50 protein-coding genes and 2 pseudogenes are annotated in these 48014 nt (G+C 67.0%); 15 read left to right on the top strand and 37 right to left on the bottom strand.

What is annotated here, in order from left to right; translation table 11 throughout:
* Positions 1-16 precede the first annotated feature (16 nt).
* Positions 17-361, bottom strand: a complete 345-nt coding sequence (locus tag NP4_RS15535; RefSeq protein ID WP_067998257.1) for a YidH family protein — start codon at positions 359-361, stop codon at positions 17-19.
* A 164-nt stretch (positions 362-525) separates the two neighbouring features.
* On the opposite strand from NP4_RS15535, the gene NP4_RS15530 reads away from it, so the two are divergent.
* On the top strand, positions 526-1053 hold the full coding sequence (locus tag NP4_RS15530; protein WP_067998253.1) for a M23 family metallopeptidase: 528 nt from the start codon (positions 526-528) through the stop codon (positions 1051-1053).
* Positions 1054-1634: 581 nt separating this feature from the next.
* Here NP4_RS15530 and NP4_RS15525 read toward each other — a convergent pair.
* Complete coding sequence (locus tag NP4_RS15525; RefSeq protein ID WP_067998276.1) at positions 1635-2396, bottom strand: siderophore-interacting protein; 762 nt, start codon at positions 2394-2396, stop codon at positions 1635-1637.
* Between the two features lie 110 nt (positions 2397-2506).
* Between NP4_RS15525 and NP4_RS15520 the strand changes: the two genes are divergently transcribed.
* Entirely contained in the window at positions 2507-3043 is a 537-nt protein-coding gene (locus tag NP4_RS15520; RefSeq protein ID WP_067998251.1) for a DUF1990 domain-containing protein, read from the top strand.
* On the opposite strand, the gene NP4_RS15515 is transcribed toward NP4_RS15520, so the two are convergent.
* Entirely contained in the window at positions 3040-3456 is a 417-nt protein-coding gene (locus NP4_RS15515; RefSeq protein WP_067998249.1) for a MarR family winged helix-turn-helix transcriptional regulator, read from the bottom strand. The two genes, NP4_RS15520 and NP4_RS15515, sit on opposite strands and share 4 nt — an antisense overlap.
* A 47-nt stretch (positions 3457-3503) precedes the next feature.
* On the opposite strand from NP4_RS15515, the gene NP4_RS15510 reads away from it, so the two are divergent.
* Both NP4_RS15510 and NP4_RS40950 read left to right on the top strand, forming a co-directional pair.
* Positions 3504-4193 (top strand): class I SAM-dependent methyltransferase, encoded by a 690-nt coding sequence (locus NP4_RS15510; protein WP_067998247.1) that lies wholly within the window; start codon positions 3504-3506, stop codon positions 4191-4193.
* A gap of 801 nt (positions 4194-4994) precedes the next feature.
* Positions 4995-5516, top strand: a complete 522-nt coding sequence (locus NP4_RS40950) for a hypothetical protein (RefSeq protein ID WP_156524916.1) — start codon at positions 4995-4997, stop codon at positions 5514-5516.
* Between the two features lie 186 nt (positions 5517-5702).
* Here NP4_RS40950 and NP4_RS15500 read toward each other — a convergent pair.
* Positions 5703-6578, bottom strand: a pseudogene (locus NP4_RS15500) (alpha/beta fold hydrolase).
* A gap of 83 nt (positions 6579-6661) precedes the next feature.
* Between NP4_RS15500 and NP4_RS15495 the strand changes: the two are divergent.
* The 6 genes and pseudogenes from NP4_RS15495 (at position 6662) to NP4_RS15470 (ending at position 12501) form a co-directional block, all read left to right on the top strand.
* Positions 6662-7177, top strand: a complete 516-nt coding sequence (locus NP4_RS15495; protein WP_067998243.1) for a CGNR zinc finger domain-containing protein — start codon at positions 6662-6664, stop codon at positions 7175-7177.
* A 12-nt stretch (positions 7178-7189) separates the two neighbouring features.
* A pseudogene (locus tag NP4_RS39920) lies at positions 7190-7876 on the top strand (MOSC domain-containing protein); the annotation flags it as partial.
* Positions 7877-8314: 438 nt separating this feature from the next.
* A complete protein-coding gene (locus NP4_RS15485) occupies positions 8315-9427 on the top strand; it encodes a 2Fe-2S iron-sulfur cluster-binding protein (RefSeq protein ID WP_082875895.1) in 1113 nt (370 codons plus the stop codon).
* A 25-nt stretch (positions 9428-9452) separates the two neighbouring features.
* Positions 9453-9887, top strand: coding sequence for a TIGR03667 family PPOX class F420-dependent oxidoreductase (locus NP4_RS15480; protein WP_067998237.1), 435 nt, complete (start codon positions 9453-9455; stop codon positions 9885-9887).
* A gap of 276 nt (positions 9888-10163) precedes the next feature.
* Positions 10164-11504, top strand: a complete 1341-nt coding sequence (locus tag NP4_RS15475; protein WP_067998235.1) for a cation:proton antiporter — start codon at positions 10164-10166, stop codon at positions 11502-11504.
* Positions 11505-11763: 259 nt separating this feature from the next.
* On the top strand, positions 11764-12501 hold the full coding sequence (locus tag NP4_RS15470) for a helix-turn-helix domain-containing protein (RefSeq protein WP_067998233.1): 738 nt from the start codon (positions 11764-11766) through the stop codon (positions 12499-12501).
* Here NP4_RS15470 and NP4_RS15465 read toward each other — a convergent pair.
* From NP4_RS15465 to NP4_RS15450, 4 genes are all read right to left on the bottom strand, one after another.
* Positions 12498-13280 (bottom strand): alpha/beta fold hydrolase, encoded by a 783-nt coding sequence (locus NP4_RS15465; RefSeq protein WP_169813741.1) that lies wholly within the window; start codon positions 13278-13280, stop codon positions 12498-12500. The two genes, NP4_RS15470 and NP4_RS15465, sit on opposite strands and share 4 nt — an antisense overlap.
* 164 nt (positions 13281-13444) lie before the next feature.
* The gene (locus NP4_RS15460; protein WP_067998275.1) at positions 13445-13816 is read right to left on the bottom strand and encodes a GatB/YqeY domain-containing protein; all 372 of its coding nucleotides are present in this window, start codon (positions 13814-13816) and stop codon (positions 13445-13447) included.
* Between the two features lie 411 nt (positions 13817-14227).
* The gene (locus tag NP4_RS15455) at positions 14228-15151 is read right to left on the bottom strand and encodes a tyrosine recombinase XerC (protein ID WP_067998229.1); all 924 of its coding nucleotides are present in this window, start codon (positions 15149-15151) and stop codon (positions 14228-14230) included.
* A gap of 178 nt (positions 15152-15329) precedes the next feature.
* Positions 15330-15908, bottom strand: a complete 579-nt coding sequence (locus tag NP4_RS15450; protein WP_067998274.1) for a TetR/AcrR family transcriptional regulator — start codon at positions 15906-15908, stop codon at positions 15330-15332.
* Positions 15909-16008: 100 nt separating this feature from the next.
* Between NP4_RS15450 and NP4_RS15445 the strand changes: the two genes are divergently transcribed.
* A complete protein-coding gene (locus NP4_RS15445) occupies positions 16009-17733 on the top strand; it encodes a phytoene desaturase family protein (RefSeq protein WP_067998227.1) in 1725 nt (574 codons plus the stop codon).
* 44 nt (positions 17734-17777) lie between these two features.
* Here the strand turns inward: NP4_RS15445 and NP4_RS15440 are convergent, their stop codons facing one another.
* From NP4_RS15440 to NP4_RS15320, 25 genes are all read right to left on the bottom strand, one after another.
* Positions 17778-18221 carry a nitroreductase family deazaflavin-dependent oxidoreductase gene (locus NP4_RS15440; protein ID WP_067998224.1) on the bottom strand — a complete coding sequence of 148 codons (444 nt, stop codon included), beginning with the start codon at positions 18219-18221 and terminating at the stop codon, positions 17778-17780.
* Between the two features lie 90 nt (positions 18222-18311).
* Positions 18312-19505, bottom strand: a complete 1194-nt coding sequence (dprA, locus tag NP4_RS15435) for a DNA-processing protein DprA (protein WP_082875891.1) — start codon at positions 19503-19505, stop codon at positions 18312-18314.
* Between the two features lie 144 nt (positions 19506-19649).
* Positions 19650-21158 (bottom strand): YifB family Mg chelatase-like AAA ATPase, encoded by a 1509-nt coding sequence (locus NP4_RS15430; protein WP_067998223.1) that lies wholly within the window; start codon positions 21156-21158, stop codon positions 19650-19652.
* Complete coding sequence (locus NP4_RS15425) at positions 21158-21514, bottom strand: YraN family protein (protein ID WP_067998222.1); 357 nt, start codon at positions 21512-21514, stop codon at positions 21158-21160. Before NP4_RS15425 ends, NP4_RS15430 begins: the two co-directional genes overlap by 1 nt.
* Before the next feature lie 96 nt (positions 21515-21610).
* Positions 21611-21916 (bottom strand): DUF2469 domain-containing protein, encoded by a 306-nt coding sequence (locus NP4_RS15420; protein ID WP_011210678.1) that lies wholly within the window; start codon positions 21914-21916, stop codon positions 21611-21613.
* 45 nt (positions 21917-21961) lie between these two features.
* Complete coding sequence (locus tag NP4_RS15415) at positions 21962-22690, bottom strand: ribonuclease HII (protein ID WP_373863838.1); 729 nt, start codon at positions 22688-22690, stop codon at positions 21962-21964.
* Positions 22691-22811: 121 nt separating this feature from the next.
* The gene (lepB, locus tag NP4_RS15410; RefSeq protein WP_067998220.1) at positions 22812-23615 is read right to left on the bottom strand and encodes a signal peptidase I; all 804 of its coding nucleotides are present in this window, start codon (positions 23613-23615) and stop codon (positions 22812-22814) included.
* 117 nt (positions 23616-23732) lie between these two features.
* Positions 23733-24074: a 50S ribosomal protein L19 gene (rplS, locus tag NP4_RS15405; protein WP_062511629.1), complete on the bottom strand. Its 342-nt coding sequence runs from the start codon at positions 24072-24074 to the stop codon at positions 23733-23735.
* A gap of 163 nt (positions 24075-24237) precedes the next feature.
* On the bottom strand, positions 24238-25899 hold the full coding sequence (locus tag NP4_RS15400; RefSeq protein WP_067998219.1) for an alpha-keto acid decarboxylase family protein: 1662 nt from the start codon (positions 25897-25899) through the stop codon (positions 24238-24240).
* 18 nt (positions 25900-25917) lie between these two features.
* A complete protein-coding gene (locus NP4_RS15395; protein ID WP_067998218.1) occupies positions 25918-26787 on the bottom strand; it encodes a hypothetical protein in 870 nt (289 codons plus the stop codon).
* Between the two features lie 194 nt (positions 26788-26981).
* On the bottom strand, positions 26982-29297 hold the full coding sequence (locus NP4_RS15390) for a Tex family protein (protein ID WP_067998270.1): 2316 nt from the start codon (positions 29295-29297) through the stop codon (positions 26982-26984).
* A 260-nt stretch (positions 29298-29557) separates the two neighbouring features.
* The gene (trmD, locus tag NP4_RS15385; RefSeq protein ID WP_067998269.1) at positions 29558-30241 is read right to left on the bottom strand and encodes a tRNA (guanosine(37)-N1)-methyltransferase TrmD; all 684 of its coding nucleotides are present in this window, start codon (positions 30239-30241) and stop codon (positions 29558-29560) included.
* Between the two features lie 21 nt (positions 30242-30262).
* Positions 30263-30787, bottom strand: a complete 525-nt coding sequence (rimM, locus tag NP4_RS15380) for a ribosome maturation factor RimM (RefSeq protein ID WP_067998217.1) — start codon at positions 30785-30787, stop codon at positions 30263-30265.
* Positions 30788-31030 carry an RNA-binding protein gene (locus NP4_RS15375; protein WP_067998215.1) on the bottom strand — a complete coding sequence of 81 codons (243 nt, stop codon included), beginning with the start codon at positions 31028-31030 and terminating at the stop codon, positions 30788-30790.
* Entirely contained in the window at positions 31030-31461 is a 432-nt protein-coding gene (gene rpsP / locus NP4_RS15370) for a 30S ribosomal protein S16 (protein WP_067998213.1), read from the bottom strand. Before rpsP ends, NP4_RS15375 begins: the two co-directional genes overlap by 1 nt.
* A gap of 192 nt (positions 31462-31653) precedes the next feature.
* Entirely contained in the window at positions 31654-32238 is a 585-nt protein-coding gene (locus tag NP4_RS39915) for a Uma2 family endonuclease (protein ID WP_169813740.1), read from the bottom strand.
* Positions 32239-32330: 92 nt separating this feature from the next.
* On the bottom strand, positions 32331-33074 hold the full coding sequence (locus NP4_RS15360) for a class I SAM-dependent methyltransferase (RefSeq protein ID WP_067998211.1): 744 nt from the start codon (positions 33072-33074) through the stop codon (positions 32331-32333).
* Positions 33075-33158: 84 nt separating this feature from the next.
* A complete protein-coding gene (locus NP4_RS15355) occupies positions 33159-34262 on the bottom strand; it encodes an amidohydrolase family protein (protein WP_211335763.1) in 1104 nt (367 codons plus the stop codon).
* Positions 34263-34285: 23 nt separating this feature from the next.
* Complete coding sequence (ffh, locus tag NP4_RS15350) at positions 34286-35860, bottom strand: signal recognition particle protein (protein ID WP_067998210.1); 1575 nt, start codon at positions 35858-35860, stop codon at positions 34286-34288.
* Positions 35861-35916: 56 nt separating this feature from the next.
* Positions 35917-36231 carry a hypothetical protein gene (locus NP4_RS15345; RefSeq protein WP_245996984.1) on the bottom strand — a complete coding sequence of 105 codons (315 nt, stop codon included), beginning with the start codon at positions 36229-36231 and terminating at the stop codon, positions 35917-35919.
* Between the two features lie 164 nt (positions 36232-36395).
* The gene (locus NP4_RS15340; RefSeq protein WP_067998208.1) at positions 36396-38840 is read right to left on the bottom strand and encodes a [protein-PII] uridylyltransferase; all 2445 of its coding nucleotides are present in this window, start codon (positions 38838-38840) and stop codon (positions 36396-36398) included.
* Positions 38841-38918: 78 nt separating this feature from the next.
* Complete coding sequence (locus tag NP4_RS15335; RefSeq protein ID WP_067998258.1) at positions 38919-39257, bottom strand: P-II family nitrogen regulator; 339 nt, start codon at positions 39255-39257, stop codon at positions 38919-38921.
* 5 nt (positions 39258-39262) lie between these two features.
* Positions 39263-40678 carry an ammonium transporter gene (locus NP4_RS15330; RefSeq protein WP_114755467.1) on the bottom strand — a complete coding sequence of 472 codons (1416 nt, stop codon included), beginning with the start codon at positions 40676-40678 and terminating at the stop codon, positions 39263-39265.
* A 200-nt stretch (positions 40679-40878) separates the two neighbouring features.
* Positions 40879-42246, bottom strand: coding sequence for a signal recognition particle-docking protein FtsY (gene ftsY, locus NP4_RS15325; RefSeq protein WP_067998204.1), 1368 nt, complete (start codon positions 42244-42246; stop codon positions 40879-40881).
* Between the two features lie 58 nt (positions 42247-42304).
* Positions 42305-42712, bottom strand: coding sequence for an RpiB/LacA/LacB family sugar-phosphate isomerase (locus NP4_RS15320; protein WP_067998203.1), 408 nt, complete (start codon positions 42710-42712; stop codon positions 42305-42307).
* 87 nt (positions 42713-42799) lie between these two features.
* On the opposite strand from NP4_RS15320, the gene NP4_RS15315 reads away from it, so the two are divergent.
* A complete protein-coding gene (locus tag NP4_RS15315) occupies positions 42800-43189 on the top strand; it encodes a DUF2237 family protein (RefSeq protein ID WP_067998201.1) in 390 nt (129 codons plus the stop codon).
* Positions 43190-43204: 15 nt separating this feature from the next.
* Here the strand turns inward: NP4_RS15315 and NP4_RS15310 are convergent, their stop codons facing one another.
* The 3 genes from NP4_RS15310 to NP4_RS15305 are packed head-to-tail and all read right to left on the bottom strand — an operon-like array spanning position 43205 to position 44441.
* A complete protein-coding gene (locus NP4_RS15310; protein ID WP_067998200.1) occupies positions 43205-43417 on the bottom strand; it encodes a putative glycolipid-binding domain-containing protein in 213 nt (70 codons plus the stop codon).
* Positions 43418-43465: 48 nt separating this feature from the next.
* A complete protein-coding gene (locus tag NP4_RS40945) occupies positions 43466-43675 on the bottom strand; it encodes a hypothetical protein (protein WP_147287842.1) in 210 nt (69 codons plus the stop codon).
* A gap of 10 nt (positions 43676-43685) precedes the next feature.
* Positions 43686-44441, bottom strand: coding sequence for a TetR/AcrR family transcriptional regulator (locus tag NP4_RS15305; protein ID WP_067998199.1), 756 nt, complete (start codon positions 44439-44441; stop codon positions 43686-43688).
* Between NP4_RS15305 and NP4_RS43545 the strand changes: the two genes are divergently transcribed.
* The 3 genes from NP4_RS43545 to NP4_RS15290 all read left to right on the top strand — a co-directional run bounded on the left by NP4_RS43545 (position 44363) and on the right by NP4_RS15290 (position 46910).
* A complete protein-coding gene (locus NP4_RS43545) occupies positions 44363-44866 on the top strand; it encodes an NmrA family NAD(P)-binding protein (RefSeq protein ID WP_114755484.1) in 504 nt (167 codons plus the stop codon). The two genes, NP4_RS15305 and NP4_RS43545, sit on opposite strands and share 79 nt — an antisense overlap.
* 188 nt (positions 44867-45054) lie before the next feature.
* Positions 45055-45885: an SAM-dependent methyltransferase gene (locus NP4_RS15295; RefSeq protein ID WP_067998196.1), complete on the top strand. Its 831-nt coding sequence runs from the start codon at positions 45055-45057 to the stop codon at positions 45883-45885.
* Positions 45886-46010: 125 nt separating this feature from the next.
* Complete coding sequence (locus tag NP4_RS15290; RefSeq protein WP_114755465.1) at positions 46011-46910, top strand: glycoside hydrolase family protein; 900 nt, start codon at positions 46011-46013, stop codon at positions 46908-46910.
* On the opposite strand, the gene NP4_RS15285 is transcribed toward NP4_RS15290, so the two are convergent.
* Positions 46907-48014, bottom strand: a 1108-nt coding sequence (locus tag NP4_RS15285) for an AAA family ATPase (protein WP_156524915.1), incomplete at its 5' end; no start/stop codon positions are given. The two genes, NP4_RS15290 and NP4_RS15285, sit on opposite strands and share 4 nt — an antisense overlap.

The raw sequence follows: 48014 nt of genomic DNA, 5'->3' as shown, positions 1-48014 counted from the left end.
GGTCGGTTGGGGGCGGTCACGAGATCAGCAGGCCGAAGGCGGCGATCAGGGCGATGGCGGCGATGCCGACGGCCAGGACGGGGACCATCACCGTCCGCGGAAGTCGCCCGCCTCGACGCATGGCCGAATCGACCTGGCGCCAACGGCCGTAAGCGCCGAGGGCGACCGTGGCGGCGAGCACGATGCAGCTCAGCGCCAGTGCCGCGCGCAGTCCGTGCTGCCGGAACGGGCGGACCAGTTCGTGCACCGCGACACCGGCCGCGAGCAGGCCGAGCGCGGTGCGTATCCAGGCCAGGAATGTGCGCTCATTGGCGAGGGTGAAGCGATAGTCCGGCTCGTCGTCGCGGTCGGGCGCGGTCATCGCGCCGCGAAACCGTTGCAGGAGAGCATTTTCGCATTCAGCAGGGCCATCGACCGTCCCATCCCTCTCCGGTACCGGAACACGCTCTGTTCACAACCTCCGAGTTGTCCACACTCGCCGAACACGATCTTTCCACGTCCCCTCCGCCCGAGGAGGCTTGCCGTATGCGCTGGTCGATTCCCCTCCTGCTGATCTGGCTATTCCTGCCGATCCTGCTCCCCGCCCCCGATTCCCATGCCACACCACCGAGCACATTCGATTGGCCGCTACGCCCGCGTCCCCCGATCCTGCGACCGTTCGACGAACCCGAACACGATTGGCTCCCCGGCCACCGAGGCGTCGATCTCGGCGGCGCCCCAGGCCAACCCGTCCTGGCCGCGGGCGACGGCACCACCGCCTTCGCCGCCGAGGTAGCGGGCAAACCGGTCGTCTCGATCGACCACCCCGGCGGCCTGCGCACCACCTACGAGCCGGTACGCGCCACCATCCCCGCCGGTCGGCGACTCCACCGCGGCGACCCGATCGGCACCCTCGAGCCCGGCCACCCCTCCTGCCCCACCACCTGCCTGCACTGGGGCCTACGCCGAGGCCACAACTACTTGGACCCCCTCGGCCTCATCCGCCCCGCACCGCTGCGCCTCAAACCAATCCCCCTCTCCCCCAACCTCGAACGATCGGAGCCGAACCAATGACCCCCGAATACCGCAACCCGGCAGCCCGCGGCCACCACTCCCCCGTCGAGCCCGAAGCTCACCCCGCGCGGCCGAACCTGCCCGCCCCCGGCTTCCACCCCCTTGCCCACGTCAAATCGCCCGAACACGCCGACGCGACGAATTCGGGCCGCGGTTTCGATGCCGGAAATGACAGTCACGCAATGCCATCCGGCAGTGAACCCGCACCACTCGAATACCTCGATCCGACGGCCCGCGGCTCGCTCCCCGACGGAGACAGTCCATCCGAACGCATCAATCCGACGGACTGTCGCGCCTTCGCCCGCGTGCACACCGACACCGCGTCCCCCGACAAACCCGATACGGCTGCCACCCAATGCTGCGTCCCCTCCCACCTCGGCGGCCGAGCCATACCGACCGAATCTTCCGAAATCGACGGTCACGCAATGTCGTTCGACTCCACCGATCCGGTGGGCGACGGATGTTGCGGCCCCTCCGGAATCGGGGGTGACGCCATTATGTGTGGGTGCACCCTCATGGCAAATGGCGGGCGAGGCGTCGAGAACCACGCCGAGAGCGCGGACCGGGGCCGCGGAGGGGACTCAGCGCGCGGCGGTACTCACCGATTCGCTCTCGGCGAGGTCGCGCTTCCATTCGCGGAAGCCTTCTTCCGTGCGGCCACGACGCCAGTAGCCGGAGATCGAGGCGAACTCCGCGGTGACCCCCCGCTCCTTGCGGATATAGGGCCGCAGCTCGTGCATCACCGCCTGTGCCTCACCGTGAATGAAGACGTGCACCCGACCGTCGCGCCAGGGCTCGGCCCGCACCGCGGCTGCCAGCGCCTCTCCCGGTGCGCCGCTACCCCGATGCAGCCAGGTGAGCTCGACACCCACCGGCCGCTCGACGGCCAATTCCTCTGCGGGCCCGGCGATTTCGACGAAGACGCGGCCGACGGCATCGGAGGGCAGGGCGGCGCAGGCCGCGGAGATGGCGGGCAGGGCCGATTCGTCACCGGCGAGCAGATGCCAATCGGCATCGGCGCGCGGAGCGTAGGCCCCGCCCGGACCGAACAGATCGATGGTGTCACCCGGCTGCGCGCCGGCGGCCCAGGGCCCAGCGATGCCCTCGTCACCGTGGTAGACGAAGTCGATCGCGATCTCCTCGGCCTCGGGGTCGATCGACCGGACCGTGTAGGTGCGCATGACCTCACCGTCGGGCAGGGGAAACAGCAGCTTGACATAGGCGTCGGTGAAGCCGTTGGGCTGGAAGGCCGCGAAGCCGGGACCGCCCAACCGAACTCGGATCAGATGGTCGGTCAGGCGTTCGGTGCCGCGGACCACGAAGCTGTGACGCGTGCGAGCCAAGGAAGTCACCTCCATAATTAGGGTTACCTAAGCTATCGTAGCAACAACTATCGCCGATAGCTCGGGATATATCCATACCCTCACCCAACTCGATCGCACAGGATGGAGATATGTCCGATCAGACGGAGCCGCCGTACTCCTATGCAGAAGTCGGAGCCACCGCTCACGAATTCCCGCCCGGCTACCACCATTTCCGCCTGCGCCGACACATCGGCTCGGGCCGCACCCTGTTCGAATCCGCCGCGACCCAGATTTTGACGTACCGAATGCAGCAGGGCACCGGCATCTTTCGGCACGCCAGCACGCCCGTCGCCGCCCCGGGCACCAACCTCACAGTACGACTGGGCTTGGGGCCCTTGGGCATTACGGCCCCCTGCCGCATCGTGTATGTCGTCGACGAACCCGACCGGCGCGGTTTCGCCTACGGCACACTGCCGGGCCACCCCGAAATCGGCGAGGAACTGTTCGCGGTGGAATACGACCCCGCCGACGACTCGGTCCATGGCGTAGTGGCGGCGTTCTCCCGCCCCGGCACCTGGTACGCGCGCCTCGGCGGACCCGTGGTCGAGCTGATCCAACATCACTTCGCGAAGAAGTACATCGACACGATCCGCCCGACCGAATCGTCGATCACGGCCTCGGACTAGCCGATCGCGGCGAGCAGTCGACGAAGTTCGCGACGGCCCGGTTCGCCGAGTCGGGCAAGGACCCGGCGCTCGGCCTCGAGCACGTTCGAGTCGAGCCGCTCGAGCAGGGCCACGGCCTCGCGCGTCAAGGTGGCGGGCAGCGACCGTCCGGAGGGCACGGTGTCGGGCCGGGCGACCAGACCGCGCTGCTGGAGTCCGTGAATCACCTTGTTCATCGCCTGGGGCGAGACACTGGCATCGCGAGCCAGCTGCGCATTCGACGCACCGGGCGACTCCGAGAGCAGACGCAGGCATAGATATTCGGGAAATGCCAGGTCGAGCGGCTCCAGCACGGTGGCGACTACTTCTGCACGCAGCGCTGTCGCGACCCGGTGGAGAAGGTAGCCGAGGGGCTTGTCCTCGAGTCCTTCCATGTCAACGATACTTACATATATCAACCTAGTTGAGATAGCATGGTGCCATGACGAGTTCATTCGGAAACACGTTGTTCGAGGCCGCATATCGCGGCGAGGCGCCCGAAATCGGCGAGGGCAATCGGCCGCCGTGGAGCATCGGTGAACCGCAGCCCGAGATCACCGCGCTCATCGAGGCGGGCAAGTTCCGCGGCGAGGTGCTCGACGCGGGCTGCGGCGAGGCGGCGGTCTCGCTGTATCTGGCCGAACGAGGCTTCACGGTCGTGGGCCTGGACCAGTCGCCGACCGCGATCGAGCTCGCACGCGCCGAGGCCGCCAAGCGCGGACTCGACACCGCCAGCTTCGAGGTCGCCGACATCAGCGCCTTCACCGGTTACGACGGCCGCTTCGACACCATCGTCGACAGCACCCTGTTCCACTCGATGCCGGTCGAATTGCGTCAGGGCTACCAGGAATCGATCGTGCGCGCCGCGGCACCCGGCGCTTCCTACTTCGTGCTCGTCTTCGCCCGCGGGACCATGCCCCAGGGCCCGGTCAATCCGGTCACCGAGGACGAACTGCGCGAGGTGGTGGGCGCTTACTGGACGATCGACGAAATCCGCCCCGCCCGCATCCACGCCAACGTCGCCCCCAACTTCGGCGACGGCTTCCGCGACTTCGCGGGCACCGACATCCGCAAGGAGGACAACGGCCGCATGTCCATCCCCGCCTGGCTCCTGTCAGCCCACCTCGCCTGACCCACCGCCCAACCTGTCTCCACAAACCTCCCGCTAATGCCGCGTGGCACCAACCTGAAACGCCACGCGGCACAGCCGAAACCACGAACTAAACCATCCCCTTTTCCAGACGGGAGCCGTCAAACATCAAGCAGCAGAAAACTCGTCGCCGCCACACGTGGTGACCCACGAAACCTCTGGATCAGAGAAACGCCGAATCGCCTCCCCAACAACAGGCTTGATGCATACCGGATCCCACTGCGGGTTACCTCGACGACTGCGTCCAGGATTCCGGTACAACAACGAATGTTACTGCGGCACAGCGGGAGTCCTGACGCTCGAATGGTCGAACGCCCCCGACATCCACGAACGTCATTGCGCCCACGATCTCGCACGAATCCTGGTCAAGGATCCGAACGCGCGATCCTCGACCACACCGGTATTCGCTGGTCGAATTACAAATACCGCGCCACTCCCTCGAACTCGAAACCACGCACCGGCTGAGGTATGGGCAGGCCGGCATCATCCGCGAATTGCTCCGCTACGCCCGAATCCTCGAGGATCAACGACCCTGCTACACCATGCAATGGCCAGACCACCCTCCGACCACATTGTCGTAGTCGTGAAATGTCCAGCGAGCCATAACCCACCGTGGGCGCGCCCAATCCGTCGATGGCCAGGGCGGATCATCATGGCCGAGCGGCTCCGGCAGCCGTCGAGCGCGTGTCAGTCCATTCCCGGCGTCAGGGCTGTCCGATCAAGATCGAAATCGATTGCGGGACCGGTCCATTCGAATAAAATACCTAATAGTATGTTTCCAGTGTGGAACGGTCGAGAATTTTCGTATGCGCACGTGCGACCGGCCATGTGTTCTGGTGGTTCTTCGTAATTGCCACGCTGCTGGCAGGAGGCGTGACGTGGCTCGGCGACTTTGCCGAAGGCGGTATCGGACACGGATTCCTCTCCCTGTGTGACGAGGTCGCGCCAACGGGTGGCTGGTTCCTGGACCTGCCACAGGGATACGCCGAGTACCTACCCGGTGATGCGCTGCCCGCAGTGTGGGCTTCGACCAGCCTGTATTCGCTTGTGGGATTCGTCATCGTCGTAGTGGCCGCACTCGTCGAGGCGCTCTGCGCACGGCAGCCGGTTGCCGGACTGATCACTGTGGCGGTGCCGTTCCTGTCGACCGCTTTGATAGCTGTCGCCCGGCCGGGTGGCTACGGCGGGCTGGTGCTGGCACCCCTGCCGGCTTTCGGCCTGATCCTGATCGCGGTCGCGATTCGAGAGATGTGGGCACGTGCGCTCGCCCCGACGGCCCAGCCGGCCGGCCAGCCCATGCCATGAAAGCGCCTTTTCGGCATCAGATCCGAGCCGAGCCGGCCACTGCCCGCCGAAACGCACCCGCACGCGCCGACGCAGCGGCTCCGCGAACAGCAATCGCTCGGGTAGCGGCTACGCCACCACGACCCGCCTGGCCCGCTTGGCGGCCAAAGGCCCTTGCTGCCATGCCAATCCCCTTGCCCGCTCCCTTCAGCGATAAGCCACGAGCCTGCGGCAGAGGAAGTCGCGGAACAGCTCGACGACCTGGGCGCCCGCGCTTTCGAGCAGGAAGTGGCCACCGTCGAGCAGATGGATTTCGGCGTCGGGCACGTCCTCGGCGAAGGCGCGGGCCCCGGCGGGTCCGAGGATGGGATCGTTCGCACGCCACACGGCCAGGATCGGCCGCCGATCCCGCAGGTAAACCTGCAGCGCCGGATACAACTTCGGGTTGGTCGCGTAGTCGAGGAACAGCGCCAGCTGGATGGCATCGTTGGCCGGGCGCGACAGCAGCGCGAAATCGTACTGCCAGGTGTCGGGGCTGACCAGGCTCTCATCCGGAACTCCGGTCAGGTACTGCCATTTGACGGCGTCCAGGGGTGAGCGCGGTCCGGATCGCGGCCTCCCCCTCAGGCGTGCGGGCGCGCTGGTAGTCCCAGACCGTCTACCAGAAGCCGGGGATGAAGCCCGCGTCGTAGCCGTTGCCGTTCTGCGGGGCGATCGCGGTGACGGCCTCCGGATCCGCGAGCGCCAATCGCCAGCCGATCGGGGCGCCGTAGTCCTGGACGTAGATCCCGTAGCGCGACGCACCGAGCCGATCGAGTAGCCCGGCGGTCAGATCCGCCAAAGCGTCGAAGGTGTAGTCGAATTCGTCGACCGAGGGTGTGTCGGAGTGCCCGAACCCGAGGTAGTCCGGGGCGATCACACGGTAGCGGTCGGCAAGTGCGGGAATCAGGTTTCGGAACATGAACGAGCTGGTCGGAAAGCTGTGCAGTAGCACAATTGCGGGGGGGCATCGGCCGGTCCAGCCGCCCGGTAGCAGATCCGCCGACCCCGCACGGTGGCGTAGCGGTGATGAACGGCAACCATCTCCATAACCCCCTAAATCGTTTTAGATGGTTACAATGAAGCAGTGGTGATATAGCCGGTTAAGAGAAGATTGGAGGTTAGACGTGAAGGTAATCGAGTCGGACGAGACGCTGCTGCTCGACCTGCTGAACACGACCCCGGTCGTCGACGGAACCTCCCTCGACCGGCTCGCCGATGCCGACGCCGGTCGGCGTTGGCTCACCGGTCACGGCCAACCGTCCTCGGACGACGAATGGCGTGCGGTGCGCGCGGTGCGCGCTGCGCTGCAGGAGGTGGTCCGCGGGGAGAGCGACGCGACCGCGCTCGCGCGATTCGTCGACGGCATTCGCTACCGCGCCACATTCGAGGGCGAGGGCATCACCTGGAATCTCGAACTACCCGAGGGCAGGAACGCGGCGGCGCGGGCCGTACTCGCCTGGGACGCACTGCGACTGGCGCATCCCGGCCGACTGCGCCCGTGCGCGAACTCCGAGTGCCGCCTGTTCCTGATCGACCACACCAAATCCAACAGCGCCCGCTGGTGCTCGATGGCAGTATGTGGCAACCGCATGAAGGCCCGCAGGCATTATCAACGCAGCCGCGAAACACCCACGGACTGAAGGGGATCAGCCATGGCACGCCTGTTGTCGCTCAACGTCGGCATGCCAGCCGATGTCACCTGGCACGGCCGGACCGTTCACACCGGAATATTCAAATACCCTGTCGACGGCCCCCGCATGGTCCGCAGGCTCAATATCGACGGCGACGGGCAGGGCGATCTCGGCGGCCACGGCGGGGAGATCCGGGCCGTGCTCGTCTACCAGCGCCAGTCCTACGAATACTGGCGAGAACACCTCGAACGCGCCGACCTCGAATACGGGCAATTCGGCGAGAATTTCACCGTTGACGGCCTGTCCGACGACGAGGTGCACATCGGCGACCGATACCGCATCGGCGACGCCGAGTTCGAGGTGACCCAGCCCCGGGTCACCTGCTTCCGAGTCGGCATGCGGCTGAACGAGCCTCGAATGCCCGCCCTGCTGGTGGCACACCATCGCCCCGGCTTCTACTTCCGCGTGCTCACCGAGGGCACGGTCCGCGCGGGCGACGAGATCCTCCGCACCCGAATCGGTCGACACCAAATGACCGTCGCCGCAATAGACGCCCTGCTGTACCTACCGAACCGCAAAACCACCCACCTACGCCAAGCCCTCGACATCCCCGCCCTCAGCCCCGGCTGGCAAGCCTCCTTCCGCGACCTGCTCACCGCCGCCGAACACCAAACACCCACCGCCACTCCACCTATCGGCCTCGAGCCCGAACCACCCACGCCCCGAACGGACAGTCTCCACACCGAAACATCAACGTCCCCACCGGATGACGACGGCCAACCTGAAACAACACCGCCACCAACGAATACCGACCTCCGACCAAGAACAACCACGCCCCCAACGGACAGCGACGACCAACCCGAAACAACACCGCCACCACCGAGCCGCGGCCTCCCGCCCCGAACAAACTCGTCCCCACCGGACAGCGACACCCGCGCCGAAACAACTACTTCCCCACCGGACAGCTGTATCGCACCAGGACCAACCACGCCGCCATCGAACGGCGACGTCGAACTCAAAACAATCACGCCCCCACCGGATAGCACTACCGGGCTCGAAACAACCACGCGCCCATCGGATACCGGCACCGACAACCGCGCGTCCAGTGCTGCTGCCCACTCGGGGATCGCGGGCAGGGAGAGCCTGATGCCCGCTGTCCCAATGCCTTCCGGCATCGGAGGGCAGGTTTTCGACACCTTGGCGACTCCCGGTGCGGGGTTCGGGTGGGCGGGGTTTCGGCCGCTGCGGGTCGCGCGGATTGTGATGGAGAGTGCGAGTGTGGTTTCGATTCACCTTGCCGATCCGGACGGTGGTCGGCTGCTGCGGCCCGAGGCTGGTCAATATCTCACCGTGCGGGTCGGCGGTGCGGCTGAGCCCGCGCAGGTGCGCAACTATTCGCTGTCCGGGTGCCCGTCGGATGCCGAATATCGGATCAGCGTCAAGCGCCAGGAGCACGGCGTGGTAAGTAACTATTTGCACACTCGTCTGCGAATCGGCGATCTGCTCGATATCGCTGCTCCACGAGGCGATTTCGTGCTGGCTGAGCCGGCGTCCGACAGGGCGCCGGTACTGCTGATCTCGGCGGGTGTGGGAGCGACTCCGGTGCTGGCGATGCTGCATGCGCTCGCCGAGCGGGGCAGTGCGCGCGAGATCTGGTGGCTGCACTCCGCGCACTCGGCCGCCGAGCACGCGTTCGCGGCCGAATCTCATCAGCTGCTGGCCGGTCTCGGACGCCAGCACGAACACATCTTCTACACCGTGCCCGCTCCACCGAATCGACTCACCGCCGAAACGCTCGCGGCTCTGCACCTGCCCACCGATGCGTCTGTCTATCTCTGCGGCCCAACGTCATTCATGTCCGCCATCCGCGCTGCCCTCGTCGCGGCGGGCTTGGACCCGAGCCGCATCCACACCGAACTGTTCGGCAGCCTCCCGGCCATCAATCCCGGCATCATCGACACTCCCGACACCGCGCCCCACCAACCGCCGGGTCCCACCGGCACCGGCCCGCGAATCACCTTCACCCGCAGCGCCATCACCGTGCCGTGGAGCGATACCTACCCCACGATCCTAGACCTGGCAGAAGCCTGCGATATCCCGACCCGCTGGTCCTGCCGCACCGGCGTCTGCCACACCTGCCGGACCCAAATCCTCTCCGGCACAATCCGATACCAGCCCGACCCGCTGGAATTGCCCGCATCGGATACGACCCTGATCTGCTGCGCGCAACCGGAAACCGATCTGATCCTCGATCTTTGAACAATGAGGGACTAACTTCGATCACATGGCGGATAGCGGGCTTCCCGATCCCAGCACCCCGTTCGGGCAACGGGTCAGGCGTCGCCTACGTGAGGAACAGATCATTTGGATCACCACGGTCGGCAATGACGGCACACCACAACCGAATCCGGTCGGATTCGTCTTTCAGCGCGACGATTCGATCCTGATATACAGCGCCCTGGAGGCGAACCGGAACACCCATATCCTCGACCGCCCCAGGGTCGCCCTGAATTTCGACGGCGACGGCAGCGGCGGCGACATCATGGTGTTCACCGGCACGGCCCGGCGCGCGGACGACATTCCTCCCGCGCACGAGAACCCGGGATATCTCACCAAATACGCGGAATCGGCGGCCCGGGCTTTCGGCAGCGTCGAAAACTTCAGTAAGCAATTCCCGGTCCCCCTGCGAGTCGAGATCACGCGTACGCGAGGCCGCTGAGCCTCCGGCAGGACCGCGGTCTTCACCCAAGGCAGTCCGGCCGCGGAGTAGACCCACCGGCTCGGCAGGTCGAGCGCGAACAGCGATTCGTGGTGCCCGACCGGAGTCTCCGCCCGGGTCCGAGAGACAGGCACTGCCACAGCCTGTTTCACCCGCCACCACCCCCGACCAGGGGGTTGTCCGCGCGATCGGATGATCGCTACCGTGCAGAAATCGTCCCATGTGCACGCCTGGGGCTTGGGAGAGGGAGCCCGCCGAAGGAAGCCAGGGGTTTCGATGACGAATCCGCAGTTGGGGCATATCCTGCTGGCTGTTCTGTTGCTGGTGTCGGGAGCCAATCTGCTCGGACAGTTGTTCGGGTGGTTGCGGCAGCCGAAGGTGGTCGGGGAGATTCTCGCGGGGGTTCTGTTGGGGCCCACGCTGCTGGGGAAGCTCGCGCCGGGGTTCGCCGCGAATTTGTTCGGTTCCGATAACAGTGATGTGGAGTCGGTGGCGCTGGCGTTGCTGTACAACCTCGGGTTGTTGTTGCTGATGTTCGTTTCCGGCTGTGCGGCGAAACATCTACTGGGCAAACAGAATCGGACGGCTACCGCGTGGATTCTCGGCATCGGCACTCCGCTGCCGTTCGTGATCGCGCTGGCGGTCGCGCCGCTGCTGCCGCTCGAGGACTTCACCGGGAGCGCGGGCAGTGAGCGGGCCGTCGTGCTCGTCTTCGCCGCCGCCACCGCGGTGACGTCGATTCCGGTGATCACCAAGATCTTCTATGATCTCGGGATTCTGCATACCCGTTTCGCCAGTCTTCAACTCGGGTCGGCGGTGCTCGAGGACATCGCGCTGTGGGGAGTGTTGTCGGTCGCCACCGCCATCGCGGCCGCCACGCTCGGTACGACCGGTGGTGAGCTGACCGCGGTCATCGGCGGGCATATCGCGGTCAATGCCGCCTATGTGATCGCCGCCCTCACCGTAATGCCCGCCGTGCTGCGAAAGTTGTCGCGGGCCAAGTGGAATGTGCTGGCCGAGCACACACCCGTGACGTGGATGCTCACCGTATTCCTGGCTTATGTGTCGTTGGCCGCCGCTCTCGATGTGACCCTCGCCTTCGCGGCGCTGCTGGCCGGATTCGGCGTCATGGGTGGGATGCGGGGCACCGAACAGGATCGGTTCCGGTCTCCGCTGCGGTCGATCAGCGATGTGTCCGGATACTTCTTCGTGCCACTCTATTTCGCGGTCGTCGGTTATCGACTCGATCTGTCCGAGACGCTCGATCCGATCATGCTCGCGGGCTTTCTGTTCGGGACATCGCTGGTGGTGTTCTTCTCCGTGGGGCTGGGCGCCAAGCTGGCCGGGATGAATCGCCTCGATATCGTCAATCTCGCTATCACCCAGAATGCGCGCGGCGGCCCCGGAATCGTCATGGCCTCGGTGGCTTTCGACGCGGGCATCATCAACGCCCCGTTCTTCACCACCCTGGTGCTGACGGCCGTGCTCACCTCGCAGGCGTGTGGGTTCTGGCTCGATCACGTTCTGCGCAGAGGGTTGCCCCTGCTGTCGGGCGCCGATCTACGGCGGCGCGGTATCGAGCCGGAACTCGACGAAGTTCCCGAGCGGATGTCGTAGTACTCGGCTGGGCCACGCCGACCCCTCCGCGGTGCGGCCCAGCCGAGTACTACGACCGGATAGCTTCGGAATCCAAGGCGCCGCGCTACCTTCCCCCGTACGGCGAAAGCGGATGCCACGCATCTCACGCTGCGCCGATAGATCCATCCAAGCGCGAGCCCTCCACCACCGCAAGCACTCTCGGTCACCGGGTTGTGCGGTAGCGATCGCGCCGGTACTACCGTCGTAGGTGACTACGGCACAACAGAATCGGAGACAGGTGAACGACGACGAACCGCTACCGTTGCCGAGCCTCGGCGACTATGTGCAGGCGCTGCGGAAGCGACGGGGGTATTCGCAAGCCGACCTGAAGCAGGCGGGACTGGGACTGGGCACGATTCGCAATATCGAGCAGAACCAGGTCGCCAAGCTCACCGATACGGTGTTGAACGCCCTCGTATCGATACTCCGGCCGAACGCCGATGAACTCGCTCATCTCCGGGCGCTGGCCGGGCATCCGCCCGAGCACGAGCGGATACCGATTGCCGACGAGGTGGCGATATCGCTGGTCACGGCATTCGATCCGAATCCGGCGGCGTATCTGACCGGGTGGGCCGTCTCGCGGACGCGGGCGGGCGCGCCGATGGCCAATACCGCCTTCGATCGGTTGTGGCCGGGGCTTTCCGAGGCGAAAACGCTGTTGCACTGGTGGTTCGGGGATGCCGAGGCCATGCGGCGCACACCGGATTGGCGGCAGGAGGTGACGATTCTGACCGGCCTGTTCCGCCACGCGGCGGCGACCACGAGTCGGGAGGAGGCGGCCGCGATCTTGGACGAACTCGGTGGTGATCCCGTATTCCGGCAGGTGTGGAATTCCGGATATGTCTGCGTCGCGCGCCCGCATCCGCGGCGGCGGGTGTGGGATCCGGAGCGGGAATGTGAATTGGCCGTTTACGAGGAGCTGCTGGTGTGGCCGCAGACGGCGCGGCGCGGATTGCTCCTGGGCGTCATCGGTTAATCCGGGAGGCCCGCGAGGAATTCGACGATCAGCGGATTCACGATTTCGGGGTGGGTGAGGGTGCAGATGTGGGTGAGCCCGTCCGCGCGGACCGTTTCGAAACGAGTAGGGCCGCCGAGCATTTCGGTCAGCTCCTGCATTTGATCGTGGGTGAACGCCTGATCCCCGCCGCCGCGAATCAGCAGTGCCGGGGCGGTCACCTCGGCGAGCATGGGTGAGATGTCCTCGCGGTCGATGAGGGCGCGAGCGGCCAGACCCAGTCGTTTGCGGTCGGCCGCCACCCACTTCGCCACCCAAGGCAGCTGATGGGTTTCGCGATCCCCGCCGATCATGACCGAGGCCATGGTCCGGCCGATCTCGTCGACGGGCACGGAACCGTTGATCCAGGAGTCGACAATGATCTTCTGATAGCCCGCCCGTTCCTTCTCCGAGTAGGGTCGTCCACTCGTGCCGACCAGGATTAGTCCGCGCACCCGCGATTTCTGCTGTAGTGCCATGCGCAGTGCGGTGAACGCGCCCTGACTGAGGCCGCCGAGCACGAGACGGTCGATGCCGAGTTCGTCGGCGACAGCCCAACCGTCCCAGGCCAATCGCCAGAAGTTGAAGGGGATTCCATTGTCGTCGGTCCGGCCGTGACCGCGGCTGTCGATCGCGATCACGCGATAGTCGGGAGCGAGCGCGTCGACCTGCGGCTGCCACATATCGGCGTCCATGAAGAAGCTGTGCAGCAGCAGGAGCGCGGGGCCGTCGCCGCCCGAATCCGTGTAGCAGATTCTCACTCCGTCGTCAGCGGAAACGTACGGCATGTGCGCGAGACCCCTTCTGCCCACGGTGGTTACGCCGTCGTCTCGTCGACGCCGGTCCGCCGAGCGTAACAGGAACAGGTTTCAGATTTGGAAGTGGTATCGCTCGATGGCATCGGAATCACACTGAAGACGGCACGTCAGCCGGGCGGCAGGTGAGCGCTCAACGCCGACGCTTCGGCGCGCAGTTGGTCGGCTCGATCCGAGCGCCCGAGAGCCTCGTACTCACTTGCGGCCGTAAGCCTTTCGCCTACCTCGGCGCGTACGATCCGCTCGATATCGGCTTCGGTGAGTTCACGACGACGCACCTCGGCGGCCCCCAATCCGACAGGACTGGACTCGATCGCCCCCGCGCGAACCTCGGCCACATCGACAGCCTCGGCATTGTCGATGGCCCCGAGCGCGGACCGCAGCGCCGCCGCGGCAGCGCGATCCCGACGCTTCATGGCATCGGGCAGCGCGGCCCGCAGACGCGCGCGCAGCGAAAGCGATTCGGTCGGGTTGGTCGACATGATCACGACGGTACGTGCTGGAGGTGGGCACGAGCCAACCATTTCCGGGCGCACCCGACGGCTTACGTCCTGGCAGCTGATGCCGGGCGCTGGGGAAGGATTGTTCCCGTTCGCAGCTGATACCGGGCGCTGGGGACGAATTGTTCCCCTTGGCAGCTGATACCGGGCGCTAGGGGAAGGATTGTTCCCCTCGACGATGGTCTGGGCGCTGGGGACGGCGCATTCCAGACCGACGGCTCGGGCACCAAGGACAGGCCGCACCCGAACCGATGGTTTGGGCGCTGGAGACAGCCCGTCCCAGACCGACGGCTCAGGCACCAAGGACAAGCCGCACCCGAACCGATGGTTTGGGTGCTGGGGCGGGGCAGCGTGGTGCCGATTGGGGCAAAGGGCCGGCTGGGGTCGAAGCGTTCAGGCTCGGGGGTGGGCTTGTTCGTGGGCCTTTTTGAGGCGGTCGATGGAGACGTGGGTGTAGAGCTGGGTGGTGGCCATGCTGGCGTGGCCCAGGAGTTCCTGGACTATGCGGAGGTCTGCGCCGCCTTCCAGGAGGTGCGTGGCCGCGGTGTGGCGTAGGCCGTGGGGACCCATATCGGGGGCTCCGGGGATGGCCGAGATCACCTCGTGCACTACCGTTCTGGCTTGGCGTTGGTCGAGTCTTCGGCCTCTGCGACCCAGGAGGAGGGCGCGGCCGGAGTCCGGGGTCGTGAGTAATGGTCTGCCGTAGCGAAGCCACTGTTCCAGGGACTGGTCGGCGGGGAGGCCGAATGGGACGGATCGTTCCTTGTTACCTTTGCCGAGCACTCGGATCTGTCGGTGTTCGCGGTCGACGTCGTCGATATCCAATCCGCACAGCTCGCTCACTCGAATTCCGGTGGCGTACAGCATCTCCACAATGAGCCGATCCCGCAGGGCCATCGGGTCATGTTGGGCCGCACCGGATTCCGCGGCTCCCATGGCGGCCTGCGCCTGCTCCTTCCCCAGCACCGCGGGTAAAGTTCGGTGGGCCCGAGGCGATCCCAGTCGCGAGCCGGGGTCCATCGCCAGCCGTCCCGTCCTGGTGAGCCAGGCGGTGAAGGTGCGAGCCGCCGAGGCGCGTCGCGCCATCGTCGTGCGAGCCGCCCCACCGGCGGAGAGCTCGGACAGCCACGATCGCAACAGCGGCAGATCGATCTCCCCCACTCCGGAATCCGGCGATCGCGCATACAGATGCAGCAACAACGCCCGGGCATCCCCCACGTAGGCCCGCACCGTATGCGCCGACCGGTTCCGCCCGAGTCGCAGATGCCGCCCGTACTCCTCCAGCAGCAACACCAAATCCTCGGGCAACTCCTCCATACCCTCCACCGTCACCGACCACGCGCCCGCAGGCAAGTTCCCGCGCCGAGGCGGCCACAGCGCCGCAGTGAGGCATGCCCGCACCCGGACAGGGGGGAAAGCCGGGTACCGCTTCACACGGGCGGGCTCGTTTGGGCACCACCACCTGACCAGAAATCGAGACCGAGGGGCACACGATTCAATGCGAGGACCGGGAAAGCTGTTGAGTCAGTAGGAATTCGAGGCGTTCACCGACCTGATCGAGGGGCTTTACGCTGCGCGAGGCTATGGAAAGGACCACCGCGCCCTCGATGGCGGCGATCGCGAGGGTGGCGTCGGCCTCGGCCGATTGGCGGTCGATGCCCTCGGCGCTCAGTTGGGTGGCGATCAGCTGTTGCCATTCGGCGAAGACCGCGGCGGCGATATCGGGGGCGGTGGGAACCTCGGCGCGGGCGAGAGCGGCCGCGACTATGGGGCAGCCTGCCTGGAAATCGGAGACCACCAGGACGTCTCGCCACATCTGGACGAAGGCGCGCAGTCTGGCCAAGGCGCCTTCGCGATCGTCCACGGAGGCGATTGCCGCGACGATGACCTTGCCCGCGGTGCGGGTGGCCTCCTCGACCAGTTCGCGTTTCCCGCCGGGGAAGTTCTGGTAGATCGACCGCCGGGCCGTCTTGCTCCGCTCGACCAGCTCGGTCATCCCCGTCCCGGCGACACCCTTGCGCCGCATCAGGTCGATCACCCCGGCGATGAGCCGATCACGCGGTCGAACCGTCATCACACCATCCTTCTCCTCGTCCGGACCAATGTCGCTTCCCTCGGCTGTGTCATGTCCCACCACTTGCAGTAGAACGATCATGCTACTACCGTCCACGGCCATGAACACGATCGATAGGTCTTCGCACGATTTCGACGCGATCGTGGTGGGTTCCGGAATGGGCGGTATGGTCGCCGCCGCGTATCTCGCCGCGGGCGGCAAACGCACGCTGGTGCTCGAGTCCTACGACGTGATCGGCGGCTGCACCCACGTGTTCCGGCGCGCGGGCAAATGGGAGTTCGACGTCGGCGTGCACTATCTGGGCGATTGCGGGCCCGACGGACAGATCCCCCGCATCCTGCGCGGCGTCGGCCTGGACAAGAAGATCGAATTCCTCCCGCTGGATCGCGACGGCTTCGACACCATCGTCTTTCCCGACCTGACCTTGAAGATCCCGGCGGGCTGGGACAACTACCAGGCCAATCTCATCGAGGCATTTCCCGACGAAGCGCGCGCGATCCGCAAGGTGGTCGCGATTCTGCGGCGCATCGGTGGCAGTATCGACCATTCCCGAACGCCCGCTTCGCTGTTCGACAATGCCCGCTTCGTCGTCGCCGCGGGGACCGCCGCGCTGTGGGCGATGCGGCCACTGACCCGGCTGCTCACCGCGCATCGGCTCAGTCCGCGACTGCAGGCGGCACTCGCGGTACAGTACGGCACCTATGCCAGCCCGCCGCATCGGACGCCGGTCATGGTGCACGCCTTCATGCTGCAGAACTTCCTGAGCGACGGCGCGTGGTTTCCCAAGGGCGGCGGGCAGGTGCTGTCGGCACGCCTGGGCGAGGTGGTCGTCGCACACGGCGGGCAAATCCGTACGCGGGCCGCGGTTCGGCGGATTCTCGTGGAGGACAAACGGGTTGCCGGTGTCGAACTGGCCGACGGCACCCGCCTGCGCGCACCGGTGGTCGTATCCAATGCCGATATCAAGAAGACCTATCGCGAGCTGGTCGGCCGCGAGCATCTGAGTGCGTTGACCGCGCTGCGCGTGGACCGATTCCGGATGTCGCAACCGTTCTTCAACTGCTATCTGGGCGTGGACCTGGATTTGAGCGAGCGCATCCCCAACACCAATTTCTATTCGGTGCCGACCTCCGAGGATGTCACGACGCTGTTCGAGGATCTGGCCGAGAACAAGCACGGCTGGACCGTCGATGAGCGCCTCGAACAGGCTCGGCGGCGACTGCCCGCCTACGTCAGCGTGACCACGATCAAGGATCCGGACAATCCGCACGGCGCACCCGCCGGATGTTCGGTGCTCGAGGTCATGACGCTCGTGCCGCCCGAGCCGGAATTCTTCGGCCTGCGCGCCTGGCCGGAGCCCGGCGACGACAGCTATCGCACCGACCCGGAATACCTGCGCCGCAAGGAGGCGCTCACCGACATCATGATTCGCCGTGTCGCGGAGGTGATTCCGGGGATCCAGGAGCACATCGTCTGGCGCGAGGCCGCCACCCCGCTCACCCAGCACCGCTACACCCACGCCACCGACGGCACGCCCTATGGCCTGGAGCTGTCCATCTCCCAGTTCGGCCCACTGCGTCCGGGCGTGCGGACCGAGATCACCGGCCTGTATCTGTGCGGCGCCTCGCTGGCATGGGGTCCGGCGGTCGAGGGCGCGATGCTGTCGGGTCTGCATGCCGCGGGGGCGGTGCTCGGACGCGACCTGGATCGCGAGATACGTTCCGGCACAGTGCTCGGGCACGGACATGACCAGGGCGACGATCCGGCTGATTGGGAGCCATTGACCGCGGCCAAGGCGGTCGCCGTGCGAACTCGCCGCGGGTAGACGGAACGGCTGAGTCTCATCCCGACCGATCCGGCGTACGAGCGCTACCGCGGCGTGAGCCGGACCACCGGATATTCCCGATCCGATTTCTCCTGGTACTTCCCGTACCGAGGCTGGTCGGAAGCGATGTGCTGCCACGCGTTTTCGCGGTCCTCGCCCTCCAATAACCGCGGCGTGACCGGGATACGGCCTCGGCCCGGGAGTTCGATCGCGGCCCGGTCGGGGTGGGCCATCAGGTTGGCGTACCAGTCCGGGTTGCGTTTGCCGCCGCCGGAGGCCACCAGCAGCCAGGTGTCCTCGCCATCGGAGAACCAGGTCACCGGCGTCTCGCGGGGCTCGCCGGTGCGGCGGCCCACCGTTTGCAGGATCAGTAGATCCATACCCAGGTGTTTGCCGCCCTTGCGTCGAATCCGCGCAACCGTACGGGCATTCAGCTTTCGCTGAATCCACAGCGACCACGCCCCGGGACCCTTGCGATCCTGTGCCATTTCCACCCTCCAGTCCTACCCCCGGACAACGGAATGAACTTTTCCGGCTCCGAGGGTATCCGCAGCGCTCACGCTGATCAGGGAGCATGGTCATTCCCCCGTTCCGGCGAGGCGGAACCAGCCCGAGGCGTCGCAACCGATCAGGCCTGCCAATTCCAGGGCGGGCAGAACCGACCGAACGGTGAGCAGCGGTAGGCCCGATTGCACTGCCAGCTCGGTCGGTTGGCGGGAACCGATCTTGGGCAGGGCCGCGTAGACCAGGGCGTGATCGCCGTCGAGATTCTCCCCGGCGGGCTGGGAGGTGGGCAGCGACAGACGCAGCGGGCCCGCCTCGTCGAGGACCTCCTCGGCACGGGTGACCAGCAGGGCCTCTCCCTCGCGGATCATGCGATGGCAGCCCACCGAGGAGGGCGAGCTGACCGGGCCCGGGATGGCCAGCGCCGGACGGCCCAGGCGGCGGGCCCATTTCACGGTGTTGCGGGCGCCGCTGCGCAGGCCCGCCTCGACCACGAGAACGGCGTCGGCGAGTGCGGCCACCAGGCGGTTGCGGGCCAGGAAGTGATGTTTGTGGGCAGCGGCACCCGGCGGGTATTCGCTGATCACCAAGCCGGTTTCGGCGATCTCGGTGAGTAGCCGATCATGCTGTGCGGGATAGGGACGGTCCACTCCGCAGGCCAGTACGGCGATGGTGGGACCACCGGTGGCGAGGGCGGTTCGGTGGGCGGCACCGTCGATGCCGAAGGCCGCGCCGGACACGATCGTCCAGCCGCGTGCCACCAGATCGCTGACGATCTCGCCGGTCACCCGCTCGCCATATCCGCTGCTGCATCGCGCGCCGACCACGGCAAGGGCCTGTTCGGTCGAAGCGACCAGCGACAGCGGCCCGCGCGCCCACAGCACCAGCGGCACCGCCGCATCGGCATCCCGTCCTGGATCGAGCTGACTCAGTCCGAGCATCCGCCACGCGGGCCATTCCGGGTCGTCGGGGGTGACCACGCGCCCGCCCAGGCGGGTGATCATATCGAGATCCTTTTCCGCGCAATAGGTTCCGCGCCTGCGCTCGGTGGGTCCGCGCAGCGACTGCGGCAGTTCGCATTCCCGCACCGCCCGCGCCGCCTCCACCACCCCCACCTGCTCGATCAGCGCCGACAGCGCCGCACACGGCCCCGCCACCACCCCCGACAGATACACCCACGCCAGTCGCCGCTCATCCGCGTCGAGTAGCACAACATCCTCGACCCGGCCGAACACCTCGCCCGCGTGCCGATCACCATCGATACTCATCCGCTCCCCCTCTGCCCGCATCGAATTGATCCCGCGACCGGTCCGACCGCCGCCCCCATGCCGTCGCCCCGTCGCAGGCGGCCAATCCCGCAATCCGCACACGGCCAGCGCGCCACAGCAGGGTCAGAACCTCTTCCACGCGCTTCACAGCGCACCCCGCTGGCGGAAGTTCAACGCCTGCATGACGTCCTGGGTGGTGGGCAGGTCACCCGCGCGAAGGTCGCAAATGGTCCAGGCGACTCTGATCGCCCTGTCCGCCGCGCGGGCCGACATTCGGCCCTGGCGCAGCGCCGTTTCCACCGGGGCCAGGGCTTCGCGCGGGAGGCGGAAGCGCTGGCGCAGGACGTGGCCGGGGACCTCGGCATTGGTGGACCAGCCGTAGTCCTGCCAGCGTCGGGCCGCCGCGGCGCGGGCGAGGGTGACTCGGGTGCGGACGGTTTCGCTGTTCTCCGCGTCGGCGGCGGCGAAGGCGCCCGCGGCCTGGCCGTGCATCTGAACCCAGATATCTATGCGATCCATCAGGGGGCCGGACAGCTTGCCCAGATAGCGTCGCCGGGCAAGCGGTGCGCAGATGCAGTCGACATCGCGAGCGGGCGCGCAGGGGCAGGGGTTGGCGGCCAAGATGAGTTGAAATCGGGCCGGGTAGCGGGCGACGCCGTCGCGGCGGGCGATGCGAACCTCGCCCTCCTCCAGAGGAGTTCGCAGCGCCTCGAGGACCTTGGCGCCGATTTCGGCGCATTCGTCGAGGAACAGCACACCCCGATGCGCCCGGCTCACCGCGCCGGGACGGGCCGAACCCGACCCGCCGCCGACGATGGCGCTGACCGAGGTCGAATGATGCGGGGCGACGAAGGGGGCGGCGGTGATCAGCGGATGGTCGTTGGGCAGGGTGCCCGCCACCGAATGGATCGCGGTCACCTCCAGCGCCTCGCGCTCGGTCAGCGGCGGCAGCAGACCCGGGAGGCGTTGTGCCAGCATGGTTTTGCCGATGCCGGGCGGACCGGTGAGCAGCAGGTGGTGTCCGCCCGCGGCCGCCACCTCGAGCGCCCAGCGCGCCTCGTCCTGGCCGACCACCTCGTTGAGGTCGCCGCAGGTGCGCTCGACCTGCGGCAACAAGCGGTCGGGACAGCGCAATTCGCCGTCGCCGCGCAGCCAGTCGAGCAGGGCGCGCAGTGTATCGGCGCCCAGCACCCGGATGCCGTCGACCAAACCGGCCTCGGTCAAACACGATTCGGGCACCACCGCCGTCGTGCGGCCCGCCTCCCGCGCGGCCAGCACCGCGGGCAGGATTCCGCGCACCCGCCGGACCCGGCCGTCGAGGGCGAGTTCGCCGAGCAGGACCGTGCCGGTGAGCCGTTCGGAGGGAATCGCGTCGCCCGCGTCCAGCACCGCGACGGCCAGCGCGATGTCGTACACGCTGCCGACCTTGGGCAGCGTCGCCGGGGACAGGGCGAGGATCACCCGGCCGTCCGGCCACTTCTCACCGGAATTGCTCACCGCCGCACGGACTCTGTCGCGCGACTCCTGCAGTGTGGTGTCGGGCAGGCCGACCAGATGCACCGACGGCAGGCCCTGCCCGATATCGGCCTCGATCTCGACCAGCTGTCCCTCCACGCCGGTCACCGCCACCGAATACGCCCGTCCGAGAGCCATCAGAACACCGCCTCGAGATGTTCGATGACCGGTCGTCTCCCGGGCAGCAGCAGGACCGACACCACGTCGAATCGGATGCGCACCCACGGCCCGGGATGCGCCTCGAGCCAGAGCACGGCCAGGCGTCTGATCCGTCGCTGCTTGGTCCGGGTGACCGCCTCCGCGGGCCGCCCGAACGACAGCCCCGTCCGGGTCTTGACCTCGACGAACGCGGTCACCGCCGCATCGCGGGCGATCAGATCCAGTTCACCGTAGCGGCAGCGCCAATTCCGATCGACGATCCGCATGCCCGCGGCACGGAGATAACGCGCCGCGAGTTCCTCACCGTGTGCGCCCAGCGCCAGCTTGTCTGCCACTCGCCCAGCATGGCTGGAGGCGGCGTCTGGGCCGACGAGCCGACCTGGGAAAACAGATGAGCTGTGGACAACGGAAAAGCTGTGGAGAAACCGGGGTCACTCCGGCAGACGCAGGTCCGGTTTCTCCAGCTCCTCGATGTTCACGTCCTTGAACGTGATGACGCGCACGTGTTTGACGAAGCGGGCCGGGCGATACATGTCCCACACCCAGGCGTCGGACATGCGCACCTCGAAATACACCTCACCGTCGGCGTTCTGCGGGCGCAGTTCGACGGAATTGGCGAGATAGAAGCGGCGCTCGGTCTCCACCACGTACGAGAACTGACCGACGATGTCTTTGTACTCGCGATACAGCGAGAGCTCCATCTCGGTTTCGTATTTCTCGAGGTCCTCGGCACTCATCGGGTGGAACGTCCTCCTTCTGGCCACTTCTGCGGGGTATTGACATCATCTCGCATGCGCGGCATCGGCAGCCACTCGCGTCCCATCCGGCATGTCCGGTTCCATCTCCACCGGGTCCATCACATCGGTCAGCCGGACGTTTCGCCAGGAGCGGCGGTGTTCACTACTGGGGCCGAGCTCTTTGAGCGCGGCCATGTGGTCGGGCGTGTTGTAGCCCTTGTGTGCGGCGAATCCATAACCGGGCAGCCGTCGATCCATCTCGACCATCAGGTGGTCGCGGGTCACCTTCGCCAGAATGCTCGCCGCGGCGATACACGCCGCCGTCGCGTCACCGCCGATCACCGGCAGCGACGGTACCGGAATGCCGGGCACCCGGAAGCCGTCGGTCAGCACATAGCCGGGTTCGGCGTCCAAACCCATGACCGCGCGGCGCATTCCCTCGATATTGGCGACGTGGATGCCGATCCGATCGATCTCCCAGGCCGGCACGACCACCACCTGCCACGCCAGCGCCCGGCGCTTGATCACCGGAAACAGCCGCTCCCGGGTGGCCTCGGTCAGCTTCTTGGAGTCGTCGAGTTCGGCCAGCGAATCGTAGGCCTTGGGTGCGAGCAGACAGGCCGCCACCACGAGCGGACCCGCGCAGCAACCACGCCCGGCCTCGTCGACGCCCGCGACCGGGCCCAGACCACCGCGGATCAGCGCCGCCTCGAGCGTGCGCAGGCCACCGGCCTTGCGCATCACCACGCGCGGGGGCCAGTCCCCACTGCGCACAGCGATCGGCCGAATCCTCTTGTCGCCCTTACCATTCCGAGCGACGCGCTGTTGATTGCGCCCCACTGCACCCACCATTCGATTATGCGTGGCCGACTGCGTTCACCTGCGCGCGAGCCCGCTACTGCGGGTTCTGCGCACGCACGGGTCCGATCCGGCTCGGCGGCCAGATCTTGAACACGGCCTTGCCACGTACATCGTCCACCGGCACCGTGCCCTGGTATTGGTCATCCATGTGGGCGCGCGAGTCCGCGGAACGGTTTCGGTTGTCGCCCATCACCCACAGATGTCCGGCGGGCACTCTGACCAGCGGGAACTCGCGACCCTGCGCGGCCGAGGAGGCATAGGGCAGACCCGGGACATAGGGGTAGAGGTAGCGGGCGTACGGCTCATCGATCGGCTTGCCGTCGACCAGGACGCGACCCTGGGCGTCACAGCACTGCACGGTCTGACCGCCGGTCGCGATAACCCGTTTGACCAGGTCGTTCTCATCCGGCGGGACGAGGCCGAAGAAGGAGAAGAAGTTCTGGATGCCGCGCACCACGGTATTGCTGGACCGGTTGGAGTGGTAGGTCCGGTTCCACGAATCGGTGGGTCCGACGAAGACCACCACATCACCGGGCTTGGGATCGCCGAAGTCGTAGCTCAACTTCTCGACGTAGATGCGATCGCCGGTGCAGCCGGTGCAGCCGTGCAGGGTCGGTTCCATCGATTCCGACGGAATGACATAGGGGCGGCCGATGAAATTCACGACCAGCGCCGCGATCACGGCGGCGATGACGATCAGGATCGGAAGTTCCTGCCAGAACGGGCGATTCTTCTTCTTGCTCTTGTCGCCGCGTATGCGCCGCCGCCTCGGCGAGGGGTCGCCCGCGCGTTCGTCGCCTGGTTCCGGCACCGTCACCGACTCACTCTCCTCTGCCACGCCGAACAGACTAGCCCAGCGCACCCGGGGCGGGCGTGCCACAGCCTGAGGGTATTCCATGAATGCCAAACAAAAGACCCCCGGGTGAACCGGGGGTCTTTCGGTCGAGTCTGCCGCTCAGCGCTTTTCCTTGATCTTGGCGGCCTTGCCGCGCAGATCGCGCAGGTAGTACAGCTTGGCCCGGCGGACATCGCCGCGGGTCACGACATCGATGTGGTCGATGTTCGGGCTGTGCACCGGGAAGGTGCGCTCGACGCCGACACCGAAGGAGACCTTGCGGACCGTGAAGGTCTCGCGGATGCCGCCACCCTGACGCCGGATGACGACGCCCTTGAAGACCTGGATGCGCTCCTTGTTACCTTCGATGACCTTCACGTGCACGTTGATGGTGTCACCCGGCCGGAAGTCGGGGACATCGGTGCGCAGCGACGATTCGTCGACGAAGTCGAGGGTGTTCATTTCCGTCCTTTTGGAAGTTCGCGTGAACAGAGGAACCTGGCGGCTACAGCTCGGACCGGTTCGTGCTCCGGATATGGGCGGTGCGCCGGGCCGCGGGGCCCAGGGCAACCCGATTATTGTGCCAGATCGCGCGACCGCACCGTTAATCGGGGCCGACCCACGCTCACGACCTCGAATTCGCGGCCGTGATCGCCGCCGAAACCTCGATCATGAAGGGCGGATAGTCGACGGTATCGGTGAACACCTCGAGCAGCACCAGCCGGTCGCGGGCGGCCGCGGCGGCGTTCAGGCTATCGCGCAGCTCGGCTATCGTGCGGGCCCGCAGCACCGTGACCGTGTCCGGATCGGCGCCGAAGGCGTGCGGTAGGGCATCCCAGCGCCAGGCCACGATGTCGTTGTAGGGGGCGCGCTCGCCGTGGATCGCGCGTTCGACGGCGTAGCCGTTGTTGTTGACCAGCACGATCACCCCGGGCACCCGTTCGCGGATCCAGACGCCGAGTTCCTGCACGGTCAGTTGCGCGGCGCCGTCGCCGATCACCAGTACGGGTCTGCGGTCCGGGCAGGCCAGTCCGGCGCCCAGGGCGGCGGGCAGGGTGTAGCCGATCGAACCCCACAGCGGCTGGCCGAGGAAGGTGATGCCCGCGGGCATGCGCTGGGTGGCCAGTCCGAAGAAGGCCGTGCCCTGATCGGCGACCACGATGTTGTTGTCGCCCAGGGCATCCGCGACCAGCGGCCACAGCGCGGCCTGGGTCAGCGGGCCGTCGGCGGGTGGCTGTCGGCCCGCGGGCTCGGCGTGTTCGGGCGGCTCGACGGGCGCGAATTCGGCCGCGATCTCGGTGAGAATCTCCAGCGCCGTCGGTAGCGACAGCGGGGCGTAGGCGTCGACACCGCCGATAACCGTCCGATCCGCGCCGATATCGATCGTGCGGCGAGGATCCACACGATGACTGAAGCCCGCGGTGGTCGTGTCGGTGAACTGGACGCCGACGGTCACCAGCCGCTCGGCCTCCTCCACCGCGTCGCGGACGGCCGGCTCGGAGGCCGCGCCGGAGTAGACGCCCAGGAAGTTGGCCGCGGATTCGTCGACGAGGGTCTTGCCCCAGGCCAGCGTGGCATGCGGCAGATTCGCACCGGTCACGAGCTTGCGCAGTCGCTCGGTCGCGCCGACCCGGTCGACGAACACGTCGGCCAGCACGGTCACCTGCTTGCCGCCGAGGAATTCCCGTGCCGCCCGCTCGAAGGCCGCGCGAGCGCCGGGACTGGAGAAGTCGGACGGTGGGTCCAGCGGCGCGCTCGGCGGGGCGACCTCGACCTGGGCCACATCGGTGGCGAGCATGATGTAGCCGGGCCGCCGATGCACCCGCACCGCGCGCAGTACGCGATCGATCTCGGCGCAGGCGTCGGCCGCGCCGAGATCGGCCTGCGCGCAGGTGATTTCGGTGGCGATCCGGCGGAAATGGTGGAAATCGCCGTCGCCGAGGGTGTGGTGGACCACGCGGTGGTGCGCCTGGATGTCCTTGGCGGGCACGCCGACGATATGAACCACGGGCACGCGCTCGGCGTAACTGCCCGCGATCGCGTTCGTCGCGCTCAGCTCGCCGACGCCGTAGGTGGTCACCACCGCGCCGATGCCCCGCAGTCGGGCGTAGCCGTCGGCGGCGTATCCGGCGTTGAGCTCATTGGCGCCGCCGACCCAGCGCACGCCGTCGTGAGCGACGACGTGATCGAGAAAGCGGAGGTTGAAATCGCCTGGTACGCCGAAGATCTCGGTGACGCCGAGTTCATGCAACCGATCGAGCAGATAATCCCCGACTACATAGGTCATTCTTCCACAGTGGCAGCCCTATGGAGTACCAGCAACGTGTCGGCTACCACGGTTTGGATGCGGTGGAGCGGGGGCAGGCACCACGGTCCTGGCCAATTCCTCCTCGGCCGCGCGGCGAATGTGCGCTACGTCCGGTTTGCCCGCTATCAGGTCCTGGACGAAAATCTTGGCGCGAATCACAGGTCGGCGATAGCGGCGTTCGCGGCGGATCGCGCGCTGCATGAGCCGGTACCGGCCCGCGTAGCGCCAGCGCGCCCAGGGCGCTCCCGGGCGACTGAGCCGCAGCGCGCCAACAATCAGCAACGGCAGGAAGAACATTCCGAACAACCCGGTCCAGATCTTGCCCTTCGCAATGACGATCGCGGCCAGTACGAGATTCACCACGGCGAAGACGGTGACGGCCGAACGTCCCGCCACGCTTGTGTCGTGCCGGATGTCGTTGATGTCCAGCAGCCACAGCGGATGGAAGCCGAGTAGCAGCAGTCCCGTCACCGCGAGCGCGACGAATACCGCGTCGACCGAGGTGCGACCCTGCTCCTCCCAGTACACATCACGCAGGTAGTAGATGAGCGCGAACTCGTCGAGCACCAGCGCCGCGCCCACGCCGAAGGCCGCGGCCAGCGCGCTGACCGTTCCGACGCCGCTCTGATACATCGTGACCATCCCGATCCCCGACAGCAACACCAGCACCACGCCGAACACCATGTGGTGGATATGCACATTCCCGGCCCGCAGATTGCCCGGCCACCAGCGCACCTGCTTGCGAATCAACCGCACGCTCAGCCGAATCAACAAGAACCCCACGATGAATCCGAGCAGAAAGCACATCAGCGGCAGTCGCCCCGTGCCGATCACGGAATCGTCGAGCCACCGTCGAAAGTCCGCCATATGCCAGTCGTCTCCGCCTGTCCGGTCTCGGGATCGGTCCGCCTGCCACATTGTGCAGCAAAGATCCGACCATCCGCCGAACCTCGGTGGTCGATCAGATGTCGGAGGACGCGCCCGATCTCACCGGAGTGCCACATAGGTGACACGACGATCGGCCGCCCGGGAAGCCGGGGCGGCCGATCGAGTGCGTCTGTCTAGCGGCCGAAGCCCGCGCGACGCAGCGCGTCGGCCATCGAACCGGTGGGTTCGGGGGCATTGCGGCGCTGGTTGCCGCCGCGGTTCTGGTTGCCGCGGTTCTGGCCCTGACCCTGGCCGCGTTGGCGCTGATTGCCGCCACCGCCGCGGTTCTGGCCCTGACCGCGGCCCTCACCCTTATCGGGCTTACCGCCCGCGCCGGGCTCGTCGTCCAGGCGCAGGGACAGGCCGATGCGCTGGCGGGCGACGTCGACCTCCAAGACCTTGACCTTCACCACATCACCGGACTTCACGACCTCACGGGGATCGCGAACGAAGTTGTGGGACATGGCCGAGACGTGGACCAGGCCGTCCTGGTGGACGCCGATGTCGACGAAGGCGCCGAAGGCCGCGACATTGGTGACCACACCCTCAAGCACCATGCCGGGCTTCAGGTCGGCGACCTTCTCGATGCCCGCGGCGAATTCGGCGGTCTTGAATTCGGGGCGCGGGTCACGGCCGGGCTTCTCGAGCTCGGCGATGATATCGGTGACGGTCGGGACACCGAACTTCTCGTCGGTGAACTTCTCCGGGCGCAGCGAGCGCAGCACCGAGGTGTTGCCGATGAGTTCGAGGACGCCGCGGCCGGTGTCGTCGAGAATGCGGCGGACCACCGGATAGGCCTCGGGGTGTACCGACGAGGTGTCCAGCGGATCGTCACCGCCGCGGATGCGCAGGAAGCCCGCGCACTGCTCGAAGGCCTTCGGTCCCAGACGCGGCACGCTCAGCAGGGCGGTGCGGCTCTGGAACGGGCCGTTCTGGTCGCGGTGGGCCACAATCGATTCCGCGACCGCGGACGAGATGCCCGAGACGCGGGACAGCAGCGGCACCGAGGCGGTGTTCACATCGACGCCGACCGCGTTCACCGCGTCCTCCACGACCGCGCCCAGCGAACGAGCCAACAGCGTCTCGGACACGTCGTGCTGGTACTGGCCGACACCGATCGACTTGGGATCGATCTTCACCAGTTCGGCCAGCGGATCCTGCAGGCGGCGGGCGATCGAGACCGCGCCGCGCAGCGAGACGTCCATATCCGGTAGTTCGGCCGAGGCGTAGGCCGAGGCCGAGTACACCGACGCGCCCGCCTCCGAGACCACGATCTTGGTCGGCTTGTTCTCCGGGATGCGCGAGATCAGCTCGGCCGCAAGGGCATCGGTCTCGCGCGAGGCGGTGCCGTTGCCGATGGCGATGAGCTCGACATTGAACCGGGCGACCAGCGCACCCAGTACGGCCAGCGACTTCTCGGTCTGGCCCTGCGGCTTGTGCGGGTAGATGACCTCGGTGGCGACGGCCTTTCCGGTGCCGTCGACTACGGCGACCTTGACGCCGGTGCGGTAGCCCGGATCCAGGCCCATGGTGGTGCGGGTGCCCGCGGGCGCGGCCAGCAGCAGATCGCGCAGATTGGCGGCGAAGACGTCGACGGCGTCCTTCTCCGCGGACTGACGCAGCCGCATGCGGACATCGATGCCGAGGCTCACCTGCAGCTTGGTGCGCCAGGCCCAGCGCACGGTGTCCAGCAGCCAGGTGTCGGCGGCGCGACCCTGATCGGCGATACCGAATTTCAGTGCGATGCGGCCCTCGTAGATGGTGCGCTCGCCCGCCTCGGGCTCCTCGGTATCGGGCTCGAGGTGCAGGGTGAGGATCTCCTCCTTCTCACCGCGCAGCAGGGCGAGGATGCGATGGGAGGGCAGTTTGCTGAAGGGTTCGTTGAATTCGAAGTAGTCGGAGAACTTCGCACCGGCCTCCTCCTTGCCGGCGCGAACCCGCGAGGAGATCTGACCGCGGTTCCACATCAGCTCACGCAGTTCGCCGACCAGATCGGCGTCCTCGGCGAAGCGTTCCACCAGGATCGCGCGGGCGCCGTCGAGCTGTTCGGCGTTGTACTGGGCCGGATCGGTGGTCGGATCGCCCAGCAGCGCGTCGGCGACGGGCTCGTGTCCGGCCTCGCGGGCGATCTGGGCCTTGGTGCGGCGCTTGGGCTTGTAGGGCAGGTAGATGTCCTCGAGCCGGGCCTTGGTCTCGGCGAGCATGATCTGCTGCTCCAGCGCGGCATCCAATTTGCCCTGGCCGCGGATGGATTCGAGGATCGATCCCCGGCGCTCGTCCAGTTCGCGCAGGTAGTGCAGGCGCTCCTCCAGCTGCCGCAGCTGCGCGTCGTCGAGTCCGCCGGTGACCTCCTTGCGGTACCGAGCGATGAACGGCACGGTCGAGCCGCCGTCGAGCAGTTCCACGGCGGCGCGGACCTGTTCGTCGCGCACGTTCAGCTCGTCGGCGATGCGACGGCCGACGCTGGCGAGGCGGACGGTTCCGGCGGGCTGCGCGGAATCAGCGGCTGCGGTGCTGACGGGTTCGGAGGCTGTCGTCACGCGGGAAGACACTACAGGGACTGTTCCGCCTCTCCGCGTTTCAGGCCATACAAGTGGGTGCCGCGACCGTTGGTCACAGGTCTTACGCAACTGCGTGGTTCAGCTCGGGACGTACCCGGCGAGTTACCCATGTCCTCACGAAATCAGTTGTTCAGCAACACTCTTCGGGATCACTGTGGCGGAAGCAGGTCCGGACGGCGCTGTCGAGTGCGCTCCAACGACTGCTCACGCCGCCAGTCGTCGACCTTGGCGTGATTGCCCGACAGCAGGATTTCCGGGACGTCCAGACCGCGCCAGGTGACCGGGCGGGTATAGGACGGGCCCTCGAGCAGGCCGTCGGAGAACGAATCCTGTTGGTGGGATTGCTGATTGCCCAATACGCCCGGAATGAGGCGAACGACCGCTTCGGCGATCACCAGGACCGCGGCCTCACCGCCGATCAGGACGTAGTCGCCGATGCTGACCTCTTCGACGCGTACGCGGCGGGCGGCGTCGTCGAACACGCGCTGATCGATGCCCTCGTAACGGCCGCAGGCGAAGACCAGGTGTTTTTCCGCGGACCAGCGCTCGGCGGTGGCCTGGGTGAACGGCACGCCCGCGGGGGTCGGGACGACCAGCAGCGCGTCGTCGGGGCACACCTCGTCGAGCGCGTCGCCCCAGACGGTCGGTTTCATGACCATGCCGGGACCACCGCCGTAGGGCGCGTCGTCGACGGCCTGGTGGACGTCGTGGGTCCAGCGGCGCAGATTGTGCACGTCCAGTTCGACGATGCCCTTATCGATCGCCTTGCCCAGCAAAGCCGTTCGCAGCGGTTCGAGGTATTCGGGGAAGATCGTGATCACATCGATCCGCAGGGCGGAGTCGGTGCCCATCGTTCACTCCTCGTCGAGCAGGCCCTCGGGCGGATCGATGACGATCAGGCCCTCGGCGATCGATACGGTCGGCACGATCGCGGTCACGAACGGAATCAGGATTTCGCGGCCGTTGTCGGCGGCGCGCACCGAAAGCAGTTCGCCCGCGGCCGAATGCAGGACCTCGGTGACCTCGCCGACCACGGCGCCGTCACCGAGTTTCACCGTGAGGCCCTCGAGTTCGTGGTCGTAGTACTCGTCCGGATCCTGCGATGGCGGCAGATCGGCGGTGTCGACCAGAAAGACGGTGCCCCGCAGCGCATCCGCGGCGCCACGATCGGCGACGCCGTCCAGGCGTACGAGGAGTCGGCCCGAATGCTCCCGAGCCGACTCCACCGTGTACTGCTGTGTCGCCGTCGAGCGGGGCGCGCGCCCGCGCAGGACGGTGCCGGGCGCGAACCTCAGTTCGGGCTCGTCGGTGCGCACCTCGACCACGAGTTCGCCCCGCACACCATGGGATTTGGCGACCCGCCCGACAACCAGTTCCATCTACTGATCGGTGTCGACCACGTCGACCCGGATGCCCCGGCCGCCGATGCCGGCGACGAGGGTGCGCAGCGCGGTCGCGGTACGGCCGCCACGACCGATCACCTTGCCCAGATCGTCCGGGTGCACGTGCACCTCGACGGTGCGCCCGCGCCGGCTGGTGATCAGCTCGACGCGGACGTCATCGGGATTGGCGACGATGCCGCGAACCAGGTGCTCAACCGCATCGGCGACGACGGCTGTCATTACTCCGCAGCCTCGGTCTCGGCCGCAGCCTCGTCGGCCTTCTTGGCGGCCTTCTTCTTCGGGGTGACGGCCTCGGTGACCGGCTCGTTGTCGGCGGCGGCCAGCGCGGCGTTGAACAGGTCCAGCTTGGACGGCTTGGCGGCCTTCACCTTCAGGGTGCCCTCGGCGCCCGGCAGGCCCTTGAACTTCTGCCAGTCGCCGGTGATCTCCAGCAGACGCTTGACCGGCTCGGTCGGCTGCGCGCCGACGCCCAGCCAGTACTGCACGCGCTCGGAGTCGACCTCGATCAGCGAGGGCTCCTCCTTGGGGTGGTACTTGCCGATGCTCTCGATGGCCCGGCCGTCGCGACGGGTCCGCGCGTCCTGGATGACGATGCGGTACTGCGGGTTGCGGATCTTGCCGAGCCGGGTGAGCTTGATCTTGACAGCCATGTGCTGTTGATGCCTTTCAATGGTTTGGTCACGGTCGCAATTCAGCGACTCACACGGGGTGTGGGCCCGGTTTTGCGTCAGGTGCTGTGACCGCCGCGCGGTACGGAACCGGAGACGGGCTGACACCGTCCTCGACGAGGACGATCTGCCATTCTGCCAGATGGGAGGGCAGCCGATGAAATCGGGGCCGAATCAGTTCAGGTCCGCTGTCGGCACCTCGACCTTTACCGGAGCTGGAGGCATGACCACCTCACCAGCTTCGGCATAGACCTCCTGCCGATAGACGGTTTGACCGAGCCGGTACCCCCAGAACTTGGCGGGTTGACCCTCCGGCAGCTCGACAATCCAGAGATATGGGATACGCGCGCCCGCATAGGCGGCCACTTTGGTATCGCGCTCCGCTCGCGTGTTGCCCGGCGACCAAACCTCCACCGCTAGAACCACATTGTCGGGTTCAAAGCTGGTGTGGTCGACATCTACGTCCACAACGACAATGTCGGGAATGACCCCGGTCCGGAACGCTGTGTTCAGTCGAACACCGACTCCGGGAAGTACATGTAGATCATCGCGACCGGCATCCATCAACGCATCGTCCAGACAACGCGAAAGTCGGAAGGTGGCATGCTGATGCGAGCCCGTAGGCGGCGGTGTCATGTAGAGGTGCCCCAGGATGAGCTCGAGTCGAGAACCATCGGCAGGCTGATCTTCGGCCAGCCAGTCTTCCACAGTCGTGGGGCCCAGGGGATGAATCGTCGAAACCTCGGCGCTCATGGTCATGATCACGTCCGCTCGCGTCGGTAGTGAAGGCGCTGTTCCTCTAACAGACCCCATTCTGACATGGCTGATCACAATCAACTCAAAGCCGTGTGTTACGCCGCAGTGGCCGAAACCGCCCTCGTCGGCATCCACGGCCCGCCCCACCACATGCGCCAGCCGAGGGAACGGATCGTGACGTCGTGCGCAGGCGATTCGGTGAGGACCCGATGGTATTCGCGGGCTCGGGAGATGTCGGCGATCAGCAGTCGCCCGCCCGGGCGCAGGACGCGTAGGGCCTCGCTGATGGCGGTGGCGCGCGCCTGGGGCGATTTGATGTTGTGGATGGCCAGGCTCGAGACGACTGTGTCGAAGCTGTCGTCGGGGAATGGGAGGGCGGTCATATCGCCGGTGTGGAGTTCGACGCGGTCGGCCAGACCCTCGGCGGTGGCGTTGGCCTGGGTGGCTTGCCGGGCGTTGCCGGACTGATCTGCCGAGCGCCACAGGTCCACGCCGACCGCCTTGCCGTGCGGGAGGCGGCGGGCGGCGGCGAGCAGGACCGCGCCGCGGCCGCAGCCCATGTCGAGCAGGTGTTCGTCGCCGTGTAGGGACAACTCGTCGAGCAGGTCGTCCCAGACGGCGAATTTGCCGCGACGGGTGGCGTAGAGGTAGACGGCGAACTGGACGCCCATGACGAGGCCCAAGGCGAGGAAGAACCAGCCGACCGCGGCGTCGAAGGCGGGGCCGAGGATGACCGCCAGCAGCAGGTACAGCAGGGTGAATCCGCCGAGGACCAGCAGGACCGGAGGCGCGTCCACGCCGTAGTCGCCGCGCCGCTCCCCCGTCGAGATCGAACTCATGGCCGCACCTCTCCTCGATGAGCCGTGCCGTCGGATTCTATCGGCTGCCCGCGCGGCGCACACGACCATGAATCCCGGGGCGGCTCAACGATGTCCGGTCACCGGGTCGCGACGCGGATAGACCCGTCCGCGCAGTACGACGAACGCGGGCGCGTCGAGCACATTTCGTCCGGTGCGCGGATCCCGCTCATACACAACGAAATCCGCCGGTGCGCCCGCCTCGATACCGGGTCGCCCCAGCCACTCCCGCGCGCGCCACGACGCCGCGGCCAGCGCCTCGTGCCGCGACAGCCCGGCCCCGGCCAGGGCCTCGATCTCATCGGCGATGCGGCCGTGGCGGATGGAGCCGCCCGCATCGGTGCCGGTGTAGATCGGTACCCCGGCCGCATGCGCCGCGGCGACCGTCTCGCGCACTCGAGCGTGCAGATCGCGCATATGGGCCGCGTAGACGGGGAATTTCGTAGCGCTGTCGGCGATTTCGGGGAAGGTGTCGATATTGATCAGCGTGGGCACGAGCGCGGTGCCGTGATGGACCATCATCTCGATGGTCTCGTCGGTCAGGCCGGTGCCGTGCTCGAGGCAGTCGATTCCGGCCTCGATCAATCCGGGCAGCGCGTCCTCGCCGAAGACGTGCGCGGTGACCCGGGCGCCCTCGCGATGGGCGGCGTCGATGGCCTCCTTCAGCACCGCGTCGCTCCACAGCGGGCGCAGATCACCGGCGGATCGATCGATCCAGTCGCCGACGATCTTCACCCAGCCGTCGCCCGCCCGCGCCTGTTCGGCGACGATCTGCGGTAGGTCGCGTTCGTCGTCGAGTTCGATACCGAGTTCGCGGATATAGCGCTTGGGCCGGGCGATGTGGCGGCCCGCGCGAATGATCTTCGGCAGATCCGCGCGCTCATCGATGAAGCGGGTATCGATCGGCGAACCCGCGTCCCGCAGCAGCAGCGCCCCGGCGTCGCGCTCGATCTCGGCCTGCGCGAGCGCGCCCTCGCGGTCCTCGTGCCCACCGCCGTATCGGATTCCGACATGGCAGTGGGCATCGACCAGTCCGGGCACGATCCAGCCCGCGCCGCACAGGGTTTCGGCATCGCGCACGGGCTCGAACGAGATCACCCCGTCGCACACCCACAGGTCGCGGACCTCATCGCCCGGCAGGATTACGCCCCGCAGATGCAGTCGCATGATCACAACCTACTGCGGGGGCGCGCCTAGTTCTTCGGGAATTTGAGCTTGGAGAGATCGATACCCTCGAGCCCGGGCGGCAGTTCGTTGAGGCCCGCGGGCATATCCGACAGGTCCGGGAAACCCGCGGGCGTACCGCCGGGCATCGCCGGCATTCCGGGCATACCCGGGAAGCCGCCGCGCATCTTCGGCTGCGTCGGACCGCGTCCGCCCTTCTTGCCCTTCTTGCCCTTCTTGTTCTTGCCGCCGCGACCGCCGGGCAGGCCCATTTGCCGACCCATCATCGCCATCATCTTCTTGGCTTCGAAGAACCGGTCGACCAGCTGATTGACCTCCGAGACCGTCACGCCCGAACCGTTGGCGATGCGCAGACGGCGCGAGGCGTTGATGATTTTCGGATTGTCGCGCTCGGCCGGGGTCATACCGCGGATGATGGCCTGCACCCGGTCCAGCTGCTTGTCGTCGACCGCGGCCAAGGCATCCTTCATCTGCCCGGCACCGGGCAGCATGCCGAGCAGATTGCCGATCGGGCCCATCTTGCGGATGGCGAGCATCTGCTCGAGGAAGTCCTCGAGGGTCATCTCCCCCGAGCCGATCTTGCGTGCGGCCTCCTCGGCCTGCTTCTGGTCGTAGACCTGTTCGGCCTGCTCGATCAGGGTGAGCAGATCGCCCATGCCGAGGATGCGGCTGGACATGCGGTCCGGGTGGAAGACGTCGAAGTCCTCGAGCTTCTCACCGGTGGAGGCGAACAGGATCGGCACGCCGGTGACCTCGCGCACGCTCAGCGCGGCGCCGCCGCGGGCGTCGCCGTCGAGCTTGGTGAGCACCACGCCGGTGAAGCCGACGCCGTCGCGGAAGGCCTCGGCGGTGGTGACCGCGTCCTGACCGATCATGGCGTCGAGGACGAACAGCGTCTCGTCCGGCTGCACGGCATCGCGGATGCCCGCGGCCTGGCGCATGAGCTCCTCGTCGATGCCGAGACGACCGGCGGTGTCGACGATGACCACGTCGTACTGCTTCTGGCGGGCCTCCTCGACGCCCGCCTGCGCCACGTTGACCGGGTCGGCCGCCGTGACACCGAGCGGGTTCTCGCCGCCGCCGACCGAGGTGCCCGGATGCGGTGCGAACACCGGCACACCGGCCCGCTCGCCGACCACCTGCAGCTGGGTGACCGCGCCGGGGCGCTGCAGGTCACAGGCCACCAGCAGCGGCGTATGTCCTTGGTCCTTCAGCCATTTCGCGAGCTTTCCGGCCAGGGTGGTCTTACCCGCGCCCTGCAGACCGGCGAGTATGACGACCGTGGGCGGATTCTTGGCGAACCGCAGTCGCCGGGTCTCACCGCCGAGGATGCCGATGAGCTCCTCGTTGACGATCTTGACGACCTGCTGGGCCGGGTTGAGGGCCGCCGACACCTCGGAGCCCTTGGCGCGCTCCTTGATTCGCGCGATGAAATGACGCACCACCGGCAGTGCGACGTCGGCCTCGAGCAGGGCGAGTCGAATTTCCCGTGCGGTCGCGTCGATATCGGCCGGTGACAGGCGTCCTTTCCCGCGCAGATCCTGCAGGACACCGGTCAACCGGTCGGACAGGGATTCGAACACCGATCGCGCTCCTGGTTTCTCGAGGGGATGTCACTCGATATACCAGGGTACGGGGCCTAGTCGAGCGCTCGCCGCCGAGGCCGTGGGGTCTGGCGAATATCGTGGTTCTCCGAAGCCACCATGCCGACCGCCTCGCGCGCGGTCAGGCCCAGCTCCAGGGCCATGGCATCCAAGCTCGACCACACCGCCTCGCTGAGCTCCTCCCGATCGGCGACGGTCGAGGCGATGGTCATGGCCGTGACCGCCTGCCGTCCCGACAGCGTCCGTCCGGGCAACCAGGACACCACCCAGCGATCGCCACCGACGCAGCGCGCGATGTGCTGGGTCAGATCGCTGGTCATGATCGACGAGGACACCACTTCGATGGCCACCGATCCCGCTCCCCTCACGCTCGACCAGCACTGCGAAGCTCGGACGAACCTGATATTAGAGTGGACTCCAGCGTCCGCGGCACAAGTTGCGGCAGGCCACATGCAACGATCTGGTTAACCGGCAAACGACAGGTTTGCCAGCAACAATCGCTCGGGGCTACCGCTCAGTAATTCGATTCGTTCCCCGCCCGGATGTCCGTTTCCGTCGGTTTCTTCGGCTCGGGATGCGGAACCACCGCCAGCAGCGCAGCCTCGATGTCGGCCCGGCGCGCCGGGGTGTCGGTCGCACCGAAATCCAGGCAGAACGAGTCGACCACGGCCGCGCCCATGGTGATCACCTTGGCCCAGCGGACGTCGGCGCCGGCATGGGCCAGCGTAGCCGCCAGCCTGCTGAGCAGTCCCACCCGGTCCTCGGCGCGCAATTCCAGCAGCACCTGACCCGGAATCGTGGTGTCGCTCCACTTGATTCGCGGGGCGGCCTGCGCGTACGGACTGGGTCGCCGCCCGGCCTCGCGCTCGCGCTTGGCCAGTACGCCCGCCACATCCAGATCGCCGTTGACCGCCCGGATGAGTTCCTGGCGCAGCAGACCCGCATCGGGCGGATCGCCGAATTTCGGTGTGACGACGAAGGTATCGATCGCCGACTCCCCCGCCCCGCCCAACGAGGCCGACAGCACCCGCAGCGAATGCAACGCCAGGACGCCGGCCGCGTCCGACAGCAGGCCGGGCGTATCGGGGGCGATGACCGTGACGACATGGCTGTAGCGCCCCTCGCCGGGCCGCAGCTCCACATGCACCCCGCCCGCCTTGGCCTTGTCCAGCAGTTCCGGCTCGATCGGATCCGGTTGCGGCAGTTGCTCACCCGCCATGGTCAGGCGGCAGCGGCGGACCAGTTCCCCGATCAGCGACGCCTTCCAATCGCCCCAGACGCCGGGTCCGGTGGCCAGCGAATCGGCCTCGGCCAGCGTATGCAGCAGATCCAGCAGTTGGGCATCGCCGTCGAGTGCGTCGACGACCATGCGCACGGTCTCCGGATCGGCCAGATCGCGGCGGGTCGCGGTGTCGGGCAGCAGCAGATGATGACGCACGATCGCGCTGAGGGTGTGCACATCCGAGGGCCACAGGCCCAGCCGACGGCCGATCTGGGTGGCCAGTTCCGCGCCCACGACGCTGTGATCCTCGACGCGTCCCTTGCCGATATCGTGCAGTAGCGCGCCCAGCAGCAGCAGGTCCGGGCGCGCCACCCGGGTGATCAGGCCGCTGGCGTAGGCGACGGTCTCCACCAGATGCCGGTCCACGGTCCAGGTGTGCATCGGATCGCGGGGCGGCAGATCGCGGACCGCGCCCCATTCCGGAAAGAGCCTGCCCCACAGTCCGGTTCGATCCAGCGCCTCCACCGCGTCGATGGCGCCGCGCCCCACGCCGAGCAGTACCAGCAGATCGTTGAGCGCCTCGCGCGGCCACGGCTCGCGCAGTTCGGGTGCGTCCTCGGAGAGGCGGTTGAGCGTGGTCGCGGCCATCGGCAAACCCGTCTGCGCCGAGGCCGAGGCGACTCGCAGGATCAGGCCGGGATCCTTCGCCGGGCGCGCGTCGCGGGCCAGCACGACCTCACCGGCGTGTTCGACCACGCCCTCGTCGAGCGGCCTGCGCACCGGCACGCGACGCAGCCGGGCCAGCCCCCGACGCGGCAGTGCGTTGGCGGCCGTGCGCAATCCGACGTCGACCGAATAGCCGACCGTGCGCGCGGCATCGCTGAGGGTGCGGGCCAGATCGAAGCGGTCGCCGATGCGCAGGGCCGCGCCGATCTCGTCGGCGTCCTGGGCGCGCAGCTGATCGCGGGCGCGTCCGGCCACGCGATGCAGTTCGGTGCGCACGTCGAGCAGTCGCCGCCGGGCCTGTTTCATCCCGCCGCCCGGTACATCCGGTCCGAGGCCGGGCATCGCGTCGGTCAGCTGGGCTATGGCCAGGGCGTCGAGCAGTTGGATATCGCGCAGTCCGCCGCGGCCGTATTTGAGATCGGGTTCGGCGCGATGGGCGATCTCTCCGCTGCGCCGCCAGCGCGTCTCGGCCTGTTCCACCAATTCGCCGAAGCGTGAACGGATTCCGGTACGCCACTCGCGGCGCACGCCGCCGATGAGCAGGTTGCTCAGCTCGGCGTCACCCACGATGTGACGGGCCTCGAGCATGCCGAGTCCGGCGGTGAGATCACCGGAGGCGACCCGCAGCGCCTGTGGCACCGTGCGCACGCTGTGATCGAGTTTGATGTGCGCGTCCCACAGCGGGTACCACAGTTTGTCGGCGACCTCGGCGACCCGCTCGGCGTCGATATCGTCGTGCAGCAGCATCAGATCCAGATCCGAATAGGGCAGCATCTCCCGACGCCCCAGGCCGCCGACCGCGACGACCGCGAAGCCGCTGTCGCCGGTGATGCCCAGTTCGGCGCCCTTCGTGGTGAGCCACAATTCGTACAGATCAACCAGCGCCTGCCGCAGCGCCTCGGCATCCAACCGCGGATGGCGGATATCGCCGCCCGTCAGCAGCTGGTCACGCGCCCGCACCAGATCCTTTGCGCCACCCGGCGATTCATCCTTCGACTGCTGCTTGCCCACAACCCACCACCCATGAAATGCGGGCGGCCCCGCCCGTCCGGAATCCGGTAGGGGCGGGGCCGCCGCTCGTCTGTTCCCTTACAGAGCGTCGGCGCCGCGTTCGCCGGTGCGCACCCGGATCACCGAATCGACGGGGGTGACCCAGACCTTGCCGTCACCGATCTTGCCGGTGCGCGCGGCCTCGACGATGACCTCGACGACCTTGTCCACCGAGGCATCGTCCACGACGACCTCGACACGAACCTTGGGTACGAAATCGACCGAGTACTCCGCGCCGCGATAGACCTCGGTGTGGCCCTTCTGCCGCCCGTAGCCCTGAACCTCGCTGACCGTCATTCCCAGCACACCCGCCTGCTCGAGACCAGACTTGACGTCCTCGAGCGTAAACGGTTTGACGATTGCAGTAATGAGTTTCATTTTCGTCATGCCTCCTTGACGGCGGTACGTGCCGTGCCACCCACAGCAGCGAAATCGTATGCCGTTTCAGCATGCTCCGATTCGTCCATACCCTCGAACTCCTCTTCCTCCGACGGACGCAGGCCGATGGTGTATTTGATGACGTAAGCGATGATCAACGACACGATGAAGGAGAAGGCCAGCACGGTGAACGCGCCCACGGCCTGCTTGCCCAGCTGGTCGAAGCCACCGCCGTAGAACAGGCCCTTGGCCCCGCCCAGAGCCGCCGAAGCGCCGCTTTCCGGGGCGAGCAGCAGGCCGACCATGAGGGTGCCGACGATGCCGCCGACCAGATGGACGCCGACCACGTCGAGCGAATCGTCGAAGCCGAGCTTGAATTTCAGCCCCACCGCCAGCGCGCACAGCGCACCGGCCACCACGCCGATCAGCAACGCGCCCAGCACGTTCACCGACGAGCACGACGGGGTGATAGCGACCAGGCCCGCCACGATGCCCGAGGCCGCGCCCAGGCTGGTCGGCTTGCCGTCGCGGAACTTCTCCACCACCAGCCAGCCCAGCATGGCGGCGGCGGTCGCGAAAGTGGTGGTGAGGAATGTCGAACCGGCCAAGCCGTTGGAGCTCACCGCGGACCCGGCGTTGAATCCGAACCAGCCGAACCACAGCAGACCCGCGCCGAGCATCACGAACGGCAGATTGTGCGGGCGCATCGCGGTCTTCGGCCAGCCCTTGCGCCGACCCAGCACCAGACACAGCGCGAGACCCGCGGCGCCGGCGTTGATATGCACCGCGGTGCCACCGGCGAAGTCGATGGCCTGCAGCTTGTTGGCGATCCAGCCGCCGGAGTGCACCACATTGCCCGCGGCGTCCTTGACATCGAAGTCGAACACCCAGTGCGCCACCGGGAAGTACACGATCGTCACCCAGACCGCGGCGAAGATCAGCCAGGCGCGGAATTTGAGGCGGTCGGCGACCGCACCCGAGATGAGGGCCACCGTGATGATGGCGAACATCAGCTGGAAGGCCACGAAGACCGTCATCGGAATCGTGCCCGCCAGCGGAATGTCGGTTCCGGAGACGGCCGCGGCGCCGGTGGCGGGATCGGCCGCGGCCGATTTCACGCCGTTACCGCCGATCAGCCCCTTCAGCCCGAAGAACTGACCGGGGTTGCCGACGACACCGAACTTGTTGTCGCCGAAGGCCTCCGAGAATCCGTAGATTGCCCACAGCACGCCCACGACGCCCATCGCGGAGATGGACATCATGATCATGTTGAGCACGTTCTTCGACCGCACCATGCCGCCGTAGAAGAACGCCAATCCCGGTGTCATCAGCAAGACGAGCGCCGAGCTCGCCAGCATCCATGCGGTATCACCGGTGTCCGGGACACCGACCAAGGGATACGCCACCTTGTTCCTCCTCATCTCGGGCCCGCCCAGAACTACGGCGACGAGCCTGCACAGAAGGTTCGCTAGTCGGTGTTTCATCCGTGCCGCTGCGGTGTTTCACCTGCGTGAACGGATCGACTGCTGGTGTTGCGTATATGTTTCACCGCTCTCACGAGCGGTTTGTACTTCTCGGTGAGAATACTGTCCGAATGCGGGAAATGCCCTGATTACCGCGATCAGCCGAGCAGCGCGTCGACGAACGCGCCCGGTTCGAACGGGGCCAGATCGTCGGCGCCCTCGCCCAGACCGACCAGTTTCACCGGGACGCCGAGCTCGTGCTGAACCTGGAAGACGATGCCGCCCTTGGCGGTTCCGTCGAGTTTGGTCAGCACCACGCCGGTGATGTCGACGACCTCGGCGAACACCCGGGCCTGGGTGAGGCCGTTCTGCCCCACGGTCGCGTCGAGGACCAGCAGCACCTCGTCCACGGCGGCCTTCTTCTCCACCACGCGCTTGACCTTGCCCAACTCGTCCATGAGGCCGGTCTTGGTGTGCAGGCGGCCCGCGGTATCGATGAGCACGGCGTCGACGCCGTTGGTGATGCCGGTGCTCACGGCGTCGAAGGCGACCGAGGCCGGATCCGCGCCCTCCCGACCGCGCACGGTCTCCGCGCCGACCCGTTCGCCCCAGGTCTGCAACTGATCAGCGGCCGCGGCGCGGAAGGTGTCGGCCGCGCCCAGCAGCACGCGGCGGCCGTCGGCGACCAGCACGCGGGCCAATTTGCCCGTGGTCGTGGTCTTCCCGGTGCCATTGACGCCCACGACCAGCAGGATCGACGGATGATCGTCGTGCGGCAGCGCCCGGATGGCCCGGTTCATCTCCGGCCGCAACGCCTCGATCAGCACATCGCGCAGCACCTGGCGGGCCTGCTCGGGAGTGCGGACCGTGCGGGCGGCCAACTCCTCGCGTAGTCGTTCGACGATCGCGGTGGTACTGGCCGTGCCGAGATCGGCCATGACGAGGGTGTCCTCGATCTCCTCCCAGGAGTCCTCGTCCAGATCGCCGCCGCCCAGCAGGCCGAGCAGGCTCTTGCCGACGGCGTTCTGCGAACGGGCCAGCCGCCCGCGCAGACGCACGAGTCGCCCGCTGGTCGGCTCGATCTCCTCGACCGGGGTTGCGGGAGCGGCGGTTTCGGCCGGTTCGACGACCGCCGGGGTTTCGGCGACGGGCTGTTCGGGCTGCTCCTCGGGAGCGGTCTCCTCGACGGGCACGGCCTCGGCGACCGGGGTCTCCTCGACATCCGCCTCGGGCAGCCGGACATCGGTGATGGTCCGGCGCGCGGAGTCCCGCGGAATCGCCGCGTCGTCACCGATATGCGGCTGCCCCTCGTCGTCGGTCCGCTCGAGGGTGACCGGCTGGCCGCCCTGACTGAAGTTGAATCCGCCGGATGCCGTATATCCACCGGACCGATCGGCCAGCTCCTTGTCGGGAGCGGCCGGAGTCAGTGTGACCCGGCGGCGTTTGTACAGGACGAATCCGGACACGAGCGCCACCACCAGCACGGCGGCGATCGCGGCGATCAGAATCCAAGCTTGCGCAGTCACGGCCCCATCCTGTCAGAACCACCCGAAGTGGTCTGCGGCACGCCGGGCCGCATGTTCGTCAGCCGAGACGGCCGAAGTTGTCCGCCTCCGACGCGTCGGGCTCGGTGGTCAGGAACGCCTCGAGCATCTCCTCGGCCACCGTCGGGGAGGTCAGGCGCAGGCCCAGGGCCAGCACATTGGCGTCGTTCCATTTGCGGGCGCCCTCGGCGGTGGCGCGGTCGGTGCACAGGGCCGCCCGCACGCCCGCGACCTTGTTGGCCGCGATCGAGACGCCGGTTCCGGTCCAGCAGCACACCACCCCGCGCTCGGCCTCGCCACCGGCGACGGCGGCACCGACCCCGTGGCCGACTTCGGGCCAGGCTATATCCTCGCCGACGATGACCACTTCATGCCCGCGATCACTCAGCCACCGCCGGATATGGCGGGTCAGATCGGTCGATTCGTCGGTCCCGAACGCAATCCGCATGGCTACGAGCGTAGTTTTCCCGCCGTCTGCACACCACGCTGCCGGAAGGCGCGGCGAATCCAACACAGAGACAATAGGATCGGCGACGTGACCGATCGAAATGTGCTTGGGGGACCGCTGGAGGAGTGTGGCACCGATCCTCTCACCGGCTTCTATCGGGACGGATGCTGCAGCACCGGCCCGGAAGACCTGGGCAGCCACACGGTGTGCACGGTCGTGACCCAGGAGTTCCTGGAGCACCAGAAGTCGATCGGGAATGATCTGATCACACCGCGTCCGGAGAACAACTTTCCCGGTCTGCAGCCCGGCGACCGGTGGTGTGTGGTGGCCGTGCGCTGGTTACACGCCCATGAGGACGGGGTCGCCGCCCCGGTGGTGCTCGCCGCGACCCATGAGAACGCGCTCGAGGTGATTCCGATGGAGACGTTGCGCAAATACGCCGTGGACGTGCCCGACGACGTCAGCGATCTGCTCTGATCCGTATGCCTTTGATCAGGGGTGCAGACGACGTAGATAGTCGTGGTACAGCACCACGAATCCGTCCCCGTCGAAGTCGATCTGCGCCTGATAGTCCCCGGAGATGAAGCGGACGGTCCCGTCGCCGTTGGCCTGATACCGCTGCGGTGCGAGGTAGGCAGCGGTGGCGGGTACGGTGACGAACCTCCCGGCGAAAAGCGTGCCGGGAGGACAAGGGAATTCATGCACGCGTGGTAGGGAGGGAGGGAGCCCGCAAGCGATGTGCCATCTTCTTACTCAATTTTTCCGGCATGCTTTTCGCCGGAAACCGTCCAGTTCGTGACGCACGGGGCCGTCACCCGCGTCGACGGTCAGCGTCGAACCCTCGAGCCACCAACGCAATTCGTAGACGAGCCCGATCTGGGTGCCGTGCGCGCGCTCCGCGCTCTCGACACGCACGATCTCCATACGCCGCTCATCGATCCCCTCCCATACGAAAGTCCGCACGACGTGCAGCCTAACGAGATTCCGCTTCTTCGGCGGCGCGTCGACGCCGGTGCGCCTTCTGGCGGCAGGCCGCCGAACAGTAGCGAGCGGGGCGGCCCGCGCCCGAATGCCGCAGCGGCGCAGCGCAGATCGGGCAGCGCGGGGCCGTAACGTAACTCACAGTTGTTTCGTTACGATCGATACGAGACTTCGGCGCTTTCGTCACATCCCGCATCGCCGCCAACATCAGCGCCGCGGGCCTGCACAGCCGCTCGCTCTCGCCCGAAACCCGCTGCATGGCAACGCAGCCGGTGAAGATCGTGAGTACATCGGCGACGGTGAGGTCGGCCCGCACGCCACCCGCGCACTGCGCCGCGACCAGCAGCGATTCCACCGCGCGATGAAACCGCTCCCCCGCACCGCGCAGCAGCGCACGCGGCCAGCCGTCATCGGATTCGACCACATCGCACAGCGCCTTGTTGTTCGGCGTTCGCGTGACGACGGCCGCGCAGAAATCCAGGAACGCCGCCGTCGGATCCGGTGCGCCCCGGTACGCCAGCGCCAGGGCGGTGAGCCGGTCGACCCGTTGCTGGACAACGGCTTCCAGCAGGTCCAGCTTGTTCGGGAAATGCCGGTGTACGGTGCCCGCGCCGACACCGGCGCGCCGGGCGATCTCGGCCAGTGACACCTCGATGCCCCGCTCGGCGAATGCCGCCTGCGCGGCGGACAGGACGGCGGCTCGATTGCGACGCGCGTCGGCGCGCTCGCCCTCGGGTACTGCGGTCATTTCGTTACGGAATCCCTTGTCGCTGCTGGCCGATCGGACGACTTCGCTGCTATCGTCCGATTACCGGGCTGTTCGACCCGGATTCTGTCGCCGACGTCGCCGAAATCGCCGCCCGCGCGTTCGCCGATCCGAACCGATTCCACGGCCGCACACTGGAATTGGCGGGCGACGCCCATACGATGCCCGAGGCCGCCGCGATCATCGCACGGGCCACCGGCCATCCGATCCGCTACGAGGAGATCGGCGAGGCGGAGGCCGCGACCCGGGGCAAGGAGATCGCGTCGGTCTGGCGGCAGAGCCGCGGTGGCCGGGGCTGGCACGCCGATATCGAGGCCCTGCGCGTCATCCATCCGGAAATGCGCACCCTCGAGACCTGGCTCGCCGAAACCGGTGCGGCGCGGCTGAAGCCGTTGCTCGCCGATTGACACGATTCGGACACCGGACCCGTCCGGGGACCACCGCGCCGTCGAATCACGAACGTCGCTCCGGCACCGCGCCGGAGCGACGCCCGCGGTGATTCCGGACGGAATGGACATTTGACCACCAGCGGGTAGGGTAAGCCTGCCGCGTAGCGGCCCGTGTAAGACGAACACCCGTGGGAGTGGTTGGCCCGATGTCCGAAATCTCCGATACCCCACCGCTGCTACCGGATTGGGCCAGCGACGATATCGACCCGACCGTGCCGAGTATCGCTCGCATCTACGATTACGCACTGGGTGGCTCGCATAATTTCAAGATCGATCGCGAACTGGCCGAACTGGGTCGCAGCCAATGGCCGCACAGCCTGCGCTCGGCCTGGACCAACCGGGCCTTCCTGCGCCGCGCGGTCAGCTACTGCGCCGAACACGGCATCAGCCAATTCCTGGATGTCGGCTCGGGCATTCCCACGGCGGGCAATGTGCACGAGATCCTGGCCGACCTCGAGGTCGACGCCCGCGTGGTCTACACCGATATCGATCCGGTCGCGGTCGTCATGAGCCGCCGGATCCTCGCCGATATCCCATGGGCCACCGCCATTCGCGGCGATGCCCGCGATCTGGACGCCCTGGCCGCCGAACCCGAGGTGCACCGGCTACTGGACTTCGATCGTCCGGTCGCACTGCTGCTCGTGGCGCTGCTGCACTACATCCCGGACTCCGCCGACCCGCATGCGATGATCGCCACCCTGCGAGATCGGCTCGCCCCGGGCAGCGTACTGGTGATCTCACATATGACCAGCGCCGATTGGCCCGCACAGGAACTCGCCGACATGGTCGAGATGAGTAAGCAGACGCCCACTCCGCTGATCATGCGCACCCTCGACGAAATCGCCGCACTGTTCGACGGTTTCGATGTCGTCGAACCCGGCCTGGTGCGGGTTCCGCTCTGGCGGCCCGATCACGGCGAGGAGACCACCGCGACCTACTTCGACACGGTCGGCGCGATCGGCGTGAAAAAGGGGTGACACGCCGCAGTTTCGGTGTGTCAGCAAATATTTAGCACCAATCGCTGAATAATCGGCGAATGGCGCCGACTCAGCTGTCCCGCAGATCGATGCTCGCGTTGGCGGCGAGTCTACCGTTGAGTGGTATGACATCCGGACGCGCTGCGGCCACCGATACGCCGATGCGGTACACGATGACCGCGTTCACCAACAACAGCCAGACCGACATGTATGTCTACGAGTCGACCGACGCGACGAATTTCTCGCTGCTGAAGGCGGTCGCCTACCGGCCGCCCTATGCCGATCCTGCCTCGACTCCACCGACCGCCCCGACGGACAAGAAGGGTTTGTGCCGGGACCCCAGCGTCTTTCGCTTCATCGACGGCGCGTACTACCTGACCTATACGACGGGCTGGGACGGCGACACCATCGGATTCGCACGCAGCGTCAACCGCGTCGACTGGGATTTCCTGTACGAGTTCCGTATTCCGATTGCCGGGATTCAGCACACGTGGGCGCCGGAGTGGTTCATCGACGGCCGGGGCGGGGTGAACGTGCTGGTAACGCTCAATACCGGTCCGGGTTTCCAACCGCACATCCTGACCGCGGTCGACTCGACGCTCCAACCGTGGCGACCCACACCGCTGCTCGGACTCTCCCCCGCACCGGACATGCTCGGCTACATCGACACCACCATCAAGATCTGGCAGAACCGCTACTACGCCTTCGTCAAGAACGAATCCACCAAACTCATCGAGCTGGCCGTGGCCGACTCCCCGGTGGGCCCGTATCAGCTGATTCGGACCGGGGACTGGGCAGGCTGGGGCTCTCCTCGTGAAGGTCAATGCGTCATCCAGCTGCCCGACGGGCGCTGGCGCATCTATATGGACGCCTACAACCTGGACAATCCCGAGCTCGGCGCGTACCACTACAGCGACAGCGTGACCGACGACCTCACGGGTCGATGGACGGACGCCGCTGAACTGCCGGGGTTGTCGGGAATCGTCCGACACTGCACCGTTCTGCCGGAACCGTTGACGCCCTAACTCGGCGCCGCCCCGACCAGGTTCTCCCCGCGCAGCCGCTGCGAGATGACCTGGGTGATGCCGTCGCCGCGCATGCTCACGCCGTAGAGCGCGTCGGCGATCTCCATGGTCGGCTTCTGGTGCGTGATGACGATCAGCTGCGACTTCTCCCGCAGCTGTTCGAACAGGCCGATGAGCCGGCGCAGGTTGGTGTCGTCCAGCGCCGCCTCGACCTCGTCCATGACGTAGAACGGTGAGGGGCGGGCGCGGAAGATCGACACCAGCAGGGCGACGGCCGTGAGCGACTTCTCGCCGCCGGACAGCAGCGACAGCCGCTTGACCTTCTTGCCCGGCGGGCGCGCCTCGACCTCGACGCCGGTGGTGAGCATATCGGCGGGATCGGTCAGCAGCAGCCGCCCCTCGCCGCCCGGGAACAGTTTGGCGAACACCCCGACGAATTCGCGCGAGACGTCCTCGTAGGCCTCGGTGAACACCTGCAGGATGCGCGCATCCACCTCGGCGACCACGTCGAGCAGGTCCTGACGGGCCTTGCGGACGTCCTCGAGCTGAGTGGACAGGAAGGTGTAGCGCTCCTCGAGGGCCGCGAACTCCTCGAGCGCAAGGGGATTCACCTTGCCGAGGGTGGTCAGATCCTTCTCGGCGCGCTTGGCACGGCGCTGCTGGGTGGCGCGATCGTAGGGCATCGGCTGCGGCTCGCTGACCTGGTCGCCGCGATCGCGGGCCTGTTCGTATTCCTGAATCTCCAACGCCGAGGGCGGCATCGGCACATCCGGGCCGTATTCGGCGATGAGATCGTCGAGCGCGATGCCGAACTGCTCGCTGATGTTGTGTTCGAGCTGTTCGATGCGCAGCGCCGCCTCCGCGCGGGCCACCTCGTCGCGGTGTACGGCATCGGTGAGCTGGGTCAGCTGGGCGGTCAATGCGCGGCTGCGCTCCTTGGTCTGATCGACCTGGGCGGCGCATTCGGTGCGGCGGCGAACCAGCTCGTCACGGCGGGCCGCGGCCTCGCCGACCACGACCTGCAGTTCGGCGGCGATGCGTTCGGCCGAATCCGCCACCACCGCGGCCACTTCCGCGGCCCGGCGGCGCGCGGCCTGCGCGCGT

Origin of the sequence: Nocardia pseudobrasiliensis NBRC 108224 (assembly GCF_001613105.1) — a bacterium.
GTDB classification, from domain to species: Bacteria; Actinomycetota; Actinomycetes; order Mycobacteriales; family Mycobacteriaceae; genus Nocardia; species Nocardia pseudobrasiliensis.
Note: the sequence above shows the minus strand (reverse complement) of the source record. Positions and strands in the feature narration are given on the sequence as shown.

Excerpts from the sequence above, each read along its gene's own strand:
- NP4_RS15535 (WP_067998257.1), bottom strand. The coding sequence starts at position 361 with ATGACCGCGCCCGACCGCGACGACGAGCCGGACTATCGCTTCACCCTC.
- NP4_RS15530 (WP_067998253.1), top strand. The coding sequence starts at position 526 with ATGCGCTGGTCGATTCCCCTCCTGCTGATCTGGCTATTCCTGCCGATC.
- NP4_RS15520 (WP_067998251.1), top strand. The coding sequence starts at position 2,507 with ATGTCCGATCAGACGGAGCCGCCGTACTCCTATGCAGAAGTCGGAGCC.
- NP4_RS15515 (WP_067998249.1), bottom strand. The coding sequence starts at position 3,456 with ATGGAAGGACTCGAGGACAAGCCCCTCGGCTACCTTCTCCACCGGGTC.
- NP4_RS15510 (WP_067998247.1), top strand. The coding sequence starts at position 3,504 with ATGACGAGTTCATTCGGAAACACGTTGTTCGAGGCCGCATATCGCGGC.
- NP4_RS15485 (WP_082875895.1), top strand. The coding sequence starts at position 8,315 with ATGCCCGCTGTCCCAATGCCTTCCGGCATCGGAGGGCAGGTTTTCGAC.
- NP4_RS15480 (WP_067998237.1), top strand. The coding sequence starts at position 9,453 with ATGGCGGATAGCGGGCTTCCCGATCCCAGCACCCCGTTCGGGCAACGG.
- NP4_RS15475 (WP_067998235.1), top strand. The coding sequence starts at position 10,164 with ATGACGAATCCGCAGTTGGGGCATATCCTGCTGGCTGTTCTGTTGCTG.
- NP4_RS15460 (WP_067998275.1), bottom strand. The coding sequence starts at position 13,816 with ATGTCGACCAACCCGACCGAATCGCTTTCGCTGCGCGCGCGTCTGCGG.
- NP4_RS15455 (WP_067998229.1), bottom strand. The coding sequence starts at position 15,151 with ATGGAGGAGTTGCCCGAGGATTTGGTGTTGCTGCTGGAGGAGTACGGG.
- NP4_RS15450 (WP_067998274.1), bottom strand. The coding sequence starts at position 15,908 with ATGACGGTTCGACCGCGTGATCGGCTCATCGCCGGGGTGATCGACCTG.
- NP4_RS15445 (WP_067998227.1), top strand. The coding sequence starts at position 16,009 with ATGAACACGATCGATAGGTCTTCGCACGATTTCGACGCGATCGTGGTG.
- NP4_RS15440 (WP_067998224.1), bottom strand. The coding sequence starts at position 18,221 with ATGGCACAGGATCGCAAGGGTCCCGGGGCGTGGTCGCTGTGGATTCAG.
- dprA (WP_082875891.1), bottom strand. The coding sequence starts at position 19,505 with ATGAGTATCGATGGTGATCGGCACGCGGGCGAGGTGTTCGGCCGGGTC.
- NP4_RS15430 (WP_067998223.1), bottom strand. The coding sequence starts at position 21,158 with ATGGCTCTCGGACGGGCGTATTCGGTGGCGGTGACCGGCGTGGAGGGA.
- NP4_RS15420 (WP_011210678.1), bottom strand. The coding sequence starts at position 21,916 with ATGAGTGCCGAGGACCTCGAGAAATACGAAACCGAGATGGAGCTCTCG.
- rplS (WP_062511629.1), bottom strand. The coding sequence starts at position 24,074 with ATGAACACCCTCGACTTCGTCGACGAATCGTCGCTGCGCACCGATGTC.
- NP4_RS15400 (WP_067998219.1), bottom strand. The coding sequence starts at position 25,899 with ATGACCTATGTAGTCGGGGATTATCTGCTCGATCGGTTGCATGAACTC.
- NP4_RS15395 (WP_067998218.1), bottom strand. The coding sequence starts at position 26,787 with ATGGCGGACTTTCGACGGTGGCTCGACGATTCCGTGATCGGCACGGGG.
- rimM (WP_067998217.1), bottom strand. The coding sequence starts at position 30,787 with ATGGAACTGGTTGTCGGGCGGGTCGCCAAATCCCATGGTGTGCGGGGC.
- NP4_RS15375 (WP_067998215.1), bottom strand. The coding sequence starts at position 31,030 with ATGACAGCCGTCGTCGCCGATGCGGTTGAGCACCTGGTTCGCGGCATC.
- rpsP (WP_067998213.1), bottom strand. The coding sequence starts at position 31,461 with ATGGCTGTCAAGATCAAGCTCACCCGGCTCGGCAAGATCCGCAACCCG.
- NP4_RS39915 (WP_169813740.1), bottom strand. The coding sequence starts at position 32,238 with ATGACCATGAGCGCCGAGGTTTCGACGATTCATCCCCTGGGCCCCACG.
- NP4_RS15360 (WP_067998211.1), bottom strand. The coding sequence starts at position 33,074 with ATGAGTTCGATCTCGACGGGGGAGCGGCGCGGCGACTACGGCGTGGAC.
- NP4_RS15335 (WP_067998258.1), bottom strand. The coding sequence starts at position 39,257 with ATGAAACTCATTACTGCAATCGTCAAACCGTTTACGCTCGAGGACGTC.
- NP4_RS15330 (WP_114755467.1), bottom strand. The coding sequence starts at position 40,678 with ATGAGGAGGAACAAGGTGGCGTATCCCTTGGTCGGTGTCCCGGACACC.
- NP4_RS15320 (WP_067998203.1), bottom strand. The coding sequence starts at position 42,712 with ATGCGGATTGCGTTCGGGACCGACGAATCGACCGATCTGACCCGCCAT.
- NP4_RS43545 (WP_114755484.1), top strand. The coding sequence starts at position 44,363 with ATGCCGCCTGCGCGGCGGACAGGACGGCGGCTCGATTGCGACGCGCGT.
- NP4_RS15305 (WP_067998199.1), bottom strand. The coding sequence starts at position 44,441 with ATGACCGCAGTACCCGAGGGCGAGCGCGCCGACGCGCGTCGCAATCGA.
- NP4_RS15295 (WP_067998196.1), top strand. The coding sequence starts at position 45,055 with ATGTCCGAAATCTCCGATACCCCACCGCTGCTACCGGATTGGGCCAGC.
- NP4_RS15290 (WP_114755465.1), top strand. The coding sequence starts at position 46,011 with ATGACATCCGGACGCGCTGCGGCCACCGATACGCCGATGCGGTACACG.